Origin of the sequence: Citricoccus sp. NPDC055426 (assembly GCF_040677445.1) — a bacterium.
In the GTDB taxonomy this organism is placed as follows: Bacteria; Actinomycetota; Actinomycetes; order Actinomycetales; family Micrococcaceae; genus Citricoccus.
The window spans coordinates 172,236-216,357 of record NZ_JBFARZ010000003.1 but is presented as its reverse complement, the minus strand read 5'-3'; the positions used below and the strand labels follow the sequence as shown (position 1 = coordinate 216,357).

General features: G+C 68.9%; 41 protein-coding genes (1 of these 41 running past the window's edge). 16 read left to right on the top strand and 25 right to left on the bottom strand.

What is annotated here, in order from left to right; translation table 11 throughout:
* The first annotated feature begins 232 nt into the window (after positions 1–232).
* Positions 233–1,141, top strand: a complete 909-nt coding sequence (thpD, locus tag AB0K08_RS06760; protein ID WP_363352762.1) for an ectoine hydroxylase — start codon at positions 233–235, stop codon at positions 1,139–1,141.
* A gap of 152 nt (positions 1,142–1,293) precedes the next feature.
* On the opposite strand, the gene AB0K08_RS06755 is transcribed toward thpD, so the two are convergent.
* Positions 1,294–2,700 carry an MFS transporter gene (locus tag AB0K08_RS06755; RefSeq protein WP_363352761.1) on the bottom strand — a complete coding sequence of 469 codons (1,407 nt, stop codon included), beginning with the start codon at positions 2,698–2,700 and terminating at the stop codon, positions 1,294–1,296.
* A 197-nt stretch (positions 2,701–2,897) separates the two neighbouring features.
* On the opposite strand from AB0K08_RS06755, the gene paaZ reads away from it, so the two are divergent.
* Positions 2,898–5,027 carry a phenylacetic acid degradation bifunctional protein PaaZ gene (gene paaZ / locus AB0K08_RS06750; RefSeq protein ID WP_363352760.1) on the top strand — a complete coding sequence of 710 codons (2,130 nt, stop codon included), beginning with the start codon at positions 2,898–2,900 and terminating at the stop codon, positions 5,025–5,027.
* Between the two features lie 109 nt (positions 5,028–5,136).
* On the opposite strand, the gene AB0K08_RS06745 is transcribed toward paaZ, so the two are convergent.
* Genes AB0K08_RS06745 through AB0K08_RS06735 form a run of 3 tightly spaced genes read right to left on the bottom strand, consistent with a single transcriptional unit; the run spans position 5,137 to position 7,652 of the window.
* Complete coding sequence (locus tag AB0K08_RS06745; protein ID WP_345362367.1) at positions 5,137–5,760, bottom strand: TetR/AcrR family transcriptional regulator; 624 nt, start codon at positions 5,758–5,760, stop codon at positions 5,137–5,139.
* Between the two features lie 44 nt (positions 5,761–5,804).
* Positions 5,805–7,124 carry an AMP-binding protein gene (locus AB0K08_RS06740; protein ID WP_363352759.1) on the bottom strand — a complete coding sequence of 440 codons (1,320 nt, stop codon included), beginning with the start codon at positions 7,122–7,124 and terminating at the stop codon, positions 5,805–5,807.
* Between the two features lie 54 nt (positions 7,125–7,178).
* On the bottom strand, positions 7,179–7,652 hold the full coding sequence (locus tag AB0K08_RS06735; RefSeq protein ID WP_345362361.1) for a hotdog fold thioesterase: 474 nt from the start codon (positions 7,650–7,652) through the stop codon (positions 7,179–7,181).
* Between the two features lie 256 nt (positions 7,653–7,908).
* On the opposite strand from AB0K08_RS06735, the gene paaA reads away from it, so the two are divergent.
* The 6 genes from paaA to AB0K08_RS06705 are packed head-to-tail and all read left to right on the top strand — an operon-like array spanning position 7,909 to position 12,638.
* Positions 7,909–8,919, top strand: coding sequence for a 1,2-phenylacetyl-CoA epoxidase subunit PaaA (gene paaA, locus AB0K08_RS06730; RefSeq protein ID WP_363352758.1), 1,011 nt, complete (start codon positions 7,909–7,911; stop codon positions 8,917–8,919).
* Complete coding sequence (gene paaB, locus AB0K08_RS06725; protein ID WP_363352757.1) at positions 8,916–9,257, top strand: 1,2-phenylacetyl-CoA epoxidase subunit PaaB; 342 nt, start codon at positions 8,916–8,918, stop codon at positions 9,255–9,257. Before paaA ends, paaB begins: the two co-directional genes overlap by 4 nt.
* Positions 9,254–10,114 (top strand): 1,2-phenylacetyl-CoA epoxidase subunit PaaC, encoded by an 861-nt coding sequence (gene paaC / locus AB0K08_RS06720; RefSeq protein ID WP_363352756.1) that lies wholly within the window; start codon positions 9,254–9,256, stop codon positions 10,112–10,114. The genes paaB and paaC overlap by 4 nt, the downstream gene beginning before the upstream one ends.
* Before the next feature lie 18 nt (positions 10,115–10,132).
* On the top strand, positions 10,133–10,627 hold the full coding sequence (gene paaD / locus AB0K08_RS06715; protein ID WP_345362349.1) for a 1,2-phenylacetyl-CoA epoxidase subunit PaaD: 495 nt from the start codon (positions 10,133–10,135) through the stop codon (positions 10,625–10,627).
* Positions 10,624–11,793: a 1,2-phenylacetyl-CoA epoxidase subunit PaaE gene (paaE, locus tag AB0K08_RS06710; RefSeq protein ID WP_345362346.1), complete on the top strand. Its 1,170-nt coding sequence runs from the start codon at positions 10,624–10,626 to the stop codon at positions 11,791–11,793. The genes paaD and paaE overlap by 4 nt, the downstream gene beginning before the upstream one ends.
* A gap of 59 nt (positions 11,794–11,852) precedes the next feature.
* Positions 11,853–12,638, top strand: a complete 786-nt coding sequence (locus AB0K08_RS06705) for an enoyl-CoA hydratase-related protein (RefSeq protein WP_363352755.1) — start codon at positions 11,853–11,855, stop codon at positions 12,636–12,638.
* Positions 12,639–12,650: 12 nt separating this feature from the next.
* Here AB0K08_RS06705 and AB0K08_RS06700 read toward each other — a convergent pair whose 3' ends face one another.
* Positions 12,651–13,316, bottom strand: a complete 666-nt coding sequence (locus tag AB0K08_RS06700) for a maleylpyruvate isomerase N-terminal domain-containing protein (RefSeq protein ID WP_363352754.1) — start codon at positions 13,314–13,316, stop codon at positions 12,651–12,653.
* A 115-nt stretch (positions 13,317–13,431) separates the two neighbouring features.
* Here AB0K08_RS06700 and AB0K08_RS06695 point away from each other — a divergent pair, with 115 nt between their 5' ends.
* Genes AB0K08_RS06695 through AB0K08_RS06685 form a run of 3 tightly spaced genes read left to right on the top strand, consistent with a single transcriptional unit; the run spans position 13,432 to position 16,377 of the window.
* The gene (locus AB0K08_RS06695; RefSeq protein ID WP_363352753.1) at positions 13,432–14,652 is read left to right on the top strand and encodes an acetyl-CoA C-acyltransferase; all 1,221 of its coding nucleotides are present in this window, start codon (positions 13,432–13,434) and stop codon (positions 14,650–14,652) included.
* On the top strand, positions 14,652–15,446 hold the full coding sequence (locus AB0K08_RS06690; protein ID WP_363352752.1) for an enoyl-CoA hydratase/isomerase family protein: 795 nt from the start codon (positions 14,652–14,654) through the stop codon (positions 15,444–15,446). The genes AB0K08_RS06695 and AB0K08_RS06690 overlap by 1 nt, the downstream gene beginning before the upstream one ends.
* A 7-nt stretch (positions 15,447–15,453) precedes the next feature.
* Entirely contained in the window at positions 15,454–16,377 is a 924-nt protein-coding gene (locus AB0K08_RS06685; RefSeq protein WP_363352751.1) for a 3-hydroxyacyl-CoA dehydrogenase family protein, read from the top strand.
* 116 nt (positions 16,378–16,493) lie between these two features.
* Here the strand turns inward: AB0K08_RS06685 and AB0K08_RS06680 are convergent, their stop codons facing one another.
* The gene (locus tag AB0K08_RS06680) at positions 16,494–16,943 is read right to left on the bottom strand and encodes an Lrp/AsnC family transcriptional regulator (RefSeq protein WP_363352750.1); all 450 of its coding nucleotides are present in this window, start codon (positions 16,941–16,943) and stop codon (positions 16,494–16,496) included.
* 170 nt (positions 16,944–17,113) lie between these two features.
* Between AB0K08_RS06680 and AB0K08_RS06675 the strand changes: the two genes are divergently transcribed.
* Genes AB0K08_RS06675 through AB0K08_RS06665 form a run of 3 tightly spaced genes read left to right on the top strand, consistent with a single transcriptional unit; the run spans position 17,114 to position 20,959 of the window.
* The gene (locus AB0K08_RS06675) at positions 17,114–18,259 is read left to right on the top strand and encodes a thiamine pyrophosphate-dependent enzyme (protein ID WP_363352749.1); all 1,146 of its coding nucleotides are present in this window, start codon (positions 17,114–17,116) and stop codon (positions 18,257–18,259) included.
* Positions 18,256–19,488, top strand: coding sequence for a transketolase C-terminal domain-containing protein (locus AB0K08_RS06670; protein WP_363352748.1), 1,233 nt, complete (start codon positions 18,256–18,258; stop codon positions 19,486–19,488). The genes AB0K08_RS06675 and AB0K08_RS06670 overlap by 4 nt, the downstream gene beginning before the upstream one ends.
* Before the next feature lies 1 nt (position 19,489).
* A complete protein-coding gene (locus AB0K08_RS06665) occupies positions 19,490–20,959 on the top strand; it encodes a dihydrolipoamide acetyltransferase family protein (RefSeq protein ID WP_363352747.1) in 1,470 nt (489 codons plus the stop codon).
* Positions 20,960–20,981: 22 nt separating this feature from the next.
* Here AB0K08_RS06665 and AB0K08_RS06660 read toward each other — a convergent pair whose 3' ends face one another.
* From AB0K08_RS06660 to AB0K08_RS06650, 3 genes are all read right to left on the bottom strand, one after another.
* Complete coding sequence (locus tag AB0K08_RS06660) at positions 20,982–21,287, bottom strand: type II toxin-antitoxin system RelE/ParE family toxin (RefSeq protein WP_363352746.1); 306 nt, start codon at positions 21,285–21,287, stop codon at positions 20,982–20,984.
* Complete coding sequence (locus AB0K08_RS06655) at positions 21,284–21,538, bottom strand: ribbon-helix-helix protein, CopG family (protein ID WP_363352745.1); 255 nt, start codon at positions 21,536–21,538, stop codon at positions 21,284–21,286. Before AB0K08_RS06655 ends, AB0K08_RS06660 begins: the two co-directional genes overlap by 4 nt.
* Before the next feature lie 139 nt (positions 21,539–21,677).
* The gene (locus AB0K08_RS06650) at positions 21,678–21,821 is read right to left on the bottom strand and encodes a hypothetical protein (RefSeq protein WP_363352744.1); all 144 of its coding nucleotides are present in this window, start codon (positions 21,819–21,821) and stop codon (positions 21,678–21,680) included.
* 303 nt (positions 21,822–22,124) lie between these two features.
* On the opposite strand from AB0K08_RS06650, the gene AB0K08_RS06645 reads away from it, so the two are divergent.
* Both AB0K08_RS06645 and AB0K08_RS06640 read left to right on the top strand, forming a co-directional pair.
* The gene (locus AB0K08_RS06645) at positions 22,125–23,609 is read left to right on the top strand and encodes a helix-turn-helix domain-containing protein (protein WP_363352743.1); all 1,485 of its coding nucleotides are present in this window, start codon (positions 22,125–22,127) and stop codon (positions 23,607–23,609) included.
* 128 nt (positions 23,610–23,737) lie between these two features.
* Complete coding sequence (locus AB0K08_RS06640) at positions 23,738–24,286, top strand: CarD family transcriptional regulator (RefSeq protein WP_363352742.1); 549 nt, start codon at positions 23,738–23,740, stop codon at positions 24,284–24,286.
* 106 nt (positions 24,287–24,392) lie between these two features.
* On the opposite strand, the gene AB0K08_RS06635 is transcribed toward AB0K08_RS06640, so the two are convergent.
* From AB0K08_RS06635 to AB0K08_RS06560, 16 genes are all read right to left on the bottom strand, one after another.
* Positions 24,393–26,024 (bottom strand): aldehyde dehydrogenase family protein, encoded by a 1,632-nt coding sequence (locus AB0K08_RS06635; protein ID WP_363352741.1) that lies wholly within the window; start codon positions 26,022–26,024, stop codon positions 24,393–24,395.
* A complete protein-coding gene (locus AB0K08_RS06630; RefSeq protein WP_363352740.1) occupies positions 26,021–26,797 on the bottom strand; it encodes an HD domain-containing protein in 777 nt (258 codons plus the stop codon). The genes AB0K08_RS06635 and AB0K08_RS06630 overlap by 4 nt, the downstream gene beginning before the upstream one ends.
* Complete coding sequence (locus tag AB0K08_RS06625; RefSeq protein WP_363352739.1) at positions 26,794–28,101, bottom strand: FAD-dependent oxidoreductase; 1,308 nt, start codon at positions 28,099–28,101, stop codon at positions 26,794–26,796. Before AB0K08_RS06625 ends, AB0K08_RS06630 begins: the two co-directional genes overlap by 4 nt.
* A gap of 24 nt (positions 28,102–28,125) precedes the next feature.
* Positions 28,126–28,446 carry a 2Fe-2S iron-sulfur cluster-binding protein gene (locus tag AB0K08_RS06620; protein WP_363352738.1) on the bottom strand — a complete coding sequence of 107 codons (321 nt, stop codon included), beginning with the start codon at positions 28,444–28,446 and terminating at the stop codon, positions 28,126–28,128.
* 20 nt (positions 28,447–28,466) lie between these two features.
* A complete protein-coding gene (locus tag AB0K08_RS06615) occupies positions 28,467–29,210 on the bottom strand; it encodes an SDR family oxidoreductase (RefSeq protein ID WP_363352737.1) in 744 nt (247 codons plus the stop codon).
* Entirely contained in the window at positions 29,203–31,113 is a 1,911-nt protein-coding gene (locus tag AB0K08_RS06610; protein WP_363352736.1) for a PEP-utilizing enzyme, read from the bottom strand. Before AB0K08_RS06610 ends, AB0K08_RS06615 begins: the two co-directional genes overlap by 8 nt.
* Positions 31,114–31,202: 89 nt before the next feature.
* The gene (locus AB0K08_RS06605) at positions 31,203–32,306 is read right to left on the bottom strand and encodes a PEP/pyruvate-binding domain-containing protein (RefSeq protein ID WP_363352735.1); all 1,104 of its coding nucleotides are present in this window, start codon (positions 32,304–32,306) and stop codon (positions 31,203–31,205) included.
* A gap of 15 nt (positions 32,307–32,321) precedes the next feature.
* Complete coding sequence (locus AB0K08_RS06600) at positions 32,322–33,626, bottom strand: cytochrome P450 (protein ID WP_363352734.1); 1,305 nt, start codon at positions 33,624–33,626, stop codon at positions 32,322–32,324.
* 234 nt (positions 33,627–33,860) lie between these two features.
* The gene (locus AB0K08_RS06595; protein ID WP_363352733.1) at positions 33,861–34,667 is read right to left on the bottom strand and encodes an IclR family transcriptional regulator; all 807 of its coding nucleotides are present in this window, start codon (positions 34,665–34,667) and stop codon (positions 33,861–33,863) included.
* Positions 34,667–36,667 carry an acetoacetate--CoA ligase gene (locus AB0K08_RS06590; RefSeq protein WP_363352732.1) on the bottom strand — a complete coding sequence of 667 codons (2,001 nt, stop codon included), beginning with the start codon at positions 36,665–36,667 and terminating at the stop codon, positions 34,667–34,669. Before AB0K08_RS06590 ends, AB0K08_RS06595 begins: the two co-directional genes overlap by 1 nt.
* Positions 36,664–37,605 (bottom strand): HAD hydrolase-like protein, encoded by a 942-nt coding sequence (locus tag AB0K08_RS06585; protein ID WP_363352731.1) that lies wholly within the window; start codon positions 37,603–37,605, stop codon positions 36,664–36,666. Before AB0K08_RS06585 ends, AB0K08_RS06590 begins: the two co-directional genes overlap by 4 nt.
* 41 nt (positions 37,606–37,646) lie before the next feature.
* Positions 37,647–39,245 (bottom strand): hypothetical protein, encoded by a 1,599-nt coding sequence (locus AB0K08_RS06580; RefSeq protein ID WP_363352730.1) that lies wholly within the window; start codon positions 39,243–39,245, stop codon positions 37,647–37,649.
* Positions 39,242–40,672 (bottom strand): biotin carboxylase N-terminal domain-containing protein, encoded by a 1,431-nt coding sequence (locus AB0K08_RS06575; RefSeq protein ID WP_363352729.1) that lies wholly within the window; start codon positions 40,670–40,672, stop codon positions 39,242–39,244. Before AB0K08_RS06575 ends, AB0K08_RS06580 begins: the two co-directional genes overlap by 4 nt.
* Positions 40,669–41,172: an acetyl-CoA carboxylase biotin carboxyl carrier protein gene (gene accB, locus AB0K08_RS06570; RefSeq protein WP_363352728.1), complete on the bottom strand. Its 504-nt coding sequence runs from the start codon at positions 41,170–41,172 to the stop codon at positions 40,669–40,671. The genes AB0K08_RS06575 and accB overlap by 4 nt, the downstream gene beginning before the upstream one ends.
* A gap of 3 nt (positions 41,173–41,175) precedes the next feature.
* On the bottom strand, positions 41,176–42,285 hold the full coding sequence (locus AB0K08_RS06565; protein WP_363352727.1) for a PEP/pyruvate-binding domain-containing protein: 1,110 nt from the start codon (positions 42,283–42,285) through the stop codon (positions 41,176–41,178).
* Positions 42,282–44,122, bottom strand: partial view of a PEP-utilizing enzyme gene (locus tag AB0K08_RS06560; protein ID WP_363352726.1) — the 3' portion only. It continues 46 nt past the right edge of the window; the window shows 1,841 of its 1,887 coding nt (coding positions 47–1,887); the start codon falls outside the window, past its right edge — the gene reads right to left on this strand; it ends in the stop codon at positions 42,282–42,284. Before AB0K08_RS06560 ends, AB0K08_RS06565 begins: the two co-directional genes overlap by 4 nt.

Here is a 44,122-nt window from a genome sequence, read left to right as displayed (position 1 = left end):
CACGAGCACCACCCCGCCGCGCACCCCGGGGCTGTTGGCCACCGCCGTCGTGCGCTGACTTTGAGGGCGATCCCCACCGGTGGGGATCGCCCTCACAACGTGGGGTGGGTGGGGGACCCTGGTTGCGGGGATCGGAACCCCGGGCCAGAGTGGGAGGTGGGGCCGGGGCATCATAGGGCCCGGCCCCCGGCGGTGAGAAGCACCGCCCACCTCAAGGATAGGAAGGAGACCGATGACTGCGACGGCAACGCAGCACAGAATCGACGCCTACCCCACCCGGAACAACGGTGAGGCCAAGGTCATGCCCCGCGACGGAGCGGTGGTGTGGGGGAGCGCCGGCGACGGCCCGATGGACCAGGCGACCCTGGACGGCTACGACGCCAGGGGCTACCTGACGATCGACCGGCTGGTCAGCGACGAGGAGGTGGCCGGGTTCCACCGTGAACTCGAGCGGCTCTCAAACGACCCGGCCGTCCGCGCGGATGAACGGTGCGTGATCGAGGCGAGCAGCCAGGAGGTCCGCTCGGTGTTCGACGTGCACCGCATCAGCCCGGTGTTCCGGCGGATCGCGAACGACCCCCGCGTGGTGGACCGCGCCCGGCAGCTGCTCGGCTCGGACGTGTACGTCCACCAGTCCCGGGTGAACTTCAAGCCCGGGTTCGAGGGCAAGGAGTTCATGTGGCACTCGGACTTCGAGACCTGGCACGCCGAGGACGGCATGCCCGCCCCCCGGGCCGTGAGCATCTCGATCTCGATGACGGACAACCACTCCTACAACGGGCCGCTGATGATCATGCCGGGCTCGCACCGTGAGTACGTCTCCTGCGACGGGGCCACCCCGGAGGACAACTACCGCAAGTCGTTGGTCATGCAGGGGGCAGGCACCCCGAGCAAGGAGATCCTGACGGACTTCTACGACCGCTACGGGATCGACGTCCTCGAGGGCCGGGCCGGCGGGGCGATCATGTTCGACAGCAACTGCATGCACGCCTCCAACGGCAACGTCACCCCGTTCCCGCGCTCGAACGTGTTCATCGTGTTCAACTCGGTGGAGAACACGCCCGAGGCGCCCTACGCCGCCGCCAGCGCACGCCCGGAGTTCGCCGGTTCGACCGATTTCACCCCCGCCGGAGAGCGCTGACAGTATGCGGTCGGGCGGTCGTCCGGACATTCCGGCGATGGCCATGAGGCCCGGGCGCAGGGCACATCGGCGGGCAACACTTTGCGGGCAATCCCCATCGGTGGGGATTGCCCGCAAAGTCATCTGGCGACGGTGCGACCACCGACGCCGGCTCAGCGCAGCTCGGTGCCCGTGGTGGCGTCGCGGATGATGGCCTCGTCCTCCGGGTGCTCGGCGAGGTGGTCCTGGTGGGCCTCCTCCACGTGCAGGTCGGATCCCTCCACGGACTTCGGCACCAGGGAGACGGCGACGAACGAGACGATCGCCAGGGCGGCGATGTAGACGCCGATGGTCCAGCCGGCACCGGTCTGGTTCAGCAGCAGCTGAGCGATCATCGGGGCGAAGGCGCCGCCGATGATGGAGCCGAACGCGTAGCCGATGGAGACGCCGGAGTAGCGGACATGGGCCGGGAACATCTCCGCATAGAGGGCTGACTGCGGTCCGTAGGACGGGCCGAGCCCGACGGTCAGGATGACGATCGCCAGGGCGAACAACGGCAGCGAGGCGGTGTCCAGGAGGAACCACATGGGGATGGCCCACAGGATGATGATGCCGTAGCCGATCTGGAAGGTGAGTATCTTGCCGATCTTGTCCCCGATCCAGCCGCCGAACATCGTGAACACCAGCCAGCCGAGACCGCCGATGAAGCTGGCGATCAACGTGGCGTCCCTGCTCATCCCGAGGTGGTTCGTGCCGTAGGAGGCGAAGAAGGCGATGACCAGGTAGCCCGCGGCGTTGTTCGCGGCGAAGATCAGGGCGGCCAGGATGACGTTCTTCTTGTGCGACTTCAGCAGCACGCCCAGGGGAGCGGCCGACTCCTTCTTGCGCAGCTGCATCTCCTTGAACACCGGCGACTCGTCCACCGCGCGGCGGATCAGGTAGCCGACGAGGATCAGGACCACGGAGGACAGGAACGGGATGCGCCAGCCCCACGCCAGGAAGGCCTCCTCGCTCATCGAGCTGGTGAGTGCCCACATGAAGAAGGTGGCCAGCAACATGCCGATCGGCACGCCGATCTGCGGGTAGGAGCCGAAGTAGCTGCGCTTGTTCTTCGGCGCGTGCTCCACCGACATCAGGGCGGCGCCGCCCCACTCGCCGCCGGCCGAGAAGCCCTGGGCGATGCGTAGCAGCATCAGCAGGAGCGGAGCCCAGAGGCCGATCTGTGCATAGGTGGGCAGCAGGCCGATCAGGGCGGTGGCGCCGCCCATGCCGATCAGGGTGACGACCAGGACCAGCTTGCGCCCGTACCTGTCTCCGAGATGCCCGGCGACGATGGCGCCCAGCGGACGGAACAGGAAGCTGATGCCCAGGGTGGCCCAGGAGATGACCTGCGCCAGTCCCGGATTGTCTGCCGAGACGGGGGCGAAGAACAGCGGGGCCAGCACGAAGGCGGCGGCCTGGGCGTAGATGAAGAAGTCGTACCACTCGATGGTGGTGCCGACGAGGGTCCCGGCGAGGACCTTGCGCTCTTCCCGGGTGCGCCGTGCTCGGGGTGCCACTGCGGCCTGTGGTTCTGCCATGGGGTGCTCCAGATCGGGTGTGGGGTGACGGTGCTGATTAGTGACCGACCGTTCAGTCACCTTGGAGATCATAGGCGATCTTGTGAGGCCTGTCACACCCTGCTCGACATCTATCCGGTGGCGAGGCTGTGCCGTGCGCCACCGTCCTGTTAGGGTGGTCGCAATACTGACCGATCGTTCAGGAAGGGCCTTGCCGGATGAGCACCCAGACCGCAGTACCCACCGTCCCCAGCTTCATCGCCGACCGGTGGTGGAGTCCCGCCGAGGGGTCCAGCACCCGGGAGGTGCTGGATGCCACCACCGGTGAGGCCCTGGCCCACTACGGGGCGGACGGCCTGGACCTCGCCGCCGTCCTGGAGCACGGTCGCACCGTGGGGCAGCGCGCGCTCGGTGCCCTGACCCTCCACGAGCGAGCCCTGAAGCTCAAGGAGCTGGCGGTCTACCTCAACGACCGGCGCGAGGAGCTCTACGCGCTCTCGAACCGCACCGGCGCCACGAAGGGCGACAACCAGTTCGACATCGACGGCGGCATCGGCGTGCTCTTCACGCTCTCCTCCAAGGGACGCCGCGAGCTGCCGAACGCCAACGTCATCCAGGACGGCGGGATCGAACCGCTGTCCCGGGACGGGTCCTTCATCGGCACCCACGTCTATACCCGCATCCCCGGGGTTGCCGTCCAGGTCAACGCCTTCAACTTCCCGGTCTGGGGCATGCTCGAGAAGTTCGCCCCCGCGTTCATCGCCGGGGTGCCGACCGTCGTCAAACCGGCCACACCGACCGGCTACGTCACCGAGGCCGCCGTGCGTCTCATGGTGGAATCCGGCCTCCTGCCGGATGGTTCCCTCCAGTTGATCTCCGGTTCCGCTCGCGGCCTGCTCGATGCCATGGACTACCGGGACCTGATGGCCTTCACCGGGTCCGCGGCCACCGCTCAGGGGCTCAAAGCCCACCCCAACGTGATCTCCGGTGGCGTGCGCTTCACGGCGGAGACGGACTCGCTGAATGCCGCCATCCTCGGGCCCGACGCCGTGGAGGGCACCCCGGAATTCGAAGCTTTCGTCAAGTCGGTGGTCACCGAGATGACCGTCAAGGCGGGCCAGAAGTGCACGGCCATCCGCCGCGCCATCGTCCCGGAAACCCAGCGCGCGGCCGTCGCCCGGGCGATCGGTGCCCGGCTCGACTCGCGCGTCGTCGTCGGCTCCCCGCAGGCCGAGGGTGTCACCATGGGCGCCCTGGCCTCGATGGAGCAGCTGCAGGATGTGCGCAGCGCCGTCGAGGACATGGTCGCCGCGGGCGGCGAGCTTGCCTACGGGAGCCTGGACGCACCCACGGTGCGCACAGCCTCCGGTGCGGAGGCCGTCGTCGAGAAGGGGGCCTTCATGTCCCCCGTGGTGCTCACCTGGGCCGACGCCGAGAACGATGTGGTCCACAGCCGTGAGGCCTTCGGGCCCGTGGCGTCCCTGATCGGCTACACGGACGTCGCCGACGCCGTCCGTCTGGCGGCCCGCGGCTCCGGTTCCCTCGTGGCCACCGTCTGCACCAACGATCCCGAGGTCGCCCGCGAGCTGACCACCGGGATCGCCGGCCACCACGGCCGCGTCCACCTGCTCAACCGGGAGACCGCCAAGACCTCGACCGGCCACGGGGCGCCGGTGCCCCATCTCGTCCATGGCGGGCCCGGTCGTGCCGGCGGCGGCGAGGAGCTCGGCGGCATCCGCTCGGTCAAGCACCACATGCAGCGCACCGCACTGCAGGGTTCGCCGAACCTGCTGACGGCCGTGACCGGTGTGTGGCAGACCGGGGCCGATCGGCGGATCGCCGGATCGGAGGCCTTCGGCGCCGAGCCCGGTGCCGTGCACCCCTTCCGCAAGTCGCTGGCCGAGCTGCGGATCGGCGACGCCCTGGCCTCCGACCTCCGCCAGGTCACCCAGGAGGACATCACGGCGTTCGCGCAGACCACCGGTGACACCTTCTACGCCCACGTGGACCAGAAGGCCGCCGAGGCCAACCCGTTCTTCCCGGGGACCGTCGCCCACGGCTACCTCCTGGTGTCCTGGGGCGCCGGCCTCTTCGTGGAGCCGGCCCCGGGCCCGGTGCTGGCCAACTATGGACTGGAGAGCCTGCGGTTCATCACGCCCGTGGCCGCGGGTGATTCCATCCGCATCACCCTGACCGCCAAGAAGATCACCCCGCGCGTGACCGATGAGTACGGCGAGGTCGCCTGGGATGCGATCATCCACAACCAGGACGATGAGATCGTGGCCACCTACGACGTCCTGACCCTGGTCGAGAAGGAGGACACCCTCTACCGGAACTGGACCTCCTGAGGTCCCGCCACCCGGTCCTCGAAGGGGAACGACGGCGGCCGGTCACCCGATCTCCCGGGTGGCCGGCCGCCGTCGTGAGAGGGCGCCGTGAGCGGCGCCGGGCATCTGCTCAGCCGCGGGCGCGCAGCCCGTCCACGATCACGGCGATGGCATTCTCCTCCACCTGCTCCGGGGTGGCCGGGCCATCGGGGCGGTACCACTCCACCAGGGAGTTGATCATGCCGAACATGAGTCGGGTGGTGGTCCGGGGCTCCACGTCGGCGCGGATGATGCCCTCGGCCTGGGCGGCGACCATGAGGTCGGTGACCCGGCGGTCCACGGCCCGGCGCCGCTCGAGGGCGTTGCGCTCGACCTCCGTGTTGCCGCGCAGGCGCAGCAGCAGGGTCACGTAGGGCTGGCGCTCCAGCAAGACCCGGATGGTGGAGCGCAGCGTGTACTCCAGGCGTTCGATGGTGCTGCCCCCGTGGGCCTGGGCATCGTCGCCGATGGCCTCGAGCGGGACCAGCGCCTCGTCGAGTGCGAGCCGCAGCAGGTCACCCTTGGAGGGCACGTGGTGGTAGATCGCCGACTTGCTGACGCCGAGCTCCTCGGCGAGCATGCCCATCGAGGTGGCGTCGTAGCCGTGGCGGTTGAACACCGTGACGGCGATCTGCAACACCGACTCCTGGTCGTATCCCGGGCGCCCCCGCCGGGGGGATGCCGAGGAGGTCGACGGGGCGGTAGCGATCGGCATGGGAGGGCTCCTGAGGGGTCCGGGTCGGGTGGACGTGGTCCCGTCTACTTCTGTCGAAGGTCGTGGATCCGCTTCAGCTTACCGACCGAGCGTGGTAGGGACTCGGGGTCCACTACATCGATCCGGCACGAGGACCCCACGTGGATCTTGATGAGCTTCTGCAGCTCACCGGCTGCGGCCAGGGCGCGGTCCGAGGTGCAGTCGTCGCGGCGCTCGATCTTGACGGCGAGCTGGTCCATACGGTCGGGACGGGTGATCTCCAGTTGGAAGTGCGGGGACAGGCCCGCCACCTTGAGGGCGAGCTCCTCGATCTGGCTGGGGAAGACGTTCACCCCGCGCAGGATGATCATGTCATCCGAGCGGCCGGTGATCCGGCCCATCCGGCGGTGGCCTGGCCTGGCTGTGCCCGGCAGCAGCCGGCTCAGGTCGTGGGTGCGGTAGCGAATGATCGGCAGGGCCTGCTTGGTCAGGGCCGTGAACACGAGTTCGCCCGGTTCTCCGTCTCCCAGGACCTTGGTCTCGTCGAAGGGGTCGAGGATCTCCGGACGGAAGTGGTCCTCCCAGATGTGGCAGCCGTCCTTCGTCTCCGCGGATTCGCCGGCGACGCCCGGGCCCATGACCTCGGACAGGCCGTAGATGTCGCAGGCATCGAGGCCGAACATGTCCTCCAACTCGTGGCGCATCTCCTCGGTCCACGGCTCCGCGCCGAGCACGGCAGTTTTCAGGGAGGTCATGCGCGGATCCAGGCCGGCACGCTGCATGGCGTCGCCGATGGTCAACAGGTAGGTGGGGGTGCACAGGATGGCGTCCGGCTCGAAGTCACGGATCAGCGTGATCTGCTTCTCGGTCTGCCCGCCGGACATCGGGATGACAGTGGTGCCCAGGTACTCGGCGGCGGCGTGGGCACCGAGCCCGCCGGTGAACAGGCCATAGCCGTAGGCGTTGTGGACCTTCCAGCCACGCTGCACGCCGGAGGCCCGCAGGCAGCGGGCGCCCAGCTTGGCCCAGTCGGTCAGGTCCTGCTGGGTGTAGCCGACCACGGTCGCGCGGCCCGTGGTCCCGGAAGAGGCGTGGATACGGGCAACCTGCTGCTGGGGTACGGCGAACATACCGAACGGATAGGTCTTGCGCAGGTCCTCCTTCTCCGTGAACGGGAACTTGGCCAGGTCGGCCAGTTCCTTCAGGTCGTCCGGGTGGACCCCGGCGGCGTCATACTTCTCCTTGTACAGGGGGACGCGCTCGTAGGCGTAGGCGACGGTGTGCTGGAGCCGCTCGAGCTGGATCGACTCGATCTGGTCTCGGCTCATGGTCTCTTCGGCATCCAGGCCGGCGTTCGGTGCGGGGGTGGTGAGCGTCTCGGTCATCTCTAAGCCTTACTCAAGCTGGGGCGTGCGGGGCACGTGGACGGGGAGGGGGGATCAGCGCTTCGGGACGGTGCGGGAGCGGCCGCGGAACTCGAGGATGACCTCAGAGCCCCCGTCCGGCAGGGACTGCAGCACCTGGATGTCGTAGAGGCCGCTGCGGCCCTGGTGCTGCCGGACGTCCGCGACGGCCGTCAGCAGCCGTCCGGGGATGCCCGGCTTGAGGAAGTTGACGTCCACACCGGAGGCCACGGTGATGGTGTCCGCAGACCCCTCCGGAGGATTGCAGGCCAGTGCGAAGGCGGTGTCGGCGAAGGCGAACACCATGCCGCCGTGGGCGATCCCGAAGCCGTTCAACATCTCGGCCCGCAACGTCATGGTGATGGTGGCGTGGCCGTCGGCGATCGAGACCACCTCGATGCCCATCCACTCGGAGGCCGCGTCATCGGCCAGGATCGCATGCAGGTCGCCGCGGGCCCCCGGGGCGGGGGAGGCGGTGGACCCGACGGGGGCGGTGTCCGTCTCGGTCATGGGGACTCCGATCTTTATAGACTGAACGATCATTAGGTAATCTCAAATTGTGATGTGGGTCAAGTTCTGCGCGTCGACACCGTGCGATCGAGCGGTGTTGACATTGGGTGGCTTGGGCCACATATACTGAACGAGCGGTCGGTAATTCGAGGCGCAGGTCTTTCCTGCCGCACCGCAGCAGACCCGCAACACCGTAGACCTTTGACGACCAGCCAGATGAGTCAAGCTCCTTGAACTCCCAGAAGAGGTGGGCACCATGGCCGAACAGAACAGCACCGACGGGCACAGCGGGCACCTGGCCGCCGTCCAGTCGCCCGATGAGGCGGAGGGCCAGCGCCGTTTCGACCAGGTCATCGCCGACGACTCCCGCATCGAACCCCGTGACTGGATGCCGGAGGCCTACCGCAAGGCCCTGACCCGCCAGATGGGTCAGCACGCGCACTCGGAGATCATCGGCATGCAGCCCGAGGCGAACTGGATCACGCGGGCCCCCAGCCTGAAGCGCAAGTCCATCCTGATGGCCAAGGTCCAGGACGAGGCAGGCCACGGGCTCTACCTGTATTCGGCCACCGAGACCCTCGGCACGGATCGGGACACCCTCAACGACCAGTTGATCAGCGGTCGGGCCAAGTACTCCTCGATCTTCAACTACCCGGCTCGGACCTGGGCCGATATGGGCGCGATCGGTTGGCTCGTGGACGGCGCGGCCATCGCCAACCAGGTGCCCCTGTGCCGAGCGTCCTACGGCCCCTACGGCCGCGCCATGGTGCGCATCTGCAAGGAGGAGTCCTTCCACCAGCGCCAGGGCTTCGAGATCCTGCTGACCCTGTCCCGCGGCACCGAGGCCCAGAAGAAGATGGCCCAGGACGCGATCAACCGCTTCTACGCCCCGTCCCTGATGATGTTCGGCCCCTCGGACGCCGACTCGCCGAACTCGAAGCAGTCGATGGCCTGGAACGTCAAGCGTTTCTCCAACGACGACCTGCGCCAGCGGTTCGTCGGCATGATCGTCGAACAGGTCAAGGTCCTCGGCTTGACCCTTCCCGACCCGGAGCTGCGCTACGACGAGGAATCCGGCACCTGGATCCACATGGAGCTGGACTGGGACGAGTTCAAGCGGGTGCTGCGCGGCGGCGGACCGTGCAACGCCCAGCGGATGGCGCGTCGGCGTGAAGCCCACGAGGAGGGCGCGTGGGTCCGTGAGGCAGCGGCCGCCTACGCCGACCGACAGCTGGCAGCCGAGACAGACAAGGAACGAGTGGCATGAGCAAGAACAGCAGCAGTGGGAACGGCAACGGTTCCAATGCGTCGAAGGCACCGGCCACGGCCGGCTGGCCCCTGTGGGAGGCCTTCGTGCGGTCTTCGCGCGGACTGTCCCACGTCCACGCCGGCTCCCTCCATGCCCCGGATGCGGAGATGGCCCTGAGCAATGCGCGTGACCTCTACACCCGGCGCAATGAGGGCGTGTCCCTCTGGGTCGTGCGCTCCACGGACATCCTGGCCTCAGACCCCGACCGCAAGGATGCCATGTTCGAGTCGCCGAAGGGCAAGGACTACCGCCATGCCACGTACTACACCGAGAGTGAAGGGGTGAAGCACCTGTGACCAGCAGTACCGACCACAGCCTGGACAGCTTCGGCGACGCCACGGCGTCCGCCACTCGTGTCACCCCCGGCAACGCCCTGCGTCCCGAGGACATCGCCCTGCAGGACGACCGGCCCGGCAGCGAGGCCGCCGCGCAGTACGCCCTGCGGCTCGGGGACGACGCCCTGATCCTGGCCCAGCGGCTGTCCCACTGGATCTCCCGCGGGCCGGAGCTCGAAGAGGATGTGGCCCTGGGCAACATCGCCCTGGACCAACTGGGCCACGCCCGATCCTTCCTGACCTATGCCGGTAAGGCGTGGGGCCGGACCGAGGACGACCTGGCCTACTTCCGCGAGGAGGAGGAATTCCGCTCCCTGCACCTGGTCCAACAGCCCAACGGCGACTTCGCGGAGACCACGGTGCGCGGACTGTTCCTGGCCGTCTATCAGCACCTGCTCTACAGCCGGTTGCTCGAGTCCTCGGATGCCACGCTGGCCGCCATCTCCGCCAAGTCCCTCAAGGAGGTGGACTACCACCTCGACCACGCCCGGCTCTGGACCATGCGGCTGGGCCGGGGCACGGAGGAATCCACCCGTCGGATGCGCCGCGCCCTGGAGAAGCTGTGGCCCTACACCGAGGAGCCGTTCCTGGACGACGAACTCTTCGACGAGCTCGAGGGCATCGCCCCCCGCCCGTCCACCCTGCGCCAGGACTGGGACCGGCAGGTGCAGGAGATCCTCACCGAGGCCGGATTGGCCGTTCCGGAGGCCCCCTACGCCATGTGCCGGGGACGGCACGGTGAGCCGTCCGAGCACCTGGGGTACATCCTGGCCGAGATGCAGGTGCTGGCGCGCAAGCATCCCGGCGCCACCTGGTAAGCCGTCAGGAGGACGAGCATGACACCCACCGCACTGACCGACCCACTCCACGAGATTGCCTCCCGGGTCACGGACCCGGAGATCCCGGTCCTGACCATCGCCGACCTCGGCATCCTGAGGGGCGTGGCCCAGGAGGGCGACGGCGCCGTCGTCGTGACCATCACGCCCACCTACTCAGGGTGCCCGGCCATGGATGCGATCCGCGAGGACCTGGAGCAGGAGTTCGCTGCCGCCGGGTACGCGGACGTCCGTGTCGAGCTGGTCCTCTCCCCGGCGTGGTCGACCGATTGGATGACCGAGGAGGGCAAGGCCAAGCTCGAGGAGTACGGCATCGCCCCGCCCACCGGCACGGGCCACCGCGGCACGGTCACCCTGGGCATGGCAGTCAAATGCCCGAACTGCCACTCCCTGAACACCCGGGAACTGGCCCGCTTCGGATCCACCTCCTGCAAGGCCCTGTACTCATGCCGGGACTGCCTGGAACCCTTCGACTACTTCAAGGTGCTCTCATGACCACGACTGCCCCAGACACAGCTACTGACCGCCGCCGGGCGTCGTTCCACACGCTCGAGGTGTCCGGGGTGCGCCGGCTGACCGCAGAGTCGATCGAGGTCACGTTCGCGGTGCCCGAACCCCTGGTGGGGGAATACGACTATGCGCCCGGCCAGTATGTGGCGTTGCGCAAGGAGCTCCCCGACGCCGAGGGGAACCTCAGCGAGGTGCGCCGCAGCTACTCGATCTGTGCCGAGCCGCGGCCCGGTGAGATCCGGGTGGCCATCAAGCGCGACCTGGGCGGGCAGTTCTCCACCTGGGCCAATGAGAGCCTGAAGGCCGGGGACACCATGGAGGTGATGAGTCCGGCCGGGGCCTTCATCTCCAAGCACCAGATGACCCATCTCAACCATCCCGAGACGATCGACACGGACAGCGATCATCATTTCGTGGCCGTCGCGGCCGGTTCGGGCATCACCCCGGTCCTCGCCATCGCCCGGACCGTGCTCGCGGCCAATGAGCACGTCCGCTTCGACCTGGTGTTCTCCAACCGGGCCGCCATGGACGTGATGTTCCTCGAGGAACTGGCTGACCTGAAGGACCGCTACCCCGCCCGGTTCGCCCTGCACCACGTGCTGACGCGGGAACAGCGGATCGCCCCGCTGCTGTCCGGCCGCATCGACCACGAGAAGCTGTCCACCCTGCTGTCCACCGTCCTGCGTGCGGACCAGGTCGACGAGTGGTTCCTGTGCGGCCCGTTCGAGCTCGTGCAGATGGTCCGCGACGAGCTGGCCGAGATCGGCGTCGACGCGGACAAGGTCCGCTTCGAGTTGTTCACGACTGGGAAGCCGGCCAAACCGGAAGGCCACATCGGCCGACCGGTCGAGCTCGACGAGACCGGCGACAACGTCCAGATCACGTTCACCCTTGACGGACTCCAGGGCGAGGTCGCCTCGCCCAAAGGCCAGCGCGAGACGGTGCTGAACGCCGCGCTGCGGGTCCGCCCGGATGTCCCGTTCGCCTGCGCCGGCGGCGTCTGCGGCACCTGCCGCGCCAAGGTGGTCACCGGTTCCGTGGAGATGGACGAGAACTACGCGCTGGAGCCGGACGAGATCGAGAAGGGCTACATCCTGACCTGCCAGTCCCACCCGACCTCGGACGAACTCGTCGTCAACTACGACGCCTGACACCGAGGCCGCCACCCACGCGCTATGATCGGCGCCGACTATGGCCAGGAGGCCCACCCATGATCGACCTGAACATCGCCGACGGGATCGCCGAGGTGGTCCTGAACGCCCCGGACAAGATGAACGCGCTGGACCCGGAGGCGCTCGCGGCGCTGGGCACGGCGTACGACGACGCCGCTGCCGCCGCCTCCCGCGGGGAGGTACGGGCGCTGCTTCTGCGCGGCGAGGGCCGCGGCTTCTGCGCGGGCCGGGACATCTCCGGCGTCGATCCGGCCGACGACGACGTGCTGGGCTACCTGGGGGGCCGCGTGACCCCGCTGCTGCAGAAGATGGCGTCCTTCCCTGCACCGACGTTCGCGGCCGTCCAAGGCGCCTGCCTCGGCGTGGGCCTCGGGCTGGCGATCGCCACGGACGTCGTCTATGTGGCCGAGAACGCCAAGATCGGCTCCCCGTTCGCCAACCTGGGGGCCACGCTGGACTCCGGCGGACACTGGCTGTTCGCCGAGCGGCTGGGCACCCACCGGACCCTGGACCTCATCTACACGGCCGAGCTGATCAGCGGAGCCGACGCGGTGGCCTCCGGGCTGTTCTCCCGGGCCATGCCCGCCGAGACCCTGCTGGAGGACACCCGGGGCATCGTCGCGAAGGTGGCATCCGGCGCCACCGGGGCCTTCCTGGCCTCCAAGGACCTCGTGGCGCAGATCCGCGACCAGAGGCTGGGGCTGTGGGAATCCATGGCCGACGAGAACCAGGCCCAGGCCGACCTGTGCGGCACCGCCGACTACGCCGAGGGCTTCGCCGCCTTCCAACAGAAGCGCAAGCCGGTGTTTCGGGGCGCTGTCTAGAGCCGAGACCGGCTACAGGACCGTGAACCCCGCGGGCAGGTCTCCGCGGCCCGTGATGGCCATGACCAGATCGACCGCCTGGCCGTTCTCGACCGCGAGCTCGGCCGCCAGCCGGATGACCTCGGGCCACGCCGCCGAGAGTCCCGATGGGACCTCCTGCCCCGTGGCGCGGGCCAGGTCCGCCGTGTGGACGGCCAGCTCGAAGGTGCGGCTGGGCAGGTAGCCCGCCAGGGTCATGGTGCCGACCGGTGTGCGCAACAGTGCGTCGTCCGGGGTGCGGTCCACCACCGCCATGGTGAGGACGCGGTCCCGGTCGATGGCCTGGGCGGGCTCGTCCCCCAAGGCCTGACCGGCGAGCCGGCCGCGTTCGGCGACTCCCTCGTCATCGTGACGGCCCCAGAAGGCCCGGTAGTACGCGACCGGACCGTCGACGAAGGGGGCACCCGGTTCCGTCCCGGCCTCCAGGTAGGCGGTGACGTTGACGATGGCGCGGTTCACGTGGCCGGCAAGGTCCCGCACAGTCCATTCGCCGAGGCCGGGGGCCTCCCAGTCGGTGATGTTTGCACACACGGCGGCCAGCGCCGTCGACGCTGCCCGGTAGGCCTCGACGTGGGGTCGCGGGGCTGGTCCGGTGGAGTGCTGGCTGTTGGAAGGTTGGGTGGCGACGGTGGGGTTCATGACCTCAGGCTCCCATGGGTGTAGGGCAAAGGTCAGCCTCTGGTTGACGTCGACCCCGGGTGATGCGAACCTTTAGTGAACGATTGGTCGGTAATTCATGACGAACGGAGCCGTAGTGAGCGAAGCATTTCTGGTCGGAGGGGCCCGCACCCCGGTGGGCCGGTATGGGGGCGCACTCTCCGCGATCCGCCCGGACGACCTCGCGGCCCTCGCCGTCCGCGCCGCAGTGGAGCGGGCCGGCCTCGACCCGGCGGTCGTGGACGAGGTGATCTACGGCAACGCCAACGGGGCCGGCGAGGAGAACCGCAATGTCGCCCGCATGGCCTGGCTGCTCAACGGGTATCCGGACCATGTTCCCGGGATCACCGTGAACCGCCTGTGCGCCTCCGGGATGAGCGCTATCCAGATGGCCTCGCACATGATCCGGGCCGGCGCCGCGGACGTGGTGGTGGCCGGCGGGGTCGAATCGATGTCCCGCGCGCCGTGGGTGATGGAGAAGCCGTCCAAGCCCTTCGCCAAGCCCGGCGAGGTCGTGGACACCTCCATCGGTTGGCGCTTCACCAACCCCGCCTTCCTCTCCGGTGAGTGCTCCCGGGACGGCAAGGCCACCTTCTCCATGCCGGAGACCGCCGAGGAGGTCGCCCGCGTCTACAACACCTCCCGCGAGGACTGCGACGCCTTCGCCGTCCGATCCCACGAGCGCGCCCTCGCCGCGATCCAGGCGGGCCGCTTCGCTCCAGAGATCGTCCCGGTCACCGTGAAGGGCCGCAAGGGCGCCGAGACGACAGTGGACACGGATGAGGGCCCGCGCGCCGGGACCACGGCCGAGGTCCTGGCCGGGCTGCGCCCGGTCGTGAAGGGCGGCTCCGTGGTGACGGCCGGCAACGCCTCCACCCTCAACGACGGCGCCTCGGCCATCATCGTGGCCTCCGAGGCCGCGGTCGCGAAGTACGGCCTCGCACCGCGGGCCCGGATTCTGGCGGGGGCCTCGGCCGGCCTCGCCCCGGAGATCATGGGCATGGGTCCGGTTCCCTCCTCCCGCAAGGTAATGGAACGCACCGGCACCGCGGTCGGCGAGCTGGCCGCCGTCGAGCTCAACGAGGCCTTCGCCTCGCAGTCCCTGGCGAGCATGCGCGCCTTGGGCCTGGACGCCGGGACGGTGAACAACGACGGCGGCGCAATCGCCCTCGGACATCCGCTCGGCTCCTCCGGGTCCAGGATCGTCATCACCCTGCTGGGCCGTCTCGAGCGGGAGGCCTCCGCCGGGGCCAAGGGACTGGCGACCATGTGTGTGGGCGTCGGCCAGGGGGCCGCGATGCTGGTGGAGGCCGTCTGATGGCGGCCAGCCCGAGTCTGGACACCGGGTCCTTCACCACGCTGCTCGTCGAGGAACGTGGTGACCGCCTCGTGGCCAGGCTGCACCGCCCGGAGGTGCGCAACGCGATCGACCAGGTGATGGTCGACGAGTTGCACGCCGTGTGCGCGCACCTCGAGCGGGTCCCGAAGACGCTCATCCTCACCGGGACCCCGGGAGACCCGGAAGCGGGGACGAAGGGGATCTTCGCCTCCGGCGCGGACATCGCCCAGTTGCGCGAACGCCGCCGGGGCGACGCGCTGGCGGGGATCAACTCCACGATCTTCGACCGGATCGCGGCGCTTCCGATGCCCGTCATCGCGGCCCTGGACGGCTATGCGCTCGGCGGGGGAGCGGAGCTCGCCTACGCCGCCGACTTCCGCATCGGCACCGAGGCGCTGCGGATGGGCAACCCCGAGACGAACCTAGGGATCATGGCCGCCGCCGGCGCGACCTGGCGGCTCAAAGAGCTGGTGGGGGAGCCGCTGGCCAAGGAAATCCTGCTGGCCGGGAAAGTGCTGCGCGGCTCGGAGTGCCTGGCCGCCGGGCTGATCACCGAGCTCGTGGCCCCGGAGTCACTGATGGACGCGGTCCATGCGCTGGCCGATCGTATCGGTGCGCAGGACCCGCTGGCCGTGCGGATCACCAAGTCCGTGTTCCGCGCTCCGCGGGAGGCGCACCCCGTGATCGACACCCTGGCCCAGGGAATGCTCTTCGAATCCGACGCGAAGTTCGAGCGCATGCAGGCGTTCCTCGACAAGACGAACAGGAAGTAGACCCGTCATGACTGATTCGCCCGAGACCAACGGCGCGCCTGCGCCGACGACCACTCCCTCCGATCCGGCTGTCTCTGCTGTTCCCTCTGTGCCGGCCCGGGTCGGTGTGCTCGGCGGGGGCAGGATGGGCGCCGGGATCGCCCATGCCTTCCTCATCCAAGGCGCCGACGTGCTCGTGGTGGAGCGCGATGAGGCCGCGGCAGCCGCCGCCCGGGAACGCGTCGAGTCCTCGACCGCGAAGTCCCTGGAACGCGGTGTCCTGGACGGGAACCTGGACGAGATCCTTCAACGGTTCACCGTCTCGGTGGACCAGGCGGACTTCGCCGACCGCGACCTGGCCGTCGAGGCCGTACCGGAGGACTGGGAGTTGAAGGTGTCCTCCCTCAAGGCCGTGGAGGCCCACCTCGGCCCGGAGGCTGTGCTGGCGTCGAACACCTCCAGCCTGTCCGTGACCGGTCTGTCCGCCGAGTTGATCCGGCCGGAGCGGTTCCTGGGCCTGCACTTCTTCAACCCGGTCCCCGCCTCGACCCTGATCGAGGTCGTCATCGGTGCCCAGACCGCCCCGGAACTGGTCGAGGCAGCCCGAGGGTGGACGGCCGGACTGGGCAAGACCCCGGTGGTGGTCAACGACGCCCCCGGCTTCGCCTCCTCCCGGCTCGGGGTCGCCATCGCCCTGGAGGCCATGCGCATGGTCGAGGAGGGCGTGGCCAGTGCCGAGGACATCGACAACGCCATGGTGCTGGGCTACAAGCACCCCACCGGGCCGCTGCGCACCACGGACATCGTCGGACTGGACGTCCGCCTGGGCATCGCCGAATACCTGGCCTCCACCCTCGGCGACCGCTTCGACCCGCCCCAGATCCTGCGCGACAAGGTCGCCCAGGGCCACCTCGGCCGCAAGACCGGCCACGGCTTCTTCGACTGGACCTGATCACCCCGACCCCGAACACAGAACCCCAGACCCCCAGGATCGCGGCCGCGCCAGAGGTCGAGACACGCCGGCCCAGTCGACAGTTACCGCTCTCGTGATCCGGGTCCGCGTTCCGGTCAGCGGGCGTCGACGTCCTCGAAGATGAGGAACGTCTGGGTGTCGAGCACCCCGGGCATCGACTGGATCTGGTCGAACACCACGCGCCGCAGGTCCAGGTTGTCCCGGGCCCGCACCAGCATGATCACGTCGAAGTTCCCGCCCACCAGGCTGACGTGATGGACCTCGGGGATCGCGGACAGGGCATCCCGCATCTCCCGCCAGCCGTGCTGGCGCAGCTTGAGGGTCACGTAGGCGGAGGACCGCAGCCCGGCGCGCACGGGCTCCACGACCGCGCTGTACCGGGTGATGACCCCGTCCTCCTGGAGCCGGTTGATCCGGGCGTAGGCGTGGGCCCGGGAGACATGGACCCGCTGGGCCAGGGCCGTGACGGACTGGCGGGCGTCCCGGGTGAGTTCGGCGAGGATGCGCTGGTCCACGTCGTCGAGCCGGGCCGGTGTGTTCTCCATCGGATCCCCTTCTGGATTTCGGCATCAGAACATCCATCAAAATATCCTGAATGGGCGGATACGTCCACGATGTCCAGCAGATGTGGCGACGGATGCCCCGCCGGAGCCACACTGGGAGCAGCAAAGTGTCGTCAACAGTGACGGCGGACACCTTCCGCACTGGAGGAACCATGGAGATCACGGACACCGCCCGGAGTTTCGGCATCTCGCCCGAGGACTACATGCTCCCGGCACGGCACCTGATCCGGATGGTGGATCCGGACGGAGCCCTGTTGCCCGCCGAGGAGCAGGGCACCGAGCCGGGACACGAATACCCGATCCCGGACGACGAGGTCCTGTTGCAGGCCTACCGCAAGCTCGTGGCGGGCCGGCGCATCAACGACCAGAACTCGGCCCTGGTCCGCCAGGGCCGGATGGCGGTCTACCCCTCCAGCCACGGCCAGGAGGCCTGCCAGGTGGCGGCGGCCGCCTGCCTGGCCGAGGGCGACTGGCTCTTCCCCACCTACCGGGACACCGTCGCCGTGATCTCCCGCGGCGTGGACCCGATGGACGTGATGACCATCTTCCGCGGCGACTGGCACGGCGGCTACGACCCCCAACACGAGAAGGTCGGCATCCAGTCCACCCCGCTGACCACCCAGCTGCTGCACGGCGTCGGCGTGGCGCATGCGGCCCGGTTGCGCGGCGAGGACACCGTGGTGGTGGCCTTGTGCGGGGACGGCGCCACCAGCGAGGGGGACTTCCACGAGGCCCTGAACTTCGCGGCCGTCTTCCAGCTACCCGTGATCTTCTTCGTGCAGAACAACCAGTATGCGATCTCCGTGCCGCTGGCCCGCCAGACCGTCGCACCCTCCCTGGCCCACAAGGCGGTGGGCTACGGCATGGCCGGAGAGCGCGTGGACGGCAACGACCTGGTGGCGCTGCTGTCCGTGCTGGAACGCGGCGTGCGGCTGGTCCGCGCCGGGGCCGGCCCGCTGCTGGTGGAGGCCCACACCTACCGCATCCAGGCCCACACCAATGCCGACGACGCCACCCGCTACCGCGACGATGCCGAGGTCCAGGAGTGGTTGGCCAAGGACCCGGTCACCCGGATGCGGACCTACCTGAGTGGCCGCGGCCTGCTGACCGAGCAGCTGCAGGCGCAGTTCGAGCAGGAGGCGGAGGATGTCGCCAGGGCCCTGCGGGACGGCATGAACCGCGAGGTCACCCCGGACCCCCAGGAGCTGTTCCGGCACGTCTACACCGTCCCCACGCCCCAGCTGGCCGAACAGGCGGAGCGGCTGGCGGAGGAACTGACCCGTGAGGAGGCATCATGAGCAGCAGCGAGAGCACCAGCACTGATACCAGCACCAGTACCAGCACTGACACCAGCACCGGCGCCGTGGAGGTGGCTGTCGACGCGGCCCGTGAGGCCGCCACCCGGGCCGGGGGCGCGGGGATCCCACGGGAACGCCCGGAGTCCCCGAAGGCACCGGTGCGGACCGGCCCGGTGACCATGGCCAAGGCGCTCAACGCGGCCCTGGCCGATGCGATGACGGCCGAGGCCGGCGTCGTGATGTTCGGCGAGGACGTGGGCACCCTGGGCGGGGTCTTCCGCATCACCGACGGGCTGGCCGAGCGTTTCGGCACCGGCCGCTGCTTCGACACCCCGCTCGCCGAGTCCGGCATCGCCGGGATGGCCGTGGGCATGGCGATCAACGGGATGCGTCCGGTCATCGAGATGCAGTTCGACGCCTTCGCCTACCCGGCGTTCGAGCAGATCGCCTCGCACATCGCCAAGATGCGCAACCGCACCGGCGGCCGGATGGCCCTGCCGATCGTCATCCGCATCCCGTACTCCGGGGGCATCGGCGGGGTGGAGCACCACTGCGACTCCTCCGAGGCCTACTACGCCCACACCCCCGGGCTGAAGGTCGTCACCCCGGCCACCGTGGCGGACGCCTACCTGTTGCTGCGGGCCGCGATCGACTCCGATGACCCCGTGGTGTTCATGGAGCCGAAGAAGCTGTACTTCGCCAAGGACCCGGTGGACCTGGACGCGCTGCGGGAGAAGTACGAGTCGGAGCACGACGCCGGCCGGCCCGGTCCCGGGGACGGGTCCGGCATCGCTGGGGGCAGGGATCCGCGGGCCGCGCTGGAATCCGGCGGGGCCGCCGTCGCGCGTCAGGGCACCGATGCCACGCTGGTGGCCTACGGGCCGTCCGTGCCCACGGCGCTGGCCGCCGCCGAGGCGGCGCAGGCCGAGGGGCGATCGCTGGAGGTGGTGGACGTGCGGACCATCGTGCCGTTCGACGACGCCACCGTGGCCGCCTCGGTGCGCAGGACCGGGCGCGTGGTGGTCATCTCCGAGGAGACCGGCTTCGGCTCGGTGGCCGGGGAGATCGCCGCCCGCCTCCAGGAACGGTGCTTCCACTCACTGGCCGCCCCGGTGCTGCGCGTGACCGGATTCGACGTGCCGTACCCGGCGCCGAAGCTGGAGCAGTATTTCCTGCCGTCGGTGGACCGCATCCTGGACGCCGTGGACGACCTGCAATGGGAGGACTGAGATGACCGTGCGCACCTTTCTGCTGCCGGACTTGGGGGAGGGCCTGACCGAGGCGGACATCGTCCGGTGGCTGGTCGCCGCCGGGGACACCGTGGCCGTGGACCAGCCGATCGCCGAGGTCGAGACCGCCAAGTCGCTCGTGGAGGTGCCCTGCCCCTTCGCCGGGACGGTGGCGACCCTGCACGCCGAGGCGGGCACCACCCTGGAGGTCGGCCTGCCGCTGATCTCCGTCGAGGACGGCGTCAGCTCAGACGAGGGGAACACCGCCGCCCCGGCCGAGGGTGCCCAGCCCTACGGTGAGGAGGAACTCGCCGGGGCCCGGCCGGAGGCGGCCGGTTCAGCAGGCCACGGGGAGGACAGCGAGGAGGACGACGGCGGCTCCGGCAACGTCCTGATCGGCTACGGCACCCCCGGCGGAGCCGCGAAGGGACGTACCCGGCGGCCCCGGCGTGCGGCGCCGGCTACTCCGCCGGCCGCAGCCCCGCCGGGCCCCTCGACCGACGCCCCCACCGCAGAGCCTCGGAACGCGCCCCGCGTGGTGAACCCGCTCGTGCGCAAGCTGGCCCGCGAGACCGGGGTGGACCTCGCCGCCGTGCGGGGGACCGGGCCCGGTGGGCTGATCATGCGCGCCGACGTGCTCTCCTCGGCCGGCACCGGAGCAGATGCCGCCGGGGCTGAGACCGACTCGGCGGTATCGGCCTCGGCGGCCGGAGGGGCGTCGTGGGCTCCGGAACCCACCGAGGCACTGGACCCGCGCACGGGACTGACCGTGGCCGGCGTCGAGAAGGTCTCCGGGGTCCGCAAGGTGACGGCCGCCGCCATGACCCGCTCGCGCCAGGAGATCCCCGAGGCCACCGTGTGGGTGGACGTGGACGTCACCCCGCTGGTCGAGCTGCGGGCCTCGATGAAGGCGCGCGGCGATCAGGCCGTGCCCGGACTGCTCGCCTTCGCCTCCCGCTTCGCGCTCGCCGGCCTGGCGCGCTACCCGGCGCTGGGGCACCGCTTCGAGCAGGACGGTGCGGGTGGGCACCGGATCGTGTCCTTCGAGGGAGTCAACCTCGGCTTCGCGGTGCAGGGCGAGCGCGGGCTCGTGGTGCCCTCGATCCGCCGCGCCCACCAGATGAGCGCCCGTCAGCTGGACGCGGAGCTGCGGCGCCTGACCGAACTGGCCCGCTCCGGCAAGGCCACACCGCACGATCTGGGCGGGGGCACCTTCACCATCAACAACTACGGGGTCTTCGGCACGGACGGCTCGGCGGCGATCATCAACCACCCCGAGGCCGCGATCCTCGGGATGGGACGGATCATCGACCGCCCCTGGGTGGTGGGCGGCGAGTTGGCCGTGCGCAAGGTGATGCAGCTGTCCCTCGTGTTCGACCACCGCATCTGCGACGGCGGCACGGCCGGCGGGTTCCTGCGCTACGTGGCGGACTGCTTCGAGGACCCGACGGGGCTGCTGGCCGACCTGTAGGACGGGTGATCCGCTGAGCTGGTCAGGTGTCCTGGCTTTCGAGCGCGTCCTGACGGTCCCGGCGAGAGTGCAGCACCCGGACGACGAGAAGGTCGCCGGTCGCGGTGGGTTGGTAGAAGAGCCCGTAGGGGAAGTGTCGCATCCTGGCTCGCCGGAGCGCATCGAACCCCTCCACGGGCGGTGCACCCCGTGGGAACAGCTGGAGCCGCTCCACGGCCGCGTCGACTGCGGCAAGGAACCTCTCGCCGAGGTCCGGATCGATGTCGGCGCAGTGGTCTGTGACCTCTTCCAGGTCTCTGACGGCCTCCGGCGTGAGGATCACCTTCATCGGCGGTTGCGGAGTCCGGCGTGGACATCGCTCCAGTCCTGCAGCGACTCCGGCTCGGCCTGGGCGGCATCCATCGCTGCGACGATCGCCTCGCGCTCCTCGTCGCTGGGGCGGTACGTGGCCTCACCGAAGTGGGTGCGCAGGGCCTCTTGGATGACCTCGGAGCGACTCCGGTGTTCCACGGACCGGGCACGTTCCACCAGGTCGTACAGTTCTTCGGGAAGGGTGACTGCCACCTTGCGCACTGCCATGCCGACCTCCTGGGTATGAGTTCATCATACCGATACACCGGGGTGTCATCGAGAGGTGTTCGGAGACACCGCCAAGGGGTTGTCCAGCTCGCTCGCGTAGGCCAGTGCGCCCGCCGGGAAGATCCACGGTGCGGACGAATCAGGAGCCGGCCGTGACCGTGGGGTCTGTGGTGCTCGGCTCGCTCACCGGTGACAGGTTCAGGTAGTAGGACATCAGGTCTTCGGCGGCGGCCGGATCCATGAAGGTGACCATGCCCCACGCCATGAGCAGGCACAGCAACACGCTGACGGCGATCCATATCGCACTCAGGCGGCCGAGGAAGCGCAGCTCGCGGGCCGTCTCCGGGTCGCCGTCGTGGCCACGGTCTGGCCGGAGCGGTGGTCCTGACGCAGGCGCAGGATCCGGTTGCCGTGGCTGGCGAGCAGGATGTCCTCGCCAAGGCTCCTCGAGGTGGCGCCGGAGAAGGTCCGGGCGCCCGGTCGCCGGACTGGCCCGTTCAGTCAATATGTGCGCCGATGTCAAAGGAACCATCGGCAGATCTTCGACAAGGTCCCAAGTTCGGGGGATCTTGACTAGACTTCAGTGATGGCCCTCACCACCCCCGCCTCCACCGTGACCCCCGACCTCGACCCGGTGGTCCTCGGCCGCCGCCTGCGCCATCTGCGCAAGGAGGCCGGGCTGACCCTGGATCAGGCCGCCGAGGCCGTGGGGGCCACCGGCTCCCATCTCTCCCTCGTGGAGAACGGCAAGCGGGAACCCCGGCTGTCCCTGGTCTCCAAGCTGGCCTCTCTCCATGCCACCACGGTGGAGGAGCTGCTGGCCACCGAGGCGCCCAGCCGCCGGGCCGCCCTGGAGATCGCCGTGGAGAAGACCCAGCGCAGCGAGTACTACGCCAGCCTCGGCCTGCCCCAGATCAGGATCTCTCCCCGAACCCCCACCGAGGTCCTCGAGGTCATCGCCGGGCTGGAGGCCGAGCTGAACCGGCGCATGGAGGAACAGGCCGCCACCCCGGAGGAGGCCCGGCGGGCCAACTCCGAGCTGCGCCAGGAGATGAAGGAGCGCAACAACCACTACCCGGAACTGGAGCGCAAAGCGCAGAGCCTGCTGGACGCCGTCGGGCATGCCGGGGGTCCCCTGAGCCACCACGCCACCGCCGACCTGGCGGACCACCTCGGCTTCTCGGTGCAGTCCGTGGCCAACCTGCCGCACTCCACCCGTTCCGTGACGGACCTGAAGAACCGACGCTTCTACCTCTCCCGAGCGCGCAACCCGGACCACGACCAGCGCTCGGTGCTGCTGCAGGCGGTCGCCTCCTACGTGCTGGGCCACGGGGAGCCGGTGGACTACTCGGACTTCCTGCGCCAGCGCGTCTACACCAACTACTTCGCGGCGGCGCTGATGATGCCGCAGAAGGAGACGGTGAAGTTCCTCAAGAACGCCAAGGCGCAGCGGGACCTGGCGATCGAGGACGTGCGGGACGCCTTCGGCGTCTCCTATGAGTCCGCAGCCCACCGCTTCACCAACCTGGCTACCGAACACCTCGGCATCACCTGCCACTTCCAGAAGGTCCACGAGTCCGGCATCATCCACAAGGCCTACGAGAACGACGGGGTGTCCTTCCCCGCCGACCACACCGGGGCGATCGAGGGGCAGCAGGTCTGCCGGAACTGGACCTCGCGTGAGGTGTTTAGCGTGGGCGACCGCTTCCGCGCCTTCAACCAGTACACGGACACCCCGGCCGGGACGTACTGGTGCACCGCCGTGGTGGAGGGCCATTCCTCGGGGTTCTACTCGCTGTCCATCGGGCTGCCGTTCGAGCACGCCCGCTGGTTCCGCGGGGCGGACACCACCTCACGCTCCGTGTCCCGATGCCCGGACCCGACGTGCTGCCGCGTGCCATCACCGGACCTGGAGGCCGATTGGGGCGGGCATGCCTGGCCCGCCGCCCGGGCCAATGCGCACCTGCTGGCAGCCCTGCCGGCCGGCGCCTTCCCCGGCGTGGACGAGGTGGAGGTCTTCGAGTTCCTCCGGGCCCAGGACCGGCGACCGGCCGGAGGGGGAGAAGCCTAGGCCACGCAACGCCAGACGTCGCGCATTTGTGAGAAAATGGTGGTCAGCCAAACTCACGGAAGGCACCCGACCCGTGGACGGGTCAGGTGCTGGGGGAGGCCTTCGCACCGAAGGAAAGTGACGTATACATGCAGTTGAGCCCCGGCAAGCTGGTTGTTCACCCCCACCACGGTCCCGCGGCGGTCACGAACCGCACGCAGCGCACCGTGAAGGGGACGGAGGTGACCTACATCGAGCTCACCATCCGGAGCAACAACCTGGTGGTGTCCATCCCGGAGTCCAAGGTGGAGGACATCGGTGTGCGCGAGGTCTACGGCCTGGCCCACCTGCGCACCCTGCTCGAGGTGGTGCAGGAGCCGTCGGGCGTGGAGGAGAAGCAGTGGTCCCGCCGGATGAAGGCGAACCAGGAGAAGGTGGCCTCCGGGCTGCTGGAGCAGATCGCCGAGGTGGTCCGGGACCTGGGCCGCCGCCGGGACACCAAGGGGCTGTCCATGGCGGAGAAGGACCTGTTCCGTGCCGCCCAGACCCCGCTGGCCGCCGAGGTGGCCCTGGCCCTGGACGTCTCCGATGACGAGGCCGTGGAGGTCATCGACGCCGTGGCCAACGGCGCCTCGCTGGACGAGCTGGGCTTCGCCGCGGACGGCTCCGCCACGGGCGCCGAGCCCGCGATGGCCTGAGACGCAGGAACATCATCCCCACCGGGGCACAGAGTGACCGCACCACGTCACAACGGTGGGGGTGATGTCATTCTGTGCCCAGGGTGCGCGGCAGGGAGTCGCAGAGTCAGGCTGAGGTGCGGCGGTGGATCGACTTGTAGCTCAGGTAGGCGCTGAGCCCCTCGACCCCGTACTCCACGCCCATCCCGGAATCGTGCCTGCCGCCGAACGGCGCGGCGTGGTTGGACCCGAAGAAGTTGATTCCCACGGATCCCGAGTCCACCCGGCGGGCCACCTCCAGCGCCCGGTCCTCATCGCCCCCGAAGACGATCCCGCCCAGGCCGAACTCGGTGTTGTTGGCCAGCGCGATCGCCTCGTCGGCGGACCAGTCAACGCTCGAGGCGCCCACGGCGTCCGGTGAGCCGGGGCTGGAAGGCGACAGGCCGTCGTCGTACTTCAGGATGGAGATCACCGGGCCGAAGATCTCCTCGGCGGAGATCCGCATCTGGGGAAGGACATCGGCGAAGACCGTCGGCTGGATGAACACGCCGTCCTCCAGCCCCCGGCCGAGCGACCCGCCGTCCGCCGCGGCTCCACCGGTCACCGCGCGGGCGCCCTCGGCGTGGGCAGAGTCCACGAACTCCATCACGGTCTCGTACTGGGCGCGGTGCGCGACCGGGCCGAAGACCGTGGCCTCGTCCAGCGGATCGCCCTGCGGTGCCGCGGACACGGTCTCGGCCACCATCCGCACGACCTCCTCGTAGCGGGAGGCCGGGGCGATGATCCGGCTGGAGATGTAGCAGGTCTGGCCGGTGTTGCGCAGGCAGGAGCGGATCAGCACGGAGGACATCGCATCCAGGTCCGCATCCGGCAGCACGATGGCTGAGGACTTGCCGCCCAGCTCCAGGGTCACCGGCCGCAGCAGCTCGCCGCAGGCCGCCGCGATCTTCCGGCCCACCGGGGTGGAGCCGGTGAAGGCGACCTTGTCCACGCCCGGATGCCTCACCAGCGCGTCACCGAAGCGGCCGGGGCCGGTCAGGAAATTCACGACGCCGGCCGGGACGCCTGCCGCGTGCACCGCATCGATCACGAAGCGCAGGGACAACGGGGTGGGGGAGGCCGGCTTGATCACCACGGTGCAGCCGGCCAGCAGGGCCGGGGCCAGCTTGATGACCACCAGGTTGATCGGGAAGTTCCACGGGGCGATCAGCCCGCAGACGCCGATGGGATCCCGGTCCACGAGCGACTCGGCGCCGCCGGCAGGGAACGGCCTGATGTCCTCGCCGTCCAGCCAATCCGCCAGGGAGGCGAAGTAGCGGAAGATGCCGGCCGCGTTGGCGGCGGCCCCGCGGGTCTCCGAGATCGGCGACCCGTTCTCGCGGGTGTTCGTCAGGGCCAGGAGCTCGGACCTCGCCTCGATCTCCTCGGCGATCCGCAGCAGGTACTCGGCACGCTGGGAGGCGGTGAGTGCACCCCAGCCGGACAGCGCCCGGCGGGCCGAGCCGACGGCGACGTCCAGATCCTCGGCGGTGGCGGCGGGGACTGATCCCCACTGCTCCCCGGTGGCCGGGTCCGTGACCGGGTTACGGGTCTCGTCTGTGGCCTTCCGCCAGTCACCGTTGACGTAGAAGTCGTCGACGTGGGTATACGGCAGTTCCAACGCCGCCCGGCGGGCGCGGGCGTCGGGCACGGCGTGACCGGGGGGCGCCACAACGGCGGGGGCGATGTCACTGTGAGTCTGAGGGGTCGGGGTGGTCATCGGATCACCTCGGTGCGCAGCAGGGCGTTGTTGCGTTCGAGGTCCGCCTGCGCCATGCGGACCGCCGCCTCCGTCTGGAGCTCCGGAACGATCTCGTCGGCGAGTCGCTTCATGTAGAAGGCGACGTCCTGGCCGAACCACTCGCAGGACATGGCGATCCCAGCCAGGTCGAAGCGCCACAGTCGGTCGGAATCCCGCACCAGCGCATCCTCCAGGGAGAAGGCCACCTTCCGGGTGTCGTGGCCGTCAATGATATCGCAGACCCGCTCGACGAAGCCGGGGTCATAACCGAGGTCCGGCAGGACGCGGCGTGCCACCTTCATGCCCTCGACCTCGTGCTCGAAGCGGATGACGGCCTGGCGCCAGTCCCCGGCGCCGCGGAATCCCTCGGAGACGATCCGGGACTGGTCCACGTGGGCCCAACCGGTGTCATGCAGGATGATGGCCACCATCACCATCTCGCGATCCGCCTCCGGGTAGGCATCGCACAGCCTCGCGGCGTAGGCGGCCACGATCGGCAGGTGCAGGTCGTTCGCGCGGGAACGGGTCTCCGGCACGATGGCGGACCATAGGGCGTCATGGCCACTCGACGGAGTGAGCGCGATGGGAGAGGTGTCCACCGGCCCCTCGGCTGGCACGGGGAGTCGGGGATGGTCCCGGGCGAATGCCTGGGCGCGCGGATCGGCGGCGTGCGTCGACTGGTCGACCGCCATACGTGAGGTGATCGCCTCCGGCAGGTCGGCGTGGGCCGTGGTGTCTGCGGCGCTGGTCATGCGGCCACCTCCCGGTCCACGGCAAGACCCTTCAACGGGACGGACATATCCCCGGCCTCGCCAGCTTCTTCGGCCGGGATGTTCTGGTTCTTCCCGAGAGCTGTGCGGACGGCCATGAAGTCCAACGGCGCGTTGACGCAGTCGGCGGCGATGATCTGACCCTCCCGGTAGTAGAGCACCGAGAACTTGCCCTTTTCGTCGTCCCGGCGCACCACGGTGGAGTCATAGCCGAGGGTCAGCCCGGCGATTTGGAGCTTGAGGTCCGCCTGATTGGACCAGAACCACGGTATGCCCGCGTACTCCTCACGTTGGCCAGTCAGCGAGTAGGCGGCGATCTTGGCGTGTTCGATCGCATTGTTCACGGACTCCAGCCGGATGCGCTCTCCCTCCGGGGCACCGGGCAGCGGGTTCGGCATGTTGGCCACGTCCCCGACGGCCACGGTGGTGCCGTCCGAGGCCAGTGCGTAGCGGTCCACCACGATCCCGTTGTCCACCTCCAGGCCCATTGACTCGGCGAGCTCCGTGTTCGGGACGACGCCGATGCCGATCAGCACGAGCTGGGCCTTGACCACGGAGCCGTCCGCCAGTTCCACGCCGGAGACGCGGCCTGAGCCGTCATCCACGAAGCGGGTCATCCGGGCGTCCAGGCGGATGTCGATACCGCGAGACCGATGCGACTGCAAGAAGTACTCGGAAGTGTCCTCCCCGACAGCCCGGCCGACCAGGCGTGGACCGTATTCCAGGACGGTGGTCCTCTTGCCCAGGCCATGCAAGGAGCAGGCGGCTTCGAGGCCGATGAACCCGCCGCCGACGACCACCACGTCCTCGAAGTCACCCATCCGGGCCTTCAGGGCCAGGGCGTCGTCCGCGCTGCGCAGGTAGACCACGCCGTCCAGGTCCGAGCCCTCGATCTCGAGGTGGCGGGCCCGCGCACCGACGGCCAAGGCGAGGCGGCGGAACGGGTACTCGGTGCCGTCGGCGGCGAGGGCGGTGCCGGAGCCGTCCGGGCCCTTGGTGATGGAGGTGATCCGCGCCCCCTTGACAAGCTCGATGTCATGCTCGTCCCAGTACTCCTGGGAGCGGAAGATCAGGTTCTCCTTGTCCACCGTGTCCTGGAGGAACTCCTTGGACAGGGCGGGGCGCTGGTACGGGCGGTGGTCCTCCTCGCCCAACAGGGTGATGTGCTCGGTGAAGCCGGTGCCGCGCAGGGAGATGGCCAATTGCACGCCGGCCTGGCTGGCGCCGATGATCAGCAGCCCCGTCTCGGGGCTGTCGGCTCGGGCCACAATGTTCTCGGTGGTCATGGTGCTCCTCGAATCTGACGGGGTTCAGACCTGGGTCTCGGGGGTGGTCACATGAAGGTCCATGTCCTCCGTGACCTTGATCTGGCAGGACAGGCGTGAGCAGTCCTCGCGGTCCACGGTGGTGCCGTAGAGCATCTCGTCCTCCATCTCGGACATCTCCGGCAGAGACACGGCCTCGTCCTCGCGGACGAAGACGTGGCAGGTGGCGCAGGACAGCGAGCCGCCGCATTCGGCGACGATGCCCGGTACGCCGTTGCGCACGGCGGTCTCCATGACGGAATCACCTGGGTTGGCGTTGATGTCGAGAGTGGTGCCCTCGTGGTCGGTGTAGTGGATGGTAGGCATGTGGTCCTCCTGGGAAGTGGTCAGATGAACTGTCGTCCGCCATCGACGACTAGGGTCTGGCCGGTGATGTAGCCGGCACCGGGGGAGGCCAGGAACAAGGCAGCGCCCACTATGTCCCCGGGGTGGCTGGCCCGCTTGATGGAGCCGCGGTCCACGCCGTATGTCTCAGCGTTCTCCATGTGGCCGTAACTGGCCTCGGTGAGCGTGAACCCCGGGGCCAGGGCATTGACGGTGATGTTCCGGTTCCCGAGCTCCTTGGCCAGGACCCTCGTCAAGGCCACCACGCCTCCCTTGGAAGCCACATAGTGGGCCCATTCGGCGGAACCGGAGAAGATGGTGGCGCTGGCGAGGTTCACCACGCGTCCGCCGTCCGGCAGGTAGGGGCTGACGGCCCGGGTGACGAGCCAAGGGCCCTTGAGATTGACGCCCATGACCTGGTCCCATTCGGCCGGGTCGATGTCCTCGAACGGCGACCGGTTGATGGTGGCGTAGATGGCCGCGTTGTTGACGACCACGTCGATGGCTCCGTTCCCGAAGTCGGCCACCTGGGCGGCGAGCTCGGTGACGGATGACAGATCGGTGACGTCGACCCGGAAGGCACGGGCGTCGGTGCCAGAGGAGCGGATGGCCTCGGCTGTCGCCTCGGCCCCCTCGAGGTTGATGTCCGCGACGGCGATGCGCTCGCCCTCCGCGGCGAAGCCCTCGGCGAAGGACCGCCCGAGGCCGCCGGCGGCGCCGGTGACGAGTACGGTGCGCTCAGACATCGGCGGTGGCCCCCTCCTCGGCGGTCACGGCATGCTGATGACTGTGGGCGCCGGGCCCCTCGACCACGGTCGCGGCGTGGTCTCCGTCCAGGACCAGGACGGTGCCCTTGTTGCCGTCTACGCGCAAACGCTGGCCGGTCTTGATCGTGGTGGAAGCGCTGCCCGTTCCGGTGACGGCGGGCAGCGCATACTCGCGGCAGACGATGGCGGCGTGGCTCATCATGCCACCGATGTCCGTGACGGTGGCCTTGATCTTGCCGAAGATCGGCCCCCAGGACGGTGCGGTCACCGGGGCGACGAGGATCTCGTCCTGCTGGATCTGGGAGAGGTCGTCCGCGTCCATGATGACCCGGGCCACGCCCTCCACGATCCCGGGGGAGGCGGCCATGCCTTTGAGCACGCCGTCTGAGCCCTCCTCGCCGGCACCGAGCCAGGACTCCACCTGCTCGGTGGTGATGCCCCACAGCATGCGGGTGAACGGTTCGGTGATGGCCTCCGGCGGGGTGTTCAGCGCCGGGGCCGGCCGGGCCGTCTTCAGGGCCGAGACCAGGGCGGTCCGCTCGGCGATGATCTCGGGCCAGACGTGGGGGCCGATCGGCCCCTCGGGGTTCCCGACGCCCCAGGATGCGACCAGGTCAAACAAAGCGTCGCGGACCTCGTTGCGGCCCAGGTAGAGCAGATCGTCCTCGTGCTCCCAGAAGCCGTAGCCATGCATGGTCCGGGACAACTCCCGGACCTTGCGCCAGAAGACGCCCATGGTCCAGTGCTCAATGTAGAAGTTGTGGTTCTCCACGTAGGGGTAGGCGGTGGCCGCCAGTCCGCGCTTGGCGTCGAAGGTGGCCAGCTGTTCGCCGTCCAGCAGTTCGCGGTATTCCTCCACGATCCGATCCTTCTCTGCGATGAGTGCCTCCTTGGGACGCATGATGTCCTGCCCCTCATCCAGGCGGCGGATGTAGTCGGCGATGTAACCGAGCGGAATCTCCAGGTGCTCGTTCCAGTACTTGTCATGCCCGTAGAAGCCGTTGCCCACGGTGAAGTTGAACCAGGGGTCCTGGGCCTCGGCCCAGCGGTCCAGCCATTTCTGGCCGCCGTCGGCTGCGCCAATCGATGCCAAGGTGACATCGACGTCGTCGGGCTTGGCGAAGCGGTCCTGCAGGCCGAGCTCGACCGCCAGGGTGGCGAGCTGCTTGAGCTCGTCGTCCGGGCGAAACAACTCCATGTCCACGCCCTGGACCATGGTCGCGATCGATTGATCCGGGATGCCCGGGAAGATCTCCTTGCAGTAGTTGAAGAAATCCAGGTAGGCGATATAGCCGAGGTTGAGGAACTCGAAGTGGTACTGCCAGTTCTGGTAGGCCAGCTGGATCAGGCGGTCGTAGTTCTCCAGCAACACCTCGGAGCCGTCCGTGCCCTTTCCGGAGATGATGTCCTCCATGGGGACCATGTCCGGCAGCGGCTTGAACTCCAGCGTCTCCATCTCGTCGATGGTGCCCAGGACCTTGGTCTTCCACTGCTGAAGCAAGGTGTCCCAGTTCTGGAAGTAGTGCCCGACGCGGGCCTGGAACTCGGGCACGCGGGCGGCGATCTCCTCCTCGGGCACCGGCAGGGGGGAGAAGTACAGGTAGCCCAGGTGGATGCGGAAGTCGATGCCCTTGGCCGTGGGGATCATCAGGTGCCGGGCGTTGTACTGGCCCAGGCACTTGGAGGCGAACTCGGTGCCGACGGTTTCGAACGGCTTGAACACGGTGGGCCAATGCTGGGAATCGCAGAACCAGAACTTCTCGTCCTCGATGGCCTTCAGCTTGTCCTGGAAGACGAGATAGTAGGGGTATAGCTTCTCCCAGCCCTCGGCGCCTTCGGGCACCGGCAGCTCGGACGGCTTGGGGAACGACTTAGCGGACATGGTGTCTCCAATGCGTTGGCCACCCGGAACGGTTCCGGGGGTGTGGAGTGAAGCGGAGCAGCGGCTCGGGTGGTGGGGGCGTAGCGGCCCTACCGGCCCGTGCCCATGAGGGACTGGGTGATGGAACCGAGGTCGAAGGCCCCGGTGGCCGGGTTCTTCGGCTGGGACGAAGCCGTCGGCTGCTGTCCGGCGGTGCCGTTCGAGTGCACGGTCTCAGGCCGGGACTGCAGCAGCAGCAGGTTCTCTCCGTCCGGCAGGTCGGCATCGATAGCCCACTCGATGTCCTGTGGGCACTTGTAGTGTTTCTCGGCCCGCTTCGCCATCTTCGCCACCTGCGTCAGCTCTGCATCCGTCAGGGACCGGATCCCGGTCCGGTCGGCCGAGACCTCGCGTTCGACCAGCGTGGCGGAGGCGGCATCGGGAACCAGCTCCGCGTGCTTGTCCCCGATGTGCTCGGAGACCACCTGCAGGGTGATCTTGTCCATGACGATGTTGTCTGGGGTGACCTGACCCGAGACCACCATCTCGCCGACGCCCCAGGAGGAGTCGATGGTGAGCTTGGACCGGTCGCCGTTGGCAGGGTTCATGGTGATGGCGACGCCGGCGACCCTGGCATTCACCATCTTCTGGACCACCACGGCCATGGAGAGACCCTCATTGGGGATGTTGTTCTTCAGGCGGTACGTGATGGCTCGGGAGGTGAACAGGGACGCCCAGCACCGGCGGATGTGCTCTGTCACGGCTGGCAGCCCGGACAGCCACAGGTAGGTGTCCTGCTGCCCCGCGAAGGAGGCGTCCGGCAGGTCCTCTGCGGTGGCCGAAGACCGCACGGCAACCGGGGCCCCGTCTCCGCAGATCTCCATCAGGGCGGTGTAGGCCTCGACGACTGCCCGGCGCGCCGTGTCCGGAACCGGGCGACTGCACAGGTCCTCGCGGATGGCCGCGGAGACGCGGTCCACTTCCTCCACGTTGTCGGCATCAAGGCCGTCCAGCAGTGTGGTGACCTGCTTGGCAATGCCGGCTTCGGCCACGAAGGCGTCATAGCACGCGGTGGTGACCACGAAGCCGGGAGGCACGGGCATGCCTGCAGCGGTCATGGACACCAGGGACGCACCCTTGCCGCCGAGGTTCTCAAGGGCCGGTTCGCGGCCGTCGTCGAAGGTCTGGATGTACTGGATGAGTTCGGGTGACATGGGATTCCTGACGGTTCAGGCGGTCCAGGTGACCGGGACGGTCTCGGGGACGCGGAAGGACAGGTTCTCGCGGAAGGGGATGTCGACGTTGTCGGCGACACGGAGCGAGGGGATGAGGCGGGTGGCCTCCTCCAGGCAGATCTTCGCTTGCAGTTTGGCCAGCTTGTTGCCGAGGCAGTAGTGGATGCCGAAACCGAAGGATAGGTGCTCGCGCGCGTTGGCGCGGGAGATATCGAACTCCTCAGGTTCCTCGAAGTGGCTCAGGTCCCGGTTGGCCGATCCCACGACCAGCAGTAGGCCTTCGCCCTCCTTGATCTCCTGCCCGGCGACCACGGCATCCCGGGTCGCCTTGCGGCGCCAGGCGACGATGGATCCCGCGTAGCGCAGGACCTCCTCGATAGCCCCGGGGATCTTCTTCGGGTCCTCGATGAGAGCCTCCCACTGGTCCCGGTCGGTGGGGAGCAGCCGGAAGCAGTTCGCGATCAGGGTGGTCGTGGTCTCGTGGCCGGCGAACAGCAGGGAGTACAGCAACGAGGCGATCTCGTGGTCAGAGATCTCGGCACCCTCTGCCTGGGCCTTGACGACGTCTGCTGTGAGGTTGTCGCCACCCTGTTCCTTCGCGAGGGCTACCAGGGACTGGCACTCCTGCCAGTACTCCACGAGGTTGTGGGCGTGCGGCACCTGCTCCTCGTCGGAGAGGTTGCCCCAGGTCATGGCCGCGCGGGAATCGCTCCAGCGCTTGTAGTCGTCGATCTTCGCCAGGTCGGCCCCGATCAGGGTGAGGATGGTGATGGTCGGGATCTCGTAGGCCAGGTCTCGGAACATATCCCCGGTGGCACTTTCCCGGGTCAGCATCCCCTCGAGCCGGGACACCACGTTGGCGCGGATCTCGGGCTCCATCACCTTGAACCGGCGCGGTGTGAAGGCCTTCTGCGCGATCGCCCGGATGCGGGTGTGCTCCGGGGGGATGCGGGCTGACAGGCCCGAGTAGGCGGTGAAGCCGCCGTCCTCCATGACCTTCGTGGCCTGTGGGCCACGGGGACGGACGGGGGCCTGGGCGTTCTGCGACGAGAAGGTCTCCCAGTCGTCGAAGACGGCCTTGATGTCATCGTAGCGGGACACCACCCAGAGGTCGGTCCGGTCGTCGTAGAAGATGGGAGCCTCCGCGCGGAGGTTGGCGTAAGCGGGGAAGGGGTCCTTCTGGTCGAAGGGCCGGTAGCCGTGATACTTGGCTGCCTCCTGGCTTCCATCATTGCCGCCGTGGCCGAAGGGGCAGGTCGCCGCGGGTGTCTCGGTGCTGCTGGTCGACTCGGTGGTCATGTCATCTCCTGTCCGTGGCCTACGGAAGGACCACTTCGCGTGGGGGTCTTCATTCCGGGGGCCACCTATGGGGCTGTGACGTGGGTCACGCCAACTGCATGCACACCATCATGGGTCGCGCCCCGCGCCGGTGCCATGATTCTTTTCACTGAGTGGAAACGACTTGGTGGAGTGTGTGGCGCACGGAGCAGGCGGCCTAGAACATGGGCGGACGAGGGGGCGGTGGTGAGACGCCTATGATCCGTGGGCCGCGTCCGGATCCTGGTGTGCCTTGAGCAGGGTCTCCAGGGGAATGGACCTGGTGGCCTCCTCGATCCGTGCGCTGACGGCCTTCAGCACCGGCACGTGCTTGGCCAGGGTGCCCGAGCGCTCCAGAGGGAGTACGACCCCCAGAGCGGCTCCGATCCGCCCCGTGTGGAAGACGGGCACGGCGATCGAACAGGTGTCCGGGTTCTGCTCGCCGTGGGTGACGGCGAAGCCCCGTGCCTTGGTGCGGTCCAGGTCGGCGGCGAGGGCACGCGGTCGGGTGATGGATCGCGGCGTGGAGGGCAGCAGCTCCAGGTCGAGGTAGGCACCGCGGACCCAGGGCTCCTCGAAGGCGAGGATCACCTTGCCGACCGCCGTGGTGTGCATCGGTAGCCGTCCGCCGACCTGGGCAGACTGCGGAACCCTCCGAGTGTCGAAGACTCGCTCGATGTATATCACCTCATCGCCATCCCGAATGGCGATGTGCGAGGTCTCCCGGGTCAGCGAGAAGACATCCTGGACGAACGGTTTGGCCGTGTCCCTCAGCTGGCGCCCGACGTTCTGGGCCATCTCCCACACCCGTAGGCCGAGCTGGTAACGGCCGTTGGCGGTGCGGGAGATGAACTGCCACTCGGTCAGCTCGCCCACCAGCCGGTGGGCCGTGCTGACCGGGACGTCGGCGATCGTGGCGATCTCCGTCAGGGCCAGAGGCCGCTTCTCCGACTCGAAGGCGGTCAGCACGGACAGCAGCTTGTCCGTGACCGACCGCCCGGCCTCGCGGTTGCCCCCGGCCATCAGGTCCGGTTCCGGTGGGCGCGGGCCGCGGCGAGGAACCAATCGACGGAACCGGGATTGGCCAGGGAGCCCCGATTGAGGACATCCTCCGGTGCATGTCCCAGGAAGAGCCGCTTGATGGGAATCTCGATCTTCTTCCCGGCGTGGGTCACCGGCATCTCCGGGGCCTGGATGACCGCGTCCGGCACGTGGCGGGCACTGGTGCGCTCGCGGATGGTGTTCGTGATGCGTTCCGTCAGGCCCTCTGTCAGCTGCTGTCCCTCCTGCAACACCACGAACAGGGGCATGTAGTAGCCGCCGCCGGCCTCCTCGACGCCGATGACCAGCGAGTCCGCCACCTCGGGCACGTGCTGGACGGCCGCGTAGATGTCCGCGCTGCCCAGCCGGACGCCCTGCCGGTTGAGGGTGGCGTCAGACCGGCCGTGCACCACGAAGCCACCCTCGTCAGTCTCGGTGATCCAGTCGCCCTGGGTCCATTCCCCGGGGAACGTCTCGAAGTAGGAGCCGCGATACCGGGAACCGTCCGCATCGCCCCAGAAGGACACGGGCATGGAGGGCATCGGCCGGGAGACCACGAGCTCGCCGACCTCGCCGACGACGGCCGTACCGGATTCATCCCGGGCGCTCACGGCCACGCCGAGCAGGGGGGCCTGGAGGTGGCCGAGGTACACGGGCTCCAGCGGATTGGAACCGATGAAGCCGGAGCAGATGTCCGTGCCGCCCGTGTCCGAGCCGAGGTGGACGTCCCGCTTGACCTCATCGTGCACCCACTTCCAGGTGGACTCCGGCAGCGGGGAACCGGTGGACAGGATGGACCGCAGGGTCGAGAGGTCACAGTCCCGTCCAGGGTGGACCCCGGCATTCTGCGCCAGTGTCAGGTAGGCCGCACCGGTGGCGAACATGGTGGCACCGGTGCTGGCCAGGATCTCGAACTGGTGGTCCTTGCGCCCGTAGGTGGGGGATCCGGGATAGGTCACCACGGAGGCGCCGACCATGAGGTTGTTGACCAGCGTGTTCCACACCATCCAGGAGGTGTTGGCGGCCACGTAGTACAGGTCTCCCGGACCCATGTCCTGGTTCAGCCCGCAGCCCTTCGAGGCCTCAAGGGCCATGCCGCCGTGGCCGTGCACGATCCCCTTGGGGGTTCCTGTGGTCCCCGAGGAGAACAGGACCCACAGGGGGTGGTCGAAGGGCAGTCGCGTGAAGGCCGGATCCACCGCGTCCGCCGTGATCGCCGCCGAGTCCTGGTGCCCGAAGCCGACCCGCTCGGAGAGCAGCTCCGGATCGAGCTTCTTCACGAGGATCGTGTGCTTCAGCGTGGGCAATCCGGCACGGATCTCCGCGAGCTGGTGCAGTCGAGGGTAGTCCTTCCCGTTGAAGCGGTAGCCGTCGGTGCCGATCAACACGGTCGGTTCCAGCTGGACCAGCCGGTCCAGGGTGGCCTGGGCGGAGAGGTCCGGGGAGTTGATGGTCCACACCGCCCCGATGGACGCCGAGGCGAGGAGGCCGACGATGGCCTCCGGGATGTTGGGCAGGACCGCGGCAACGCGGTCACCCGGCTGGACGCCGACGTCGCGCAGGTGCCGGGCCAGGGCACCCACCCGCCCGGAGAGCTGTGTCCAGGTGATGTCCCGGCGGGAGCCGTCCTCGTCCACGTCGACGATCGCGGGGGTGTCCGCCAGGTCCGGGTCCAGGGCATGGCGCAGGACGTTCTCGGCGAAGTTCAGCCGGGCCCGGGGGTACCAGACGGCTCCGGGCATCTTCTCCTCCGCGAGCGCCGGGCCGTCGAAACCGTCGCCGAGGATCCCGAAGTACTCGCGCACCGTATCCCAGAAGTCGGACAACTCGGTGACCGACCAGGTCCAGACCTCGCGGTAGTCCGCGAGGCACACTCCATGCCGGTCTCCGGCCCAGCGCATGAAGTCGGCCAGCCGGGATCCGGCAGCCTGTTCGGGGGTCGGACGCCAGGTGACGGGGGGACGGGCGGCTGCGGTGTTCACGACCCCTCCGTTCCGCTCGGTGCGGCCGTGGCGTCCACGGCACCCGCCGGGTCCCGCAACAGCTCGGACAGCTCCTCCAGCGAATCCAGGACGAGGTCCGGGGTGTGGTCAGCGGCCGCGCTGCGGGCGTCCTCGCGGGAGTTCGTCCCCGTGGTCATCAAGACACCCACGGCGCCGTATTTCCGAGCCATGCCCGCCTCCATGCGCAGGTCGTCGCCGACGATGAGCAGCTGCCCAGCACTGGCTCCGGTCTTCCGGCAGATCGCCTGGAAGGCCTCGGCAGAGGGCTTGCCGAGGACCTTGTACGGCCGTCCGGTCACGTGGGTCAGCCCGGCGGCGATGAATCCGGAGACCCCGACGTTGAGGCGTTCGTGGGAGGCGAAGGTCGGGGCCGCGGAGGTCGTGTACAGCTCGGCGCCGGCCAGGACGGCCTCGGCGGCCGCCACGATCTTCGATCGACCGAACTCCGTGTCCCAACCGACCACCACGGCGGCCACGTCACCGGCTCGTCCGGCGATCGCCTCGTCCACGTCCACCAGGGGGACCCCGCGGGCCGCGAACGGCTCGATGACGCCCTCGCCGCCGAAGACCAGGACCCGGCCGCCCGGGTAGCGGCTGGCCATGGTCTCGGCCGCCACGACGGCCGGGGTCATGACCTGGTCGTCGGCCACGTCCAGGTCGAGGCCGCGCAGGGTCGTGGCGATGGCGGAGGGGGTCTGGAACGAGCCGTTGGTGAAGCACACGAAGTCCCGGCCGGTGGACCGGACGGCCTCCAGGGCTCGGCGGGCGCCCGGCAGGACGGTGCCGCCGTAGCCGCTCGGCTGGTCTGCCAACAGCAGGCAGCCGTCGATGTCGAACATCACCCCGCGTGCGGCAGCGATGCGGTCGGTCAGCGGCCGGTCCAGGGTGGGCGGGGCGGCGGTGGCAGCCGTGGTCATGTCGGTTCCTGTCGTCTGGGAGGGGGTTTCGGGCGTGGCCATCACGAATCCCCGCTGCCGGCGTTGTCGCGGCGGGTCAGCCGGATGTTCTGATGGCCCCGGCGGATCTGCAGCGACCGCCAGTTCGGCAGCGCGTTGACCGCACGGATGGCGTCCCCGAGGTTGTTCACCGGGCCGGGGGTGGTGCCCGTGCCGGAGACGCTCGATCCGTTCCACGCAGGGGCCGGACCGGCAGCGAGGACGGCTTCCAGGACGTCCGGGGCCATCACGAGGCGCAGCAGCAGCTCCTCGTCCTCCACCGTCCGGCCCAGCCTGGCCTCCTGCTCCGCTCGGAGATCCTCGAGCGGCTGGTCATGGACGGGGTCCATGCTGAGCTCCCGGGCGCGGGGGAGGGCATCGACGCGCTCGCGGACCGAGGCGCTGATCTCGCCGACCGGTTCCCCGTAGTGGCCCAGCACGAAGCGGACCACCTCGTCCGGGATGTTGCTGTACCGTTCCCGGCCGGACTTGGCGGCCAGGACGTTCATTAGAGCCTGGCTGCCGACGAACTGGCTGAACGGGGTCACCATGATCGGATAGCCGAGTTCCGCCCGGACCCGGCCGGTCTCGGCGATGACGGCCGGAAGGTCATCCTCGATCCGCAGCTCCCTCAGCTGACGCTTGAGGGTGCCCATCATCCCGCCGGGGACCTGGTGTGCATGCGGGGCCAGGTCGAACGGCATGGTCTGGCCGGCCGGCAGGTCGTTTTCCTCGGAGATGCGCCGGATGGTCGCAGCGGCCCGCTCGACGGCGGCCCGGTCGGCCCGGTAGGGGATGCCCAAGGCGTCGAGGTTGTCCAGGACGGACAGCATCTCCGGCTGGGCGGTGCCGTTGCCGAGTGCACCGATGCCCGTGTGCAGGACGTCGACGCCGAGCTGCGCGGCCCGCATATAGACCTGTGGGGCCTCCCCCGTGGTGCAGTGGCTGTGCAGCTCCAAGGTTTTGTCCCCCACGGCATCGCGTAGGACCGGGATGAGGTGGCCGATGCGGTCGTAGGTCAGCAGTCCGCCGGGGTCCTTGAGGTAGATGGCGTCGATGTTCGGGTCTTCGGCGTAGGCGCGGGCGGCCTGGGCATAGGCATCGTCGGTGTGGACCGGGGACTCGGTGAAGGTCGTCGCGGCCACGATGTACCCGATGCCCTCGTCCTTGGCCCAGGAGGCGATGGTCTTGTTGGCCGCGACGTCGTTCAGGGGGTCGGCGATCTGCAGTCGTCCCAGGCCATGACGGGCCATGAGCCGCATGGACAGGCGCATGACCGTCTCGGAGGCACGGTCCCAGGACATGAACCGCATGCCCGTGGTGATGGCGGACAGGGGAACGCCGCCGGCGACGGCGTGCATGCGGGAGATTCGTTCCCAGGGGTCCTCACGGTGCGTCTTGGAACCCATCAGCAGATTGGTGGAGCTGGTGAAGTCGATGCCCTCGAGCCCGATCTGGGCCAGGTCTGGTCCCAGCGCCTCCACCATGCCGGTGGTCAGGCCTGTGGCGCCCCACAGTGACTGGTTGCCGTCCCGCAAAGAGGTGTCGACGAAGCGGACGGGCGGCCGGGTGGCGGCGGGTGTGCGGCCGATCTCGGGGGTGGTCTCGGGGGTGGCGGTCATCGGTCCGCCTCCTTTCCTGGAGTGGCGGGCGCGGCGGGATCCTGAGCATCTGCGAGGTGCTGTTCCCAGACGGGGCCGAACCAGGTGGTGGGAATGCCTCCGGCCCGGAAATCAGGATGGTTCAGGACGACGTGGTGCAAGGCCAACGTGGTGGAGACCCCCTCGATGTGGGTCCGGCCCACGGCCGAGCTCAAGGCGTCCACTGCGGAGTCCCGGTCATGGGCGCGGACGATCAGCTTGGCCATGAGGCTGTCATAGAAGGGCGGGAACGAATAGTCCTCCTGCAGGTGGGTGTCCACTCGGATCCCGGGGCCCCGCGGCCACGTGATGGTGCCGATGCGGCCCGGGGCCGGACGGAAGTCCTGCAGGGGGTCCTCGGCGTTGATCCGGACCTCGATCGCGGTGGCGGACGGCACCGGGGGGACCTCGGGCAGGCCGGGGTCCCGGCCGAGGGCCAGCAGCAGCTGCGCCGCCACGAGATCCACGCCGAAGGCCTCCTCGGTGACCGGGTGCTCCACCTGGATGCGGGCGTTCACCTCGAGGAAGATCACGTCCTCCGAGCGCGTGTCCACCATGAACTCCACGGTTCCGGCACCGCGGTACCGCAACTGGCGGACCAGGGCCCGGGAGGCATCATGGAGGATCCGGCGCCGGCCCTCCGACAGGCCGGGGGCCGGACACTCCTCGATGAGCTTCTGGTGACGCCGCTGCACTGAGCAGTCGCGGTCACCGAAGATGAGGGCGTTGCCCTCGCCGTCGCCGAAGACCTGCACCTCCACGTGCCGTGCGGCCCCGTAGTAGCGCTCCATGTAGAGCTCACCGTTGCCGAAGGCGGCAGTGGCCTCGGCGGCGGCCTGCGGGGCAAGCGTCAGCAGGGAGTCGACATCGGCTGCCAGGCGGATGCCACGTCCACCGCCGCCGTGGACGGCCTTGACGAGCAGGGGATAGCCGACCTCCTCGCCGAGTGCGCGCAGGTGGTCGGCATCGTGCGGATCGTCGATCGCGGCGGCCACGGCCACCGGGGCGCCCGCCTCGACGGCGACCCGGCGGGCGCTGGACTTGTCGCCGACGGCCCGCAGCGTCTCGGCGCGCGGCCCGGCGAAGGCGATGCCCTCGGACTCCAGCATCTCCGTCAGTTCGGGCTGTTCGCTGAGGAATCCGTAACCGGGGTGGACCACGTCAGCGCCGGTCTGGACGGCGGCCTGGGCTATGAGCTCTGGCCGGAGATAGGATTGGCCGGCTTGGGCCGGGCCGATGACCACGGTCTCATCGGCCAGCTTCGCCCCGAGGGAGTCCCGGTCTGCGGCGCTGACGGCCAGGACGGCGCGGGCTCCGATCCGGTGGGCGGCCTCGATGATGCGGACGGCGATCTCGCCGCGGTTGGCCACGAGTACCGTGGGCACCTCGGCCTCCGGCGCGGGGCTCATGAGTCCTCCGGAGTGATGTACAGCAGGTCTTCACCGAACTCCACGGGCTGGCCGTCCTCGGCGGCGAAGCCGGAGACGGTGCCGGCGACCCCGGCCTGGACCGGGTTCATCAGCTTCATGACCTCGATGATGCCGATGGTGGTCTCCGCCGTGACGCTGTCCCCCTCGGTGACGAACGGCAGGGCGCCGGGGGAGGGGCTGCGGTAGAAGAAGCCGACCATCGGGGACGTCACCGGGGTGCCGTGGGAAGCGGTCGCGGCGGGTTCAGCGGCGGGTTCAGCGGCCGGCGCGGCTGCAGCGGCGGGCGCGGGGGCCGGCGTCGTGGACTGCGGACCTGCCGCGGGGGTCACCGGGGCGGTTGCCGGTTCGGCGAGCGCCCCCCGGGACATCCGCACCGAGATGTCGTCATACTCGACGGCGACGTTGTCGAAGTCGGAGCCGTCGAGCTCGGTGATCAGTTGGACCAGGTCGTCCCAGGAGGGGCGTGGGTTCTCGGTCATGTTTCAGGATCCTTTCGAGGCGGACGAGATCATGCCGAGCAGACCGGCGGTGGCTCTCGTGTCCTTCGTGCGGGCGTTCTGTTCTTCCTTGCGCTTCTTCCAGTTCGTCTCCGGGCGCGACTGCAGGAGCATGACCTGGCTGCTGCCGTCCGGGCGGCGCTCCAGAGCCCATTCGATGTCCTGGGGCTGGCCGTAGTGCTTCTCCACGCGGATGGCGATCTCGGCCAGCTGCAGCACCTCCTGCTCGCTCAGACAAGCCCGGCTGCGTCGCTCCGGGTCGACGTCTCGCAGCTCGATGCCGGTGGCAGCGGCATTGGGGACATACTCGTGGGCTTTGTCCGCGACGCGGGTGTCCCGGATGGTCGGCCCGATCTTGGAGAGCCAGTACTCGTCGGGGGTGACTTCTCCGGAAACCACCGCTTGGCCGAGGCCATAGCTTGCGTTGATGGCGATCACGGAGCGGTCTCCGGTGGTCGGGCTGACGGTGAAGGTCACTCCGGCGACATCGGCATCTGCCATCAACTGCACGGCCACGGAGATGCGGGAGGCCTCAGCGCCCTCAGTGTCCTCCATCCCGGCGCGGTAGGCGATCGCCTGTGGCGTGTACAGACTGGCCCAGCACTCGCGGACCTTCTCCACGACATCCTCGGCGCCGCTGACCCAGAGGAAAGTCTCCTGCTGGCCGGCGAAGCTTGCCGCATCGCCGTCCTCGTCCGTCGCGGAGGACCGGACGGCGACGGGGATGCGTTCCGCCTCGGCACCGGTGAGGCCGCGTAGCTCGGCGGTCTCGGCGGCGAGCGCACGGTAGGCATCGGTGATCTCGCGCTCGAGGGATTCCGGTAGCGGCCGGTGCAGGATGAGCTCCACGGCCCGGTCGTGGGCCTGTTGCAGCTGCTGTGAACCTGCATCTCGGGTGCCCTGCACGAGGTCCTGCAGGTCCCGGCGCAGGCTCGAGGCATCGCGGAAGTCCTCGAAGGCGGCCACGGTGATGGCGAAGCCGTCCGGTACGGGGAGGCCGGCGCTGACCATCTCACCGAGGCTGGCGCACTTGCCGCCCACCGTGTCCCGGTCGGTGGCGCGCAGTTCCCCGAAGGGGCGTACATAGGTGGTCATCGTGCTGCCTCCACTACTTCCTGGTCCTCGGGTGCCGACGGATCATCGAGGATCGTCACGGTTCCGGCGTTGCCGTCCACCCGGATCAGCTGGCCAGTGGTGATGTTGGACGTGCCGAAGCCGACGCCGACGACGGCCGGGAGTTCGTACTCGCGGGAGACGATGGCGGCATGGCACATGATGCCGCCGATGTCCGACACGGCGCCGCGGATGCGGCCGAACACGGTGGTCCAGCTCGGGCTGGTCACGGGGGCGACGAGGATCTCGCCGTCCAGGACCGTGTCCAGCTCGTCCGGGCGCATCACCACTCGGGCGCGGCCCTCGGCGACGCCGGGGGAGCCGGCGAATCCGGTGAGCACGTTCGAACCGGAGCCCCCGCTTTGGGCGTCAAGCCAGCGGTCCACGGTCTCTGGGGTGATGCCCCACAGCATGATGGTCAGGGGTTCGTTGACCTCGCCCGGAACGGGTCCCAGGGCCGGCGGCGGGGACCAGGCGTCGAGGGCCCGGTAGATGTCCCGGCGGCGGGCGATGATCGCCGGCCAGTGGAATCCGCCCTGCGGCCTGCCTCCGGCTCCCCAGGCCATCTGCAGATCGTAGACGGCCTCCTCGACCTCGGCCCGGCGCAGGAAGAAGATGTCCTCGACGTCGTCCCAGAAGCCCCATTCCACGAACTTCGCGCTGAATTCGCGGACCTTGTTCCAGAATCCGGTGAGGAACCAGTGCTCCACGTAGAAGTTGTGGTTCTCCACATAGGGGAAGACCGTGCGGGCCAGGCCGAGCGCCTCGTCGAAGCCGGGCAGGTCCTCCTCGTCCAGGAGGTCACGGTAGTTCTCGGTAATCTGATCTCGCTCCGCCTGGAGGCGATTCAGGGGGCGGGTCAGGTCCTGGCCGGCGCGCAGTTGCCCGATGTAGTCGCCGATGGCCTGCAGGGGCATGGACAGGTCGTCCACCCAGCTGCGGTGGGAGTGGTACATGCCGGAGCCGTACGAGAAGTTGAACCAGGGGTCCTTGGCCTGGTCCAGGGCCGCGAGCCAGGTCCGCCCGGCCTCATCCACCAGGTTCGAACGTAGCTGTTCCTCCGAGGACGAGGCCATGACGGCCTCGGAGACCCCGAGTTCCTCGGCCCGGCGGGCCAGGGCGCGCAGCTCGTCGTCGGGCCGGAACAGGAGCACGTCGATCCCGGAGACCATCCGGGACACCGTCTGGTCGCCGATCTCGGGGAAGTGTTCCTTGCACAGGGTGAGGAACTGCAGGTAGGCGGCATAGCCGAGGTTGAGGAACTCCGAATGCAGGGTCCAGATCTGGTCCCCGGCCTCCAGCAGGCGGTGGTAGCCGGACAGCAGCCGATTGCCCTGGGTGGGGCAGCGGTCCTCCAACACCCTCTCGACGGGTTCGAATTCGCTGAGCTCGGGCACCTCGATCTCGTAGACGCTCTTGATGGCGTCGGTCACCCGGGTCTCCCACTCCGCGTAGAGGCTGTCCCAGTTCTGGAAGTAGTGGCCGGCGCGCCGGGCGAACTCCTCGGCGCGGCGGGCTTGGGTCTCCTCGTCTGGGGCGGGAAGAGCGGACATGTAGGTGTAGCCGTTGATGACCCGCACATCCAAGCCCAAAGCCGGGGGCAGGGCGAAGACACGAGTGTTGGTGACGCCCGTGCCCGTGAAGGATCCGTCGATCACCGCGTGGTCGAAGGGGTAGGAGACCTCCGGGAAGTGCAGCGAGTTCCGGAACCAGGTCTTCTGCGAGTCCTCCTCACGGCGGGCCTCGAGGAACAGGTTGTGATAGGAGTACATCTCCTCCCAGCCCTCGGCTCCCGCCGGCGTCTCGATGCTGTAGGGAT

Bases quoted from the DNA above. Each gene is read 5' to 3' on its own strand.
- accB (WP_363352728.1), bottom strand. From the start codon at position 41,172: ATGACCGAGAACCCACGCCCCTCCTGGGACGACCTGGTCCAACTGATC.
- AB0K08_RS06565 (WP_363352727.1), bottom strand. From the start codon at position 42,285: ATGACCACCTATGTACGCCCCTTCGGGGAACTGCGCGCCACCGACCGG.
- AB0K08_RS06665 (WP_363352747.1), top strand. From the start codon at position 19,490: ATGACCGTGCGCACCTTTCTGCTGCCGGACTTGGGGGAGGGCCTGACC.
- AB0K08_RS06660 (WP_363352746.1), bottom strand. From the start codon at position 21,287: ATGAAGGTGATCCTCACGCCGGAGGCCGTCAGAGACCTGGAAGAGGTC.
- AB0K08_RS06700 (WP_363352754.1), bottom strand. From the start codon at position 13,316: ATGAACCCCACCGTCGCCACCCAACCTTCCAACAGCCAGCACTCCACC.
- AB0K08_RS06675 (WP_363352749.1), top strand. From the start codon at position 17,114: ATGGAGATCACGGACACCGCCCGGAGTTTCGGCATCTCGCCCGAGGAC.
- paaD (WP_345362349.1), top strand. From the start codon at position 10,133: ATGACACCCACCGCACTGACCGACCCACTCCACGAGATTGCCTCCCGG.
- paaZ (WP_363352760.1), top strand. From the start codon at position 2,898: ATGAGCACCCAGACCGCAGTACCCACCGTCCCCAGCTTCATCGCCGAC.
- AB0K08_RS06645 (WP_363352743.1), top strand. From the start codon at position 22,125: ATGGCCCTCACCACCCCCGCCTCCACCGTGACCCCCGACCTCGACCCG.
- AB0K08_RS06575 (WP_363352729.1), bottom strand. From the start codon at position 40,672: ATGAGCCCCGCGCCGGAGGCCGAGGTGCCCACGGTACTCGTGGCCAAC.
- thpD (WP_363352762.1), top strand. From the start codon at position 233: ATGACTGCGACGGCAACGCAGCACAGAATCGACGCCTACCCCACCCGG.
- AB0K08_RS06615 (WP_363352737.1), bottom strand. From the start codon at position 29,210: ATGTCTGAGCGCACCGTACTCGTCACCGGCGCCGCCGGCGGCCTCGGG.
- AB0K08_RS06580 (WP_363352730.1), bottom strand. From the start codon at position 39,245: ATGACCGCCACCCCCGAGACCACCCCCGAGATCGGCCGCACACCCGCC.
- AB0K08_RS06610 (WP_363352736.1), bottom strand. From the start codon at position 31,113: ATGTCCGCTAAGTCGTTCCCCAAGCCGTCCGAGCTGCCGGTGCCCGAA.
- AB0K08_RS06740 (WP_363352759.1), bottom strand. From the start codon at position 7,124: ATGACCGAGACGCTCACCACCCCCGCACCGAACGCCGGCCTGGATGCC.
- AB0K08_RS06635 (WP_363352741.1), bottom strand. From the start codon at position 26,024: ATGACCACCCCGACCCCTCAGACTCACAGTGACATCGCCCCCGCCGTT.
- AB0K08_RS06745 (WP_345362367.1), bottom strand. From the start codon at position 5,760: ATGCCGATCGCTACCGCCCCGTCGACCTCCTCGGCATCCCCCCGGCGG.
- AB0K08_RS06690 (WP_363352752.1), top strand. From the start codon at position 14,652: ATGGCGGCCAGCCCGAGTCTGGACACCGGGTCCTTCACCACGCTGCTC.
- AB0K08_RS06735 (WP_345362361.1), bottom strand. From the start codon at position 7,652: ATGACCGAGACGGACACCGCCCCCGTCGGGTCCACCGCCTCCCCCGCC.
- paaE (WP_345362346.1), top strand. From the start codon at position 10,624: ATGACCACGACTGCCCCAGACACAGCTACTGACCGCCGCCGGGCGTCG.
- AB0K08_RS06655 (WP_363352745.1), bottom strand. From the start codon at position 21,538: ATGGCAGTGCGCAAGGTGGCAGTCACCCTTCCCGAAGAACTGTACGAC.
- AB0K08_RS06605 (WP_363352735.1), bottom strand. From the start codon at position 32,306: ATGTCACCCGAACTCATCCAGTACATCCAGACCTTCGACGACGGCCGC.
- AB0K08_RS06755 (WP_363352761.1), bottom strand. From the start codon at position 2,700: ATGGCAGAACCACAGGCCGCAGTGGCACCCCGAGCACGGCGCACCCGG.
- AB0K08_RS06630 (WP_363352740.1), bottom strand. From the start codon at position 26,797: ATGACCAGCGCCGCAGACACCACGGCCCACGCCGACCTGCCGGAGGCG.
- AB0K08_RS06640 (WP_363352742.1), top strand. From the start codon at position 23,738: ATGCAGTTGAGCCCCGGCAAGCTGGTTGTTCACCCCCACCACGGTCCC.
- paaB (WP_363352757.1), top strand. From the start codon at position 8,916: ATGAGCAAGAACAGCAGCAGTGGGAACGGCAACGGTTCCAATGCGTCG.
- AB0K08_RS06685 (WP_363352751.1), top strand. From the start codon at position 15,454: ATGACTGATTCGCCCGAGACCAACGGCGCGCCTGCGCCGACGACCACT.
- AB0K08_RS06585 (WP_363352731.1), bottom strand. From the start codon at position 37,605: ATGACCACGGCTGCCACCGCCGCCCCGCCCACCCTGGACCGGCCGCTG.
- AB0K08_RS06680 (WP_363352750.1), bottom strand. From the start codon at position 16,943: ATGGAGAACACACCGGCCCGGCTCGACGACGTGGACCAGCGCATCCTC.
- AB0K08_RS06620 (WP_363352738.1), bottom strand. From the start codon at position 28,446: ATGCCTACCATCCACTACACCGACCACGAGGGCACCACTCTCGACATC.
- AB0K08_RS06595 (WP_363352733.1), bottom strand. From the start codon at position 34,667: ATGGCCGGGGGCAACCGCGAGGCCGGGCGGTCGGTCACGGACAAGCTG.
- AB0K08_RS06670 (WP_363352748.1), top strand. From the start codon at position 18,256: ATGAGCAGCAGCGAGAGCACCAGCACTGATACCAGCACCAGTACCAGC.
- AB0K08_RS06600 (WP_363352734.1), bottom strand. From the start codon at position 33,626: ATGACCACCGAGTCGACCAGCAGCACCGAGACACCCGCGGCGACCTGC.
- AB0K08_RS06705 (WP_363352755.1), top strand. From the start codon at position 11,853: ATGATCGACCTGAACATCGCCGACGGGATCGCCGAGGTGGTCCTGAAC.
- paaA (WP_363352758.1), top strand. From the start codon at position 7,909: ATGGCCGAACAGAACAGCACCGACGGGCACAGCGGGCACCTGGCCGCC.
- AB0K08_RS06625 (WP_363352739.1), bottom strand. From the start codon at position 28,101: ATGACCACCGAGAACATTGTGGCCCGAGCCGACAGCCCCGAGACGGGG.